The sequence below is a fragment of the Cytobacillus massiliigabonensis genome (assembly GCF_900199725.1).
Lineage (GTDB): Bacteria > Bacillota > Bacilli > Bacillales > Cytobacillaceae > Cytobacillus > Cytobacillus massiliigabonensis.
Genome location: NZ_LT904902.1, coordinates 581,846 through 639,516, shown reverse-complemented (window position 1 = coordinate 639,516; position 57,671 = coordinate 581,846). Strand labels below are relative to the sequence as shown.

Here is a 57,671-nt window from a genome sequence, read left to right as displayed (position 1 = left end):
TGTTCGCCAGTGTTTGTAATGACATTCATGCCAACAGGATTAAACTGTTCCTTGATTGCATTTGCTATTTGCGGGACAACCTCAAAAATATTCCGTGCCGCTTCTGGACTTAAATCATAAATATTTTCATTATGTATTTTTGGAATAATTAATGTATGACCTTTTGTTATTTGGCTAATATCGAGAAAAGCCATAACATGTTCGTTTTCAAAAACCTTGTATGAAGGAATGTCTCCATTAACTATTTTACAAAAAATACAATCGCTCATTCGAAACAACTCCTATTTGTTCTATTTTCCATTATCTTATCATATCTAAAAAAAGGATAAAAGGCAGGATCCGCATGGAATCCTGCCTTCGTGAAGGGGAATGCTTCTTAAATGACGTTTCTACTTCAGGTTATTCCCTTTGATAAACACCTCATTTATGAATGATTGTGTTTACTTCTAGAGACTTTCGATCTTTGTTCAAGCTGACCATCCCCTAATCTTTATAAGTTTTACAACGTATAAAGCAGGTCATTGTCTTTTACAAACACCTCATTTCAAAGTGTATGCTAGACCACCAACGGGTTAGGCGATCAGAATGGTAGATCTCTTGGTTCATTCAGCAATATTGCCCAATGCAACCATCCCCTTAGATTTTAAACGTATGGAAGCGATTCATGAAAGTGAATTTAGCTGTCTGCGACAGACACCTCATTTCAAGTTTTGATAATTCTTTAGGTTATCAAATGACTTGTTCCCCTTCATAGATTAGAATACCCGGTATCAGATTTCATATACATTTATTTTAAAAAAGATCTAAAAAAATTTGATCCACCTATAATTTCCTCCTAAAGATTGGACAAGGAGATGCACCGTTTCTTACAATAGAAATAGAAAATTAGGGAAGGACGTTGGTTATGGCTCTTTTGCAAATTGAAAATGTAACGGGTGGCTATACAAGAAATCCTGTGTTGAAGGATGTTTCTTTTGAAGTAAAGGAAAAAGAAATCGTCGGTTTAATCGGCTTAAATGGAGCTGGGAAGAGTACGACTATAAAGCATGTCATTGGACTGATGGAGCCGCATAGCGGGGAAATTACCATTAATGGGAATGCGTTTCATAAAGATAAGGAGGCGTATCGAAGACAATTCACCTTTGTGCCAGAAACACCGATTCTTTATGATGAACTAACGCTTAAAGAACATTTAGAATTAACAGCAATGGCATATGGGCTAAAGCCTTCTGAATATAAGGAACGGATGGAACTGCTTTTAAAGGAATTTCGTATGGAAAAAAGACTGAAATGGTTTCCTGCCCATTTTTCTAAAGGAATGAAACAGAAAGTAATGATTATGTGTGCTTTTTTAGTACAGCCATCATTATATATTGTTGATGAACCTTTTGTCGGACTTGATCCGCTTGGGATACAATCCTTACTTGATCTAATGAAAAAAATGAAAGAAAATGGGGCAGGTATCTTAATGTCAACCCATATACTGGCAACCGCTGAAAGATATTGTGACAGATTTGTTATTTTACATGAAGGCAAGGTGCGGGCTAAGGGAACATTGGCACAATTAAGAGAGCAATTTTCGATGCCGGAAGCGACTTTAGATGATATTTACATTCAACTGACAAAGGAAGAAGATTATGTTTGATGAAAGAAAACTATGGAAAGGTCGGTTTAATCAGAGAATTAAAGAGCTAAGCCGTTATTTGCGGTATATTTTTAACGGTCACATTATGATTGTGATGGTTTTCTTGCTTGGAACTGCCGTCTTTTATTATCAGCAATGGCTAACAACTGTTCCTGAGCAATTTCCAGCAGCTATTATCATGGCGATCGCACTTGCTTTCATACTTACCTATACCCCTATCTATACGTTTCTTACGGAAGCTGACCGTATTTTTCTTCTTCCGCTTGAAATCAAACTTCAATGGTTTTTTAAACGTTCAATAGCGGTCAGTTTCCTCCTGCATGCATATTTGCTCATCATGGGCTTGGCTGTATTTATGCCGATGTATGCACGTGTAAATGATGGGAATTTTCAAGCGTTTTTGCCGTTTTTATTTGCGGTACTGGTGATGAAGGGGATTAACCTGCTTATTCGCTGGAAAGTGCAATACTATGTAGAGAAATCTGTTCATATTATTGATTCTTTTATCCGCTATGCAGTAAATGCCGTCTTTTTATTTTTCCTTTTTTCAAATGAAGGTTTGCTGTTCCTGTTACCTGAGATGTTGCTTCTTTTCCTCTTGTATTTTTACTATAGTAAAAACACAAAAGAAAAGGGGTTGAAATGGGAGTTTTTAATTGAAATGGAAGAACGGAGGATGACTTCCTTTTACCGATTAGCCAATCTGTTTACAGACGTACCGCATTTACGCGATCGTGTGAAAAGACGGTCATGGCTTGATTGGCTGTTTAGAAGGCTAGCTTTTGCACAGAAAAATACGTTTAGCCATCTTCTCGTAAGAACTTTTTTACGTGCAGGCGATTATTTTGGACTCTTCGTCCGTTTGACCATTATTGGGGCTGCAGGAATTTATTTCATTTCATTTGGATACGGTCAAATTTTGCTTGTTTTACTTTTCATGTATTTAACAGGCTTTCAATTGCTGCCGCTTTGGAATCATCATCAAAATAAACTATGGGTGAAGCTGTATCCGCTTGATGAAAGACTAAAGGAACAATCGTTTAAAAAGCTTTTATCGAAAATATTATATTTACAAGCCTTGATATTATCGCTGGCTGTTTTAGCAAAAGGCGAGTGGATCATCGCAATCATTTCACTTATTGCTGGAATAGGACTTGCTTACCTTTTTACTCGTATCTATATTAAGAAAAAGCTTTATTTCGAATGATTCACGTTGGATAAGTGAAACCTTTCCTTCTGTCTAACGTATTAAACAATACAGAATGTAAAAGGAAGGGAAGCTTATGAATGAGTATGAATTACTTGTCATTCGAGAGATAGAGGATTGGAAGCGCCAAATGGTGAAGCGCTCTAGTATTCTTAATAGACTTTCGAAAAAAGCACAAACAAAGGTAAATAATTGGATTCCAGACAAAGTCCATCAAATGCTGACAGAGAGTATAAAAAATATGGTAAAGGCTACACTTGTCGGCTCTAATTTAACAACCAAAAAGAACCAATACACATTAAGAACGCTGGCTGAGATGGATGAGCTATTAATGAAAAAACTGTCCATTTATCGAAGAACAGCAGTGGTTGAAGGAGCAGGAACAGGGGCAGGAGGCATTCTTCTCGGTTTAGCCGATTTCCCGCTTCTCCTTTCGATAAAAATGAAGTTTCTTTTTGAAGCCGCTTCTATTTATGGTTATGATACAAATGAATACGAGGAAAGGCTTTTTATTCTCCATGTGTTCAAGCTTGCCTTTTCAAGCGATGAAAAGAGAAGGGAAACGATGGAGATCGTTGAGAATTGGGATCAAAGAAAAGCGGGATTCATTGACATGGATTGGCAGGAATTTCAGCAAGAATACCGCGATTATATCGATTTTGTAAAGATGCTTCAGCTTGTGCCAGGCATTGGTGCAGCTGTAGGTGCCTTCGCCAATAACAATTTATTGGAGCATCTAGGAGAAGTAGCGAAAAATGCCTACCGGATACGGACATTAAAAACAGCCCCAAAATCTGAATAAGATTTAGGGCTGTTTCTGTGTGAAAAAATTGTCGGTCTGGTTAATTGAATAAGCCTTTATGTACGAAGTAATAACCAGCGCAGTGAAATGAGGCAGACCGACATTTACATACTTGGTTATGAGTAGATGTTCAAGATTGATTGTATGGTTAATAATCAATTATCCTTTGAATGATATTTAAGTGCAGCTGTTCCGAGTGTTTTAGCTGCGATTAGCATCGCTTTTTCATCAATATCAAATTTAGGGTGATGATGTGGGTAATTTTCATCTGTATAAACTGGCTTTGCACCCGTAAAGAAAAAGGTTCCTTTCACATGTTGAAGATAATAAGCAAAATCCTCTCCGCCCATATGAGGCTCGGTCTCCTCGATATTTGTTACACTATCTATTTGCCGTGCACATGATACTAAGTAGTCCGTTTCTTCCTTATGGTTAACGACCGCTGGATAGCCTTTTGCATACAAATAATCATATGTACTGTCTGCTGTATAGCAAGTTCCTTTTACGATCCTCTCCATTTCTTCTTCAATAAATGCACGAACCTCTTCGTTAAATGTGCGAACCGTGCCGATCAGTTTAGCCCTGTCAGCAATTACATTAAAAGCATTGTCCGCCATAAAGGAACCGACAGTGACAACAGCTGAATCGATTGGATTTACCTTTCGGCTGACAATTTGCTGAAGATTGATGACCAATTGTGAGGCAGTTACAATGGCATCCTTTGTCCGATGCGGCTGTGCTCCATGGCCGCCTTTTCCTTGAATCGTAATTTCAAAGCGATCCGCAGCTGCCATTACCGGTCCAACACGGTATTGAATCATACCAGTCGGTTCTGATGCCCACAAGTGGGTGCCGAAAATCACATCGACCCCATCTAAGCACCCATCTTCAATCATTGAAATGGCTCCTCCTGGTGCATATTCTTCTGCATGCTGATGGATAAGCACATAATTACCTTCTAGCTCCTCACGCATTTCATGGAGCACTTTTCCCAGTACAAGTAAGGTCGCAGTATGTCCATCATGTCCGCATGCATGCATGACACCGGGTACGAGAGACTTATATGGTACATCTTTTTCATCTTGAATCGGCAGTGCATCAAAATCTGCCCGTAAAGCAATTGTTTTTCCTGGCTTGCTTCCATAGACTTTTGCAACTACGCCATTTCCTCCTACTTGACCTCTTACTTCAATCCCTAAGTTTTCATAGAATGTTTGAATATACTTAGCTGTTTTTTCTTCTTTGAAGGATAGCTCTGGATGCTGATGCAAATGTCTTCTAATCGAAACCATTTCTTCATAATACCCGTCTAGCTTATCAAATAATGTGTTCATCCATCTTCTCTCCCTCAAATGCAATTTTTTGATTATTATAACATTTTTAACTTGCTGCATGTGGGGTATATTGGTAAATGTTTATTAATATGAGAAGAAGGAGTTAGCAAAATGGAATTTAGAAAATCCAAAATTACTTTTCTATTCATAATTTTAGCGGCATCCTTATCTATTTACTTTTGGGCAGCTGTAAAAAGTGGCGAACCATTAAGATTTGATCAATTTATTTCATTTTTTGTTACAGGAATATTAAAGGAATTTTCTTATCCTTTTTTTACATTAATGGATCGAATAGGTTCTAAATTGGGTATTGGAATGGTTAGTTTACTCTTTATTTTATGGCTATGGATTAAAAAAAGGGATTACTTGGCAATGGCTATCTTTGTTTTTGCTGTTGCTTTTGGCAATGAATTAAATAAATGGCTGAAGAATGCAGCTGGAAGACCCCGTCCTGATTTGGAGCATTTGGTAGCAGTAAAAAGCCTTAGCTTCCCAAGCGGGCATGCAATGATGGGAATGATTCTATATATGATGATTGCTTATATTATCATGAGCGGATTAGAATCAAGAACTTTGAGGTGGCTAATAGGAGTACTTGCAGGAATATGGATTCTTTTTATGGGGATTAGCAGAGTAGTGATGCAAGTCCATTATCCATCAGACGTTGCGGCTGGTTTTGCGATGGGCTTTATTTGGGTAACCATTTGGATTTCTCTATATGAACTATATAAAACAAACTTATAAGAATAGAAAATAAATCATTGCTTACTACGCTTTAGAGCATTAATTTCAAGTTCGGCATCAGCAATTTTTCGATTAATAAAGGTGACATTTGTTTTAAGTGATATGATTTCATTTAATAAGTGTTCATCAGCATGAATGTTTTCAATATGATGTGATCTAATTTGTTCGGAGAGTTTATCAATTTTGTTGTTTAAAATATTGAAGTTTTTATCAAATTTCTGATCTAAATTAGAATATTTACCATTCAGATCATCAAATTTCCGATCTAAATTAGAATATTTACCATTCAGATCATCAAATTTCTGATCTAAATTAGAATATTTACCAATCAGATCATCAGATTTCTGATCTAAATTAGAATATTTACCATTCAAATCATCAGATTTCTGATCTAAATTAGAATACTTTCCATTTAACTCATTGAAGTTTTTATCTACCTTTTGATTAAGAGAAGCTTGTCCTTTCCTTAGCTCTTGTATTTCCCCTAAAATTTGCAATAACACGTGCTCCATTAATAGAACTCCTTTCTTTTTAATAAATCTAAAAAAGACTACAATAATAGTATACCATGTCTCAAAAATTTATTTTATGAAAATGAATATTACTCGTAAAGGAAGTTAGTAATGACTACAACATTGACTTACATAAAGGCTTGGCAAAAGGCGTTAAAGGCTGAGATTCAGCATTTAAAAAAAGAAGGCAGTACAAGATACCTAATGTTAAATGGGCGTTTACTTTCGAAAAAAAATTCCTATATTTATTTTTTTGATTCTCCTTCTTCCATAAAAGTGCCTGTCGGTTCAATGGTTAGAATTGAATGGGGTAAAAAGCTCGCGGATGGTCGGATCCTTTCATCCGAAGGAAAAAGCATCATCATTGAAGTAAATGAAAACTTAGGCACTGTTTTATCTGAAAGTTATCTGCTGTATGATCCATGGGAACTGCTAGATCAGCTTTTTCAACGTTTGGAGGATATGAAGGAAAGCAAGCAGAAAAGAGGAAGAGTCAAAAAGCTGATGGACCCCTCAATGCCTGCAATACACCCGGCTGATAAAATTAAATCCAACGTCCATGAACTCATTCTTCGCTCGAAGTACAATCCCGTCACTTTTGTCTGGGGACCTCCAGGAACAGGAAAGACTTACACACTTGCGAGAGTGATCGCCAATAAATATGTAAAGGAGCAGCGGGTGCTAGTTCTCTCACACAGTAATCAGGCTGTTGATGTACTTATGGCGGAAGTTTCTCTTTTTGTTGAAAAGAAAGGGCATTTACGTGAAGGAGATCTCCTTAGATATGGATCACAAGCAGGGGAAGCGATTCAAAATCGCCCATTTTTAACAGCAAGTCATCTGATAGAAAAACACCATACAAACCTGGCTGAAAACAAAGAAACATTATTAGAAGAACGCCGGTTCATTAAACTGGACTTAGCTAAGTCCTATAGTAAAAGAGATTCAAATCGTCTTCTTGAAATAGAAAAAAAGTTAACAGCCGTGCTTGAGAAAGTTCGCCAAAAAGAACTGGAGTTTTTAAAAGAGGCAAAGATTGTTGGCACAACTTTAGCCAAGGCAGCTAGTGATCCAGCTATTTACGAAAAGGACTTTGATCTCGTGGTCTTGGATGAGGCAAGTATGGCCTATATTCCACAGGCTGCATTTGCAGTAGCACTTGCTAAGCGTGCGATTATTTGCGGGGATTTTAAACAGCTTCCCCCCATTGCGGCAGCACGCCATCCGCTAGTAAGTGAATGGCTGAGAGAAGATATCTTTCATCAATCTGGTGTGTCTGACTGGGTGACAGAGGGGAAACTGCACCCCCATTTATTTCTGCTAAAGGAGCAGAGGAGAATGCACCCAGATATTTCTTCTTTTACCAATCGATTTATATACCATGCGCTTGTCGGAAATCATCGAAGTGTTCTAAAGTCTAGATTGGAAATTTCTAAGAGAATGCCATTTAAAGAAAGTGCTTCCATCCTATTAGATACATCAGGTGCTGGGAGCTTTTGTATGAAAGATCGAGTTTCAAATTCACGAATGAATGTGTGGCATTTGCTCTTATCTGTTCAGTTGATTCATGAGGCTTATTTAGGGGGGATGAAGTCAATTGGTTATGTCACGCCCTACCGCGCCCAAGCCATGCTGCTCGAACAGCTGCTTGATGAATTATTAGGAGATCAGATACATGATGCTGATATCATTGCTGCAACTGTCCATCGCTTTCAAGGCAGTGAACGCGACATGATGATTTTTGATACAGTAGATAGTTATCCACAGGATCGGGCAGGAATGCTTTTAATAGGCAAAGAAAGTGAAAGGCTGCTGAATGTAGCAATCACAAGGACAAAAGGGAAGTTCATACACCTATGTGACTTCGGGTTTGTACGAAATCATGTATATCAAAATAAAATCTGGCGAAAGCTTGCTGAACATCAACGGACAGAAGGAAAAGCCTTCGGTCCAAGTAAAGTTGGCGCTTGGATAAAAAATCAGCATCAAGGATTGCAGTGGATGCATGCGAGAAAGCTTGAGCGAGTGAGGGAAGATATTGCTGGAGCTACTAAAGCCATCACTGTCTCAATACCTACGGGTGGCAGTTTATCGGATGAATGGATAGACATATTAAATAGAAGGGGGAAAAGGGTGGTGCTGACCTTGCTTGCTAGTGAGCAAGTAGGTGATTTGAGTGAAGCGATTCAAATCTCAGATCCGCTTCCTTTCCCATTTATTATTATTGATAATCAATTAATTTGGCTCGGTCTTCCGGTTGAAGCAAATATAAGAGCTTTTCCTCCATTTATTGCTGCTAGAGCTGAGTCCAATCAGCTTATAAATCTTCTTTCTTCATATATTAATGGATAAAAGGAATGACTAAATTTAGTCATCCTTCTACTCGTTTTCTGGAATGAAATATTTTGTAACATAAGCAGAGCCTATTAATAGGTTGGCAGGATTATTGAAAGTTTCAAGTTCTTTTTTGAATGCTGCAAAGGATGTGGAATTCTCCCAATCCGCATATGATTTTTCATTTTGCCATAGTGAAAGGATGACGTAATCACTTCCTTTAAGCGGACGAAGAAATCGAATCGCTGACAATCCACGTTGATTTTTTAAAAGAGTTTTTAACTGATGAAAACGGTGTTCCAATAGAGGTCTTTCTTCTTCAGTTATGGGAATAGTATTCATAACGACAATGCCCTTATTTTCAAATATTCCATTTGAGTCGATCACTTGAAAGGAACGGGGCGTCTTAAAAATGGATGATTGATTTGATTCATGCAATAATAGCGCATTTTCGATATTTTGCATGAGAAACATAGATTCTCCATGATGTTTGTCTTTTATTTTATATAAAAAATTGTAAGTGCCGGTCGTCATGTAAACATACATACGATTCATCCCCTTATTATTTTTTTAAAACTATACGTTAAATATCTTAAGAACATTCATTACCAAAAGGTTAACACCTTATGACAAAATTTCGACATTTTTCATCGTTGTCTATACAAGTATAGCTGAAAACGATACAGTTAGTATGGATGATTAGGTGTCAAAATTTCAAATATCCTTACTTATATATTAAAATGTTAAACAGACAGTTTTGAAAGGTGGATAATTTAAATGGTAAAAATGATAAATGATACTTTTTTACGTGCAGCTAGAGGGGAAAAGACCGAACATGTGCCTGTATGGTATATGCGTCAAGCAGGACGGTCACAGCCGGAATACAGAGCAATTAAAGAGAAATATTCTTTATTTGAAATTACACATCAGCCTGAGCTTTGTGCATATGTGACAAAATTACCTGTTGATCAATATAATAATGATGCTGCCATTCTATATAAAGACATCATGTCACCGCTTCCTGCACTAGGGGTTGAGGTTGAAATAAAGTCAGGTATCGGTCCAGTTATTTCAAATCCTATCCGTTCGGTTGCCGATGTTGAAAAGCTTGGTGAAATTAACCCGGAAGAAGATGTGCCATATGTATTGGATACGATTAAGCTTCTTACACAAGAACAGCTGGAAGTCCCGTTAATCGGTTTTGCAGGTGCACCATTTACGCTTGTGAGCTATATGATCGAGGGCGGTCCGTCAAAGAACTACAATAAAACAAAAGCATTTATGCATGCAGAACCGAAAGCATGGTTTGCTTTAATGGATAAGCTAAGTGAAATGACCATTACATATGTAAAAGCCCAAATTAAAGCAGGTGCAAAAGCAATCCAGATTTTCGATTCTTGGGTTGGTGCGTTGAATGTAGAAGATTATCGCCTATTTATTAAACCAACGATGAACAGAATTTTCTCTTCATTAAGAGAAGAAAATGTGCCTCTAATTATGTTTGGAGTAGGAGCGAGCCATCTTGCAATGGAATGGCATGACCTGCCGCTTGATGTTGTTGGTCTAGATTGGAGATTGCCAATCAAAGAAGCAAGGGAAAGAGGAATTACAAAGGCTGTTCAAGGAAATCTTGATCCAGCACTTCTTCTTGCGCCATGGGAAGTGATCGAAGCGAAGGCAAAAGAAATATTAGATCAAGGAATGGAGCGTCCTGGATATATCTTTAATCTTGGACATGGCGTATTCCCAGATGTAAATCCTGAAACTTTGAAACGTTTAACTGCATTTGTGCATGAGTATTCAGCTTCAAAATTAAGCTAATAGGACTTATCGATCATATTAGTTGGAAATCTTGCGTTTTTTTGACACAATAAAAGACTAGAACTGAAGATTTACAAGAGGTGAATAAGTATGACAAGGAAGAAGATGGGTTTACTTGTAATGGCGTATGGAACGCCTTATAAAGAAGAGGATATTGAGCGTTATTATACTCATATTAGACATGGCAGAAAGCCTACCCCGGAAATGCTTGAGGACTTACGCGGAAGATATGAAGCAATCGGCGGTATTTCTCCGCTTGCAAAAATAACAATGGACCAAGCAAAAGGTCTTGAATCTTACCTAAATGAAATACAAGATGAATATGAATTTGTTATGTATCTTGGGTTAAAGCATATTGAGCCATTTATTGAGGATGCTGTTAAACAAATGAATGAAGATGGAATTGAAGAGGCAGTCAGTCTTGTTCTTGCACCTCATTTTTCCACGTTCAGTGTGAAATCGTATAATGGCCGGGCGAAGGAAGAAGCAGAAAAGCTTGGTGGACCAGTCATTCATTCAGTGGAAAGCTGGTATAATGAGCCGAAATTCATCAAATATTGGGCAGACCGTGTGAAATCAACATTTGAAAGTATGACTGCTGAAGAAAGAGAAAAAGCTGTTCTCATTGTTTCGGCACATAGCTTGCCAGAAAAGATTTTACAATTAGGGGATCCTTATCCGCATCAGCTTAAGGAAACTGCAGATATGATTGCAAGCCAGGCTGGAGTTAAAAACTACGCTGTAGGCTGGCAAAGTGCTGGGAATACACCAGAACCATGGCTTGGGCCTGATGTACAGGATTTAACAAGAGAGCTTTTTGAAAAAGAAGGCTATAAAGCTTTTGTTTATACACCAGTTGGTTTTATCTCAGATCATTTAGAAGTGCTATATGATAATGATTATGAATGTAAAGTCGTTACAGAGGAAATTGGAGCTGCTTATTATCGTCCAGAGATGCCAAATGATCAACCGGAATTTATTGATGCCCTTGCAACGATCATTCAAAACAAATTAGCAGATAAGTGAAACTAATGTAAAGAAGGCGAAGAACTGTGTCGGAAGAACAGAAGAAGGTTATCATTATCGGTGGTGGAATTACAGGTTTAACAACAGCTTACTATTTACAAAAAGAAGCGCGTGAAAAGGGACTGTCACTTGATGTGAAACTTGTTGAAGCCTCACACCGTCTAGGTGGAAAAATGCAGACCGTTGTTAAGGATGGCTTTGTTATTGAAAGAGGTCCCGATTCATTTCTTGCCAGAAAGCAAAGTGCATCTCGCTTAGCTAAAGAGGTTGGCATGGAAAACGAGCTAATCAGAAATACAGCAGGCAAATCATTTGTATTAGCGAGAGAGCGTCTCCATCCGATGCCTGGCGGGTCCATAATGGGGATTCCGACACAGATTGCCCCTTTTATTACAACAGGATTGTTTTCGTTTCCTGGTAAATTGCGTGCTGCAGCAGATTTTGTCCTGCCACGGTCAAACCCTAAGAAAGACCAAGCGCTTGGAGGGTTTTTCCGGAGAAGATTAGGTGATGAGGTTGTTGAAAACTTAATCGAGCCGCTGCTATCGGGAATTTATGCTGGTGATATTGACCATTTAAGCTTAATGTCAACCTTCCCGCAGTTTTATCAAGTGGAACAAAAATATCGGAGCTTGATTTTGGGTATGAAACGATCAACACCATCACAGCCGAAAATGACAGGTGAAAAGAAGGATAAAGGGATGTTCTTAACGTTTAAAATGGGACTGCAGTCATTTGTTGATGCGATTGAAAAGAAATTAGAGCCGCATTCTATCTTAAAGGGAGTCCGGGTTGAAGGGATTGCCAAAAAAGAGGACGGATATGCGCTTGAGTTAGCTGATGGAGAGATGTTAAAGGCAGATAGTGTAGTTTTATCAGTCCCACATCATGTCACGCAGTCAATGTTTAAACAATATCCCCTTTTCAATGTTTTTAAGGAAATGCCTTCTACATCTGTTGCTACAGTTGCTCTTGCCTTTCCTAAAGAGGCGATTGAAAATGATATTGAAGGAACAGGATTTGTTGTATCACGCAATAGTGATTATACGATTACGGCATGTACATGGACACATAAGAAGTGGCCGCATTCTGCTCCAGCTGGAAAGGTTTTGCTGCGATGCTATGTTGGCAGACCTGGAGATGAGGCAGTAGTCGATGTTTCGGATAATGAAATGGTGAAAATCGTCTTAAACGATTTAAACAAAACGATGAATATTACGATGGCTCCCGACTTTGCGGTAGTATCTAGATGGAAGGATTCAATGCCGCAATATACAGTCGGACATAAGGAGCGCATTGACAAGGTAATCAATGAGCTTACAGCAGAACTCCCAGGTGTCTATATTGCAGGGAGCTCCTATGATGGTCTAGGAATGCCTGACTGTATTGATCAAGGTGAAAAGGCTGTTCAGCAAGTATTATCCTTTCTATATAGCAAAAAACAAAAGGCTATCCATTCATGTAAGTAGTTCGCTTCAGAGGTAGAAAAAGAACAAGTGTTTCAGCAAGCGTTAACTTTCCGCTTGCTTTTTTTTATTGTTATATAAGGATTACTAAGCTTTATTATCGAATATAGTTTTGTAGGTAGCACATGTTTCAACTAGCAGGCAATAGTTATTGGTCACATTATAAAATATAAGCATTGTCAATAAACGGAGCGAATTGATTAATCAATGAAATTAATTATCTAGGATCAAGAAGGTTCGTACTGATCAGTTGGAGATCAGGTTGAACAGCACCCGAGCGGATAAGCTTAAAACTCACTTTCAAATAAATAAGATGTCTCGTTCTTAATTGAGTATAGAGCAAAGGTAAAATAAGCGGAGTTTTTCCGCTTAAATGCAAAATGAAGCTCGTTTTAGATGAAATAAGCGGAATTTTTCCGATTATTCATTGCAAAATTCTCCATTTTTTAGTTTTTCGAGCCAATAGGCGGAAATTCTCCGCTTATTTAGGCTTTTTTTATTAATAATTACGAAATAGGCGGAATTTCTCCGTCTATTATGCAAAATTCACTGCGTTTTTTAGTTTAAAAGTATGCCATTTAGCCTGATATCGACCTTGTGTATTCAATTTTTCTACTTTGCAACCGGACTACTAAGTATTCGTAATAGCTTTTTTTTATATTTCTTGTTGCATTTATTAAATACATATGTTAAATTACATATTGTACAAAATGACCGAATTACTCATTTAGTCAATTATTCTTATTTTCAAGCTTCAGCGTGCAGACGCTAATGCATTTCTTAAAGAGGTGAGGGAATGGCAATCGATCGAAAGCAGCTGATTATTGAGGCGGCTACTAAATCCTTTTCATTATTTGGCTTTAAGGCCACAACAATGGATCAGGTTGCAAAGATTGCAAACGTAGGGAAAGGAACGATTTATACCTTTTTTAAAAATAAAGAAGAACTGTTCGATGAAATCATTAGCTCGCTCATTAGTGAAATGAAGAAGGCGGCTGATGAAGCAATGGATTCCAGCCTTTCTTTTCATGAAAAAGTTCATCGTGGTCTTTATCAGATCTTGGAATTCCGCTTAAAGCATCAGCTGACAATAAAGCTCTTCCAAGAGGAGAAGGAAATGGGAACTCCTGCTGTTATGGAGGTTATGATTAAACTAGAGGATGCCATTCTTGGCTATTTGAAGGAGAAAATCGTTGCTGCAATTGAAAAGGGAGAAATCCAAGAATGCAACCCTGAAGTAACAGCATTTATTATGTTAAAGCTTTATGTTGCTCTCATTTTCGATTGGGAAAAGCGCAATGAACCATTAGAAAAGGAAGAAATTGCGAAGTTATTTGAACAGTATATCTTTAAGGGATTATCAAACAGATAGTCCTCGTTTTTTGGAATATATTGACTAAATGAACAAAACAGTCAGTTTAACAAGGAGGCAACAACATTGAGAGAAAGTCTTTTCAAAAAGGAATTGCTGTCTGTTTTGCGGAATAAAAAGCTTCTTATTCCAATAATTGCAGTTCTATTTATTCCGGTATTATACAGCGGTATGTTCCTATGGGCGTTTTGGGATCCTTATGATCATTTGGCAGATTTACCTGTTGCAATTGTAAATGAGGATAAAGGTGCTGATTTTGAAGGGAAAGAGCTGCAGCTTGGAGACGAACTTGTTGATAAATTAAAGGAAAGCGGAGATTTTAATTTTAAGTTTGTTAATAAAGAGCAAGGCTACAAGGATCTTAAAAATCAAAAATATTATATGCTGATTGAAATTCCATCAGAATTTTCATCTAATGCAACCACTTTGCTTGATGATCATCCGGAAAAGTTAAAGCTTGTCTATGTTCCGAATGAAAGCTATAACTTTCTATCTTCGCAAATAGGTGAAACAGCTATTGAAAAAATTAAATCATCTATTTCTGAGAAAATAACCGAAACATATGCAGAAACCATGTTTGATAAGGTGACGGAACTTGCCGATGGAATGGGGCAAGCAAGTGATGGGGCTTCTAAAATAAATGATGGTGCAGCCGAACTGAAGGATGGCTCATCTCTAATTTATGATAAGCTTTCTTTATTAGCTGATAAATCAATTGAATTTAATGATGGAGTAGGAAAAATTAATGACGGCTCTAAGGAGTTAGTTGCTGGTTCAAAAACTTTGGCAGATGGACTTGGTCAACTGCAAGAAGGACAGAATACATTAAAGTCAGCGTCTGATCAATTAAAAGCAGGTCATGAGCAGTTGGCTGCAGGCATTCATCAGACAAAAGAAGGCTTGGGGGCAGTTAAAGAGAAGCTGCCAGCTGTTGTCACTGGTACAGAGCAGATTGGTGCTGGTGCAAAAACACTATCTTCCTCTTTACAACAATGGCAATCTGAAGCGCAAAAAGTAAATGGCGGAATGGCTGTGCTACAAGAAAAACTCCAAGCATTGATTGGCCAGCTTCCTGAAAATTCACCAGAGCGTTTAGAGTTAGAGGGTGCTTTGAATCAGCTTAAAACAGGAACTGCTGAACTTGCCGGAGCTGCTGGCCAGCTTGCTAATGGCGGAAATGAAATAGCTGTTAAAATTGGTGAACTAAACGCAGGCCAGAAACAGCTTCAGCAAGGTGTAAACGAGCTTGCAAAAGGAAGCGAAAAGCTTGAGAGCGGTGCACAAGCAGTTTCGAAGGGACAAAATGAATTCCAAGCAGGAATGAATACATTTAGTGAGAAATTCGCAGATGCGAAGGCAGGCGCAGATCAATTAGCTTCTGGTTCAACTGTATTAGCTGGGGGGCTTGGTCAATTACAAGATGGTTCTTCAGCCATTAAAGATGGAACAGCCCAGCTTAAAGACGGTGCCGGAAAGATAGCTGATGGAAATGCAACATTACATGAAGGTTCAGAGGAATTAGCTAACAAATTAGCTGATGGGGCTGACAAGGCATCATCTGTTCATGCAAATGATGATACTTTCAGTATGATGGCTGGCCCAGTTAAAGTGGATAACGAGAAGATTAATAAGGTACCAAACTATGGAACTGGATTTGCTCCATATTTCTTATCACTTGGTCTATTTGTTGGTGCACTCTTGCTTTCCATTGTCTTTCCATTACGTGAACCAGCAGGCGTGCCTAAGAACGGAATGAGCTGGTTTACAAGTAAATTCCTTATTCTCATGGGAATTGGAATTATTCAAGCGCTAATCTCTGTGTTAATAATGTTTGTCGGATTAAAAATTGAAGTGCAAAGTGTACCTTTATTTATTCTCTTTGCCATCATTACAAGCCTGACATTCATTACATTAATTCAGTTCTTTGTTACAACATTTGGTGATCCTGGACGTTTCATCGCGATCATCATCTTAATTTTGCAATTAACTACTAGTGCGGGTACATTCCCACTTGAGTTAATCCCTAATTTCTTACAGCCAATTAGCTCATTCTTGCCAATGACTTATACTGTTTCAGGCTTCAAGGCAGTTATATCAAGCGGTGACTTTAGCTTTATGTGGCATAATGTAGGAATACTAGCGATATTCATTGTTTTATTTATTGCAGGAACAATTACATTCTTCACAGGCATGCATAAGAAACGTTTTGCTGCTGCAGCTGTTACAGAATAAACGAACAAAACCAGCCGTTTTAAATGAAGCGGCTGGTTTTGTTGTGTTAGTTTATATGTCTAGCTCTAGGCGCCATCGGCTCGAGGCCACAAGCCAAGCCGCCAAGGAGGTTAAAGAACAACCTCCCTGCCGGCTCGTCCTGTGCTTGTCGCCGATAAGCAGGCGTCTTCCGCTTTTCTATGTCTAGCTGCGGTGGCTAGGGGCTCGAGGTCATAAGTCAAGCTGGCTAAAAGGTTAAAGAACAACCTTCCATCCAGCTTGCCTTATGCTTGTCGCCCTTAGGCAAGCCCCCTCCGCTTTTCTATATATCCGATACTCCCATACAATGATCACATTTGTTTCCATAGCATTCATGCTGTTCTTCGATAGGATTCCCACAGTCAACACATTGCTTTGCTGGTAAATTTCTAAAGAAATCTAAAATGTTTTGGATCATTTTAAAAGCCTCCCGGTGGTTTGTGTTTGTTTAGAATAGTAAGATTTCTTTTATTGTATTATAACAGTTGACGCGCGTCAATGGCTGTTTTGATACAAAAATATGGAATATGAAAAAAATGGCTAATTCAGGTATATTAGTAATGATTAAATGTTTTCCATTTCAATTATTAGGTGAAAATAACGAAGAAATAGGTTGAAGGAGGAGAAATAATGAAGTTTACAGTGATCGGCTGCTGGGGCGGGTATCCAAAAGCAGATGAAGCGAGCTCAGGGTATTTACTAGAACACGATGGTTTTCAATTAATGCTTGATTTCGGGAGCGGTGTCCTTGCAAAAATGCAAAAGATCATCCAGCCGGAGGATATTGATGGGGTCATTCTTTCTCATTATCATCCGGATCATATTGCAGATATTGGTGTACTGCAGCATGCCCGTCTTATTCAAGGTTTTTTAGGCAAGAAGACGGAATGTCTTCCTATTTATGGTCATGGGATGGATGAACATGAATTTTCCAAATTAACGTATAAAGAGATTACTAAGGGGATTGCCTATCAAACAGATCAAACTTTAAAAATTGGTCCATTTGCGATACAATTTTTACAGACGGATCATCCTGTTCCATGCTTTGCGATGAGAATTGAGGCGGATGGAAAATCCCTTGTGTATACTGCGGATACATCATACAAAGAAGAATTCGTTCCTTTTTGCAATGGAGCGGATTTATTAGTGTGTGAATGTAATTTTTATAAGCATCAGAATGGCAAGAATGCTGGACATATGACAAGCTATGATGCAGGAACTTTAGCACAAAAAGCAAATGTCAAAAAACTTTTGCTTACTCATCTGCCGCATTACGGGAATATTGAGCAATTAAAGGAAGAAGCTGCGGATATGTACAGCGGGTCAATTGCGCTTGCTGCCTATCAATGGTCTGTTAAATTATAAGGAGTGAATCAATATGCTATTTATCGATAACAAAGGGATTAATGATCCAAGAATTAATTTAGCGATTGAAGAATACGCATTAAAAAATTTAGATATTAACGAGACGTATTTGCTTTTTTACATAAATGAGCCATCCATCATTATTGGGAAAAACCAGAATACAATTGAAGAAATTAATACGGAGTATGTGGAAAGCAACGGCATCCACGTCGTTCGCCGATTATCTGGCGGTGGCGCAGTGTACCACGATTTAGGCAATTTGAACTTCAGCTTCATTACAAAAGACGATGGGGAGAGCTTCCATAATTTCCGAAAGTTTACTGAGCCTGTGGTTGACGCATTAAGAAAGTTAGGGGTAGATGCAGAACTTAGCGGCAGGAATGACCTTACTGTTGAAGGCAGAAAAATTTCAGGGAATGCTCAATTCTCCACTAAGGGCAGAATGTTTAGCCACGGTACACTTATGCTTGATTCCGAAATTGACAGTGTTGTTTCAGCATTAAAGGTCAAAAAGGATAAAATTGAATCGAAGGGAATCAAATCGATTCGCAGCCGTGTTGCAAATATTTCTGAGTTTTTAAAAGAGAAAATTACGATGGAAGAATTCCGTGCCTTATTGCTTGAAAATATTTTTGGCGGCAAGGATCAAATTGAAGAGTATGTTCTTACAGACGAAGACTGGGAAAATATTCATCAGTTATCGAAGGAAAGATATCAGAATTGGGACTGGAATTACGGGAAATCTCCAAAATTCAATTTGCAGCATTCTCATCGTTTCCCAGTTGGCGGCATAGATATTCGACTGGACGTGGATAAAGGCAAAGTTGAAAATTGCAAAATATATGGTGACTTTTTCGGTGTAGGCGATGTTAGTGATATTGAAAATCAATTAATTGGCACTCGCTACGAAAAGGCAGAGTTAGAAAAAGCACTTGAAGATATTGATATTAAACATTATTTCGGAAATATTACGAAAGAAGATTTCCTACAATTAATATACTAAAATTCATGAGAGTGTTCCTTACGGGGAACGCTTTTTTTAATGAGCAAAAGTCAATAATAAGGCTCTCTTTTAAAAGATAGTTGTTTTTGAAAAGGAGGTATGAAGAACTATTTACAAAAAAAGTTGGTTGATTGGAGCAGAAGGTGCGAGACTCCTGCGGGAAGTGTGGGACAGCTGAGATCCCACAGGCGCTAGCGCCGAGGAGGCTCAGCGCCCACCCCGCGGAAAGCGAGTGCCTGGAGCGGAAATCAACCACTACCCCACTACGTATTTAAATAGCAATAATAAAAAGCTAAAACTTTTTACCACTGATGATGCGTCTTTAAAGTGTATACAAATTAATAGCAATAAAGGAGCCTTTTTGCGACATGGGAAAGAAAAGTAGAATAAACCAGGATGAATTATTTACAACATTTATTAGGGAGAACAAGGAGAATTTTTATCGGCTAGCCTTCAGCTATGTGAAAAATTCTGAGGATGCTTTAGATATCGTACAAGATTCGATCCATAAAGCAATTGTCTCCATTGATTCTCTTCAGGATTTAAAAACGCTTAAAAGCTGGTTTTATAGAATAGTGGTCAATACTTCCTTAGATTTTCTCAGAAAACATAAACGAGTCAGTATCGTGGATGCAGAGACAATGGAATTTATTAGCTCAGGCAGTGAGGATCATTATGAAAATATTGATTTAGAAAGGGCTATGGATCAATTAGCGCCTGAATACAAAAGCATTATTGTTTTACGTTTTTTTGAGGATCTGAAAATTGAAGAAGTAGCTGATGTTCTCAATGAAAATGTGAATACGATAAAAACAAGATTGTATAAAGCATTGAAGCTATTACGCATCGAATTGAACGATGAAGTCATTAAGGGGGCAAACTAGAATGGACAAAAAATTAGAGCAGCTAAAAACAGAGTATAAAAATATACAAATACCAGATGAATTGGAATTCATTGTCGAGAGGGCACTATTGAAAGGAAAGAAGAAGAAAAAGAAAAATGGGTATAAGTGGGTGGCTGGGACGGCTGCAGCTGCTGTTCTTTTTATCGGAGGTTTGAATATTAGCCCAGCAATGGCCAGCACTTTAGCAGAAATGCCTGTCGTTGGGAGTATAGTAAAAGTATTAACCTTTACAGAATATAAAGTGGATAAGGATAAATACCAAGCAGACATAAAAGTGCCGGCCGTTTCAGATTTAGAGAATGGAGAGTTATCTCAAAGTCTGAATGAAAAATATTTAAAAGAGGGAAAAGAACTGTATGATGAATTCATGGTTGATATGAAGGATCTAGAGAAGAATGGCGGCGGGCATTTAGGTGTTGATAGCGGCTATGAGGTGAAAACAGATAACGATCAGATCTTATCAATTGGCAGATATGTTGTAAATACAGTTGGTTCGTCTTCAACAACCATGTCATACGATACTATCGATAAGAAAAATCAAATCTTATTAAGCTTACCCATGTTATTTAAAAATGATAGCTATGTGAATACAATTAGTGAGAGTATTAAAGAACAAATGCGTGAACAAATGAAGGCTGATGAGAATAAAATCTATTGGGTATCTAATGCTGGTTTAGAAGACGAAGAACTTACTGAGCTTTTCGAAACCATTAACAAAGAGCAAAACTTCTATATTAATAATGAAGGGAAACTAGTCATATCCTTTGATGAGTACGAAGTAGCTCCTGGATATATGGGAGTTGTTGAGTTTATCATTCCGACAGAAATAATTTCGGACATTTTAGTTAGCGATGAATATATTCATTAATATAAAAACCGAACGGTCACACCCGTTCGGTTTTTTATAACTTTATATTAATATAAAAATTCGGATTTGTAGAAGTAAGAATAACTTGAATATTTCCATTAAAAACTTTTTTGCTTGAATACATAACTTTCTTTCAATATAATATATTTAGAAAATTATTTAAATAAAATGAATGACTATTCATTCATCAGAAGGGGGAAAGAGTAATGAATTTAACAAAACAGCTTCATGAAACCGCACGAACTAAGGGGGACAAACCAGCATATTATTTTATGGACCAATCAAGTACATATGCAGAACTAGACGGAGCCGTTACGAAATTTGCTTCTGGTCTAGAACAATTAGGAGTCAAAAAAGGGGATCATATTGCTTTATTGTTAGGAAATTCTCCACACTTTGTGATTGCTCTGCATGGAGCACTTCGTTTAGGAGCAACAGTTATACCAATCAACCCGATTTATACTCCTGATGAAATTGGCTATATCGTTAATAATGGTGATGTAAAGGCAGTTGTAGCCCTTGATTTGCTGCTTCCTTTAGTTGAAAAAATGCATCCTGCTTTGCCGAAAGTAGAGAACTATATTATTTGTGAAACACCTCAGGGGAAGGAAACTGGCGTTGATCTAACTAGCCTTTCAGTGTTCTTTAAATTGAAATCGTTTTCACAAGTGCTGGCATCGGGTGATTTAAGCTTTAAAGGACCAGATTTAGAAGATGATGAAGTTGCAATCATCCTTTATACTTCAGGCACCACAGGCAAGCCAAAGGGCGCGATGCTGACTCATAAAAATCTTTATAGTAATGCAAAGGATGTTAGTGACTATTTGCATATGAATGAAGATGATCGAGTGGTTACGACGCTGCCAATGTTTCATGTCTTTTGTTTAACCGTTGCCCTAAATGCCCCGCTGATGAATGGAGCAACAATCATTATCGATCCGAAATTCAGTCCTAAGGAAATGTTCAGGCTTGTTGAGGCATATAAGCCAACTGTATTTGCTGGTGTTCCAACAATGTATAATTTCCTTCTACAATATGCGCAAAGCTATGGTGGGGACTTAAGCTCGCTAAGGCTTTGTATTTCTGGCGGATCGGCGATGCCAGTTGCGCTATTAAAGAACTTTGAACAGACATTTAATGTGCTGATTTCTGAAGGATACGGTCTTTCAGAAGCATCCCCTGTCACATGCTTCAACCCGCTGGATAGACCAAGAAAAGCAGGCTCAATTGGGCAATCGATTGTGAATGTCGAGAATAAAGTTGTCAATGAGCTCGGTGATGAAGTCCCTGTCGGTGAGGTAGGGGAATTGATTGTCCGCGGTCCGAATGTGATGAAGGGCTACTACAAAATGCCTGAAGAATCCGCAGCAACGATTAAAGATGGCTGGCTTTATACAGGCGATTTAGCGCGAATGGATGAGGAAGGCTATTTTTATATCGTTGATAGGAAAAAGGAGCTAATCATTGTTGGCGGCTATAATGTGTATCCAAGGGAAGTAGAAGAGGTGCTATATGACCATCCGGATGTTGTTGAGGCAGCTGTAATCGGTGTCCCTGATCCAAATCTCGGTGAAGCTGTTCGGTGCTATGTAGTTAAGAAGAATTCAAGCTTAACTGAAAGTGAGCTGATGGACTATTGTACACAGCATTTGGCGAAATATAAACTCCCTTCTTCTATTGAATTTTTAGAGGAGCTTCCGAAAAACACAACTGGAAAAATTTTGAGAAGAGCGTTGAAAACTCAAGTTTTACAATAGGTTTTAACAGGTACAGGCATGGATCAAATGATTCCTGCCTGTTTTTTCTGAATTTTGAAGGAAATCACATCTATTTTCACGAATTGGAAGAGGAAGCTAATAATAGGGAGTGGATTATTTTTGAGTTCAATCATTGTTGAATTGAAAAAGCATATTGCAGTGGTTACGATTAATCGCCCAGATGCATTGAATGCTTTTAACTATGAGACTTTATCAGAGCTTCAGGATTCTATCGAAAAATTACGTACGAATCCCGAGGTTCGCATTGTTATTTTTACTGGATCAGGTGAAAAAGCATTCAGTGTAGGTGCTGATTTGAAGGAACGTAAAACGTTATCAGATGTGGAGGTACGCAGAAATATCTATAAGATAGGAGAAGTGTTTTCACTTATTGATCAGCTCCCTCAGCCAACGATTGCTGCGATAAATGGATTCGCATTCGGTGGAGGGATGGAACTTGCATTATCCTGTGATTTCCGAATTGCTGTTTCAAGTGCCAAGATGGGATTAACAGAAACGAGCCTAGCAATCATTCCTGGGGCTGGCGGAACACAAAGACTGCCGCGATTAATTGGTCAAGCAAAGGCGCTAGAATTAATTTTAACAGCTAAACGTTTAAGTGCAGAAGAAGCATTTACTTATGGATTAGTAACTAAGATAACAGATCCGGAAAATCTAATCGAAACATGCTTTGAGCTTGCCGAACAAATGCTGGCGAACGGTCCACTAGCCCTTCAGCAAGCAAAATTTGCGGTCAAACAAGGGATGAATGTAGACTTGCAGACAGGCTTACAAATCGAAAGAAAGGCATACGAAGTTATTATTCCGACAGAAGATCGGATCGAGGCACTTCAAGCCTTTTCAGAAAAAAGAAAGCCAGAATTTAAAGGAAAATAAGAACACGGCCATTGCTGCCGTGTTTTTTTTATTGGTAGCTATGAAGCGCCCATGACGCCCGAAATTAGGAGAATCGGAAAAATAGGTAGTTATGAAGCGCTCATAGCGCCCGAAATTAGGAGAATCGGAAAAATAGGTAGCTATGAAGCGCTCATAGCGCCCGAAATTAGGAGCTACAGAAAAAATGGCAGCCATGAAGCGCTCATGACGCCCGAAATTAGGAGAAGCGGAAAAATAGGTAGCTATGAAGCGCTCATAGCGCCCGAAATTAGGAGCAGTGAAAAAATAGGTAGCTATGAAGCGCCCATGACGCCCGAAATTAGGAGCAGCAGAAAAAATGGTAGCCATGAAGCGCCCATGACGCCCGAAATTAGGAGAATCGGAAAAATAGGAAGCTATGAAGCGCTCATAGCGCCCGAAATTAGGAGCAGTGAAAAAAATGGTAGCTATGAAGTGCCTATAGCGCCCGTAAACAGGAGAATCGGAAAAATAGGTAGCCATGAAGCGCTCATGACGCCCGAAATTAGGTGAATCGGAAAAATAGGTAGCTATGAAGCGCTCATAGCGCCCGAAAACAGGAGAATCGGAAAAATAGGTAGCCATGAAGCGCTCATGACGCCCGAAATTAGGTGAATCGGAAAAATAGGTAGCTATGAAGCGCTCATAGCGCCCGAAATTAGGAGCTACAGAAAAAATGGTAGCCATGAAGCGCCCATGACGCCCGAAATTAGGAGAAGCGGAAAAATAGGAAGCTATGAAGCGCTCATAGCGCCCGAAATTAGGAGCAGTGAAAAAATAGGTATCTATGAAGCGCCCATGACGCCCGAAATTAGGAGAAGCGGAAAAATAGGTATCTATGAAGCGCTCATAGCGCCCGAAATTAGGAGCAGTGAAAAAAATGGTAGCCATGAAACGCCCATGACGCCCGAAATTAGGAGCAGTGAAAAAAATGGTAGCCATGAAGCGCTCATGACGCCCGAAATCAAGAGAAGCGGAAAAATAGGTAGCTATGAAACGCTCATAGCGCCCGAAATTAGGAGCTACAGAAAAAATGGTAGCCATGAAACATTTGATAGTTTGATTGTTTTGAATAGGCATGTGCTCTCTTAGCTGCAATTTTTAATAATTTTTTGAAAATAGTAAAAAGTACTTGTGTTTCTGTCATTAATAGACTTATAATTTAGTGAATAAAAGCATAAAAGCGTTTAAGTATAAAAGGGGTGCTATAAATGATGCTAAAGAAAATAAAATTGGTGGCAGCAGCTGGTTTAGTAGGTGTCACGCTATTGAGTGGATGTGGCAGTGAAAGTACGGAAGGAAATGCTCCAGATGGTGAAAAGGGGAAAACATACAAAATTGGCTTAACCCAATTTGCTGAACACCCATCACTTGATGCAGCAACAGAAGGATTTAAAAAAGCATTGGAGGATGAAGGGTTTAAAGAGGGTGAAAATGTTGAATATGATTTCCAAAATGCGCAAGGAGATATGAATAATACACAGACGATTGCGAATAACTTCGTTGGTGATAAGGTTGATTTAATCTTTGCTAATGCAACGCCAAGTGCTGTGAGTGCTTTAAATGCAACGAAGGATATTCCAATTCTTTTCACTTCTGTAACTGATCCGATTGGTGCCGGGTTAGTGGAAGCATTAGATAAACCAGGAAACAATATTACAGGAACAACAGATAACCATCCAGATGGAACAGCGAAAACGATTCAGTTTATTGTTGAAGAGACAGGAGCAAAAAATATTGGAGTTATCTTTAATGCAGGGGAACAAAATTCTGAGGTGCAGGTGGAACAGGTAAGGTCGCTAGCTGAGGAAAAGGGCGCTACTGTAGTTGAAGCGTCAGTGTCCACTTCAGCAGAGGTGAAACAAGCTGCTGAGTCCTTAGTCGGACGGGTCGATGCCATCTATGTACCGACAGATAATACAGTTGTATCAGCGCTAGAATCCGTTATTTCAGTTGCGAATAGTGAGAAGATCCCATTATTTGTTGGTGAATTGGATTCAATGGAACGGGGTGCGATTGCTGCGAGCGGATTTAGCTATCATGATCTTGGCTATCAAACAGGAAAAATGGCAGCGGAAATTTTAAAAGGAAATAAAAAGGTATCTGATATTCCGGTCGAGCTGCCTGGAAGTTTAAAGCTAGTTATTAATAAAAAAGCTGCTGAGGCACAAGGACTTGAAGTGAAAGAAGAATGGGCAGAAATCGCAGAATTTTTCGAAGGTAAATAGTAAAAATTCTTACACTTCAGTCAGAAAGGATGAGAACAATGCCAACAGCGATTTTTGGTTCGATAGAAGCAGGCGCCATCTATGCATTAATGGCATTAGGTGTTTATCTATCATTCAGAATACTTGATTTCCCTGATCTAACTGTAGATGGAAGCTTTGTAACAGGCGCAGCTGTGGCAGCTGTCCTAATTGTTGGTGGGACAGACCCATTTGTTGCGACGCTTGCAGCCATACTTTCCGGATTTGCAGCAGGCTGCATTACAGGGCTTCTTCATACGAAGGGAAAGATAAATCCGCTTTTATCAGGAATTCTTATGATGATTGCCTTGTATTCTATTAATTTACGAATAATGGGGAAATCAAATGTTCCCCTACTTGCCGAAGAGACGGTAATGACAAAATTAACAGCCTTTTGGAAGAGTCTCGGATTGGATGACACGCTGCAAGCATTATTTTCAGCTGCAGGCTTTGTACCGAATACATGGGGCATTCTTATCTTCATGCTAATTCTAGTTTTTATAGTTAAAGTAATCATCGATCTATTTTTAAAAACAGATATCGGTCTTGCGATTCGCGCAACTGGAAATAATGAGACGATGATTCGCAGCTTTTCTGCGGATACCGATTTACTGAAGATCATGGGTCTTGGCCTTTCCAATGCACTTGTTGCATTTTCAGGTGCTTTAGTTGCGCAGTATAACGGGTTTAGTGATGTTGGGATGGGAATCGGTATGATAGTTATCGGTCTTGCCTCAGTCATTATTGGTGAAGCAATTTTCGGAGCCAAAACGATTGTTAGGGCAACATTGGCTGTCATTGGCGGTGCTATTTTGTATCGGATCATTGTTACAGCAGCACTTCGGGTTGAATTTCTTGAAGCTGGAGATATGAAGCTTATAACTGCAATAATTGTTGTATGTGCGCTAATCATCCCTAAAATTCTTGAAAAGCAAAGGGAAAGACAGCGGAAAAAGCGCCGGGCAGTTCAAAAAGCTTATGAGGGTGGTGAACAGCTTGCTGCAATTAAAACAGATTCATAAAGTCTTTAATGAAGGAACACCTGATGAAAAAATGGCTTTAAAAAATATGGAACTGCACTTAAAACCTGGCGACTTCATGACCGTAATCGGCAGTAATGGTGCAGGTAAGTCAACACTTATGAATCTAATTTCGGGAAAGATGACGCCAGATTTAGGAGAAGTAATCATTGATGGGAAAGATGTCACGGCGGTAAAAGAGCATAAACGGTCTAGATTAATTGGGCGCGTCTTTCAGGATCCGATGGCGGGTACTGCACCGGCTATGACAATCGAAGAAAATCTCGCCATTGCCTTTTCAAGAACAGCCTCCCGGGGATTTAAAAAAGGTGTGACGAAAGCGAGGAGAAGCTTTTTTCAGGAAAAGCTTGAATCGCTTCATCTCGGATTGGAAAATCGCCTGCAGGCAAAGGTTGGTTTATTATCAGGCGGAGAAAGACAGGCGCTGTCTTTATTAATGGCGACATTTACTGAGCCGAAAATCCTTCTTCTTGATGAACATACTGCAGCCCTTGATCCCGCTCGTGCAGAACTGATTACTGCGCTAACGAAAGAAATTGTGAAGACCTATCAGCTTACCACTCTGATGGTGACTCATAATATGCAGCAGGCATTGGATCTAGGGAACCGTTTGATCATGATGGATAAAGGGCAGTTAATTTTTCATGCAAATGAAGTACAAAAACAAAATTTAACAATTGAAAAGCTTTTAGAGGAATTCCAACAGATTCGCGGAGAAAAGTTGAGCAGTGATAAAGCAGTACTTATTTGAAAAAGTGCTAGACAAACCGCAAACATTTGTTTTTTCATAATATAAAGGCATATCACACGACCCGTGATATGCCTTTATATTATGGATAATACATGACCACCTGAAGTCTTATACCCTCTGTTCCACTATTTTTATATGTATGTGCTTTGTTTGCTAAGAAACGGAGTGAGTTCCCTTGCTCGATTCGGATTTTCTGCTCACCGATATGCATTTCGAGTTTGCCGCTCATGACGGTAACGTATTCCTCTACCCCCTCATTATGTTTATCCGCTGTATGCTGACAGCCTGGTTCGATTTCTACGATAAATATTTCGAACTTCTTTCGCGGGTCAAATGGAAAAGTTGGATATACCCGATAATTTCCATTACATTCGATAATTGGTGAAATAGACTGTAAATCAACATGAAGAACTTCTGAAGGCTTTTCACTAATTAAAGAAGAAAAAGAGACTTGAAGTCCTGTCGCAATTTTCCATAATGTTGTGACGGTTGGATTGGATTCCCCGCGCTCTATTTGACCTAGCATGGCCTTGCTGACTCCTGTAACATCAGCAGCAGTATCCAAACTATATCCTCTTGTTTTACGAATATTCCTTAGGTTGACTCCAATATTTTTTTGAATATTCTCCATTATTTCCTCCGGAATGGTTGTTTATTATAACGCACATATGTATAATATAACTAATTAATCGTGTATTATACTATCTATTATAACTATTATAGTAGACTTTTAAAACTAATTATTTGAAATTTCAGATGGAAGAGGCGGTGGCTTCATTGACGGAACTCGCAGTAAATAAGGCTCCATCAGAATTTAGGAAAGGGTTTCAAGCAGGGATTAGCATTGCAATAGGCTATGCTCCAATTGCATTGACGTTCGGACTGTTAGCTAAAACGACAGGTCTTTCAATCGGAGAAACAGTGCTTATGAGCTTAGTAGTTTTTGCTGGAGCCTCCCAATATATCTCGTTAAGCTTACTAACCCTTGGGACGGGGATATTTGAAATCATTTTAACTACATTTATTGTAAATATTCGGCATTTCCTTATGTCAACTGCATTGAATGAAAAAAGTGAAGACGACCATCTTGTTAATAAAGCTATTTATTCTTTTGGGATAACAGATGAAACTTTTTCTGTTGCTGCGATGAAGGAAGGAACAGTTACAACCGGATATATGTTTGGATTAAATTTTATTTCATATGTGAGCTGGGTCGTTTGTTCAGGAGTTGGCTTCTTAATTGGAGCTAGCTTGCCGCAAACATTACAGGAAAGCATGTCAGTTGCCCTCTATGCAATGTTTATCGGTTTACTCGTTCCATCCATGAAAAAAAGCTTCAAGGTCGTTTGCCTTGCTGCTCTTGCCGCTTGCTTTAACACGATTTTTACGTTATCCAATGCTTTATCATCTGGATGGGCCATTGTTGCTGCTACTCTTCTATCTGCCGTTATGGTTGAGTTTATTGAAGGATTAAAGAAGAAGCAAAGGAGGGAGGGACATGAGTAGCCAAATCGTCTGGATGATTCTTGGAATGGGCGCGGTCACCTATATTCCGAGAATGCTGCCGTTTGTTCTTTTTAAAGGAAAGGAGCTGCCTCCGTTTCTTCAGGGCGTATTAAAGAATGTTCCATCTGCTACTTTAGGTGCCCTTATTTTTCCTGGTGTATTGTTTATTCAAGAGGATATATGGTTTGGAATACTTGGCGCTGCTGCCGCTTTTCTTGTTGCTTATCTAGGAGCAAATGTTATTGTTGTCGTATTAGGTGCAATAGCTGTATTATCAGTCTACTCATTTATTATGTAATGCAAAACCGGTTTTCCGTGAAAACCGGTTTTTTATATGAAAGATAAATTGTCGGTCTGATTAATTGAACAAGCCTTTATGTACGAAGTAATAACAAGCGTAGTGAAATTAAGCAGACCGACATTTACATGCGTTTAAAGTAGATTCTCTTTAATGTTTGCTATGTAAAAAATCGTACAAACTATAAAGTGAGCAACTGATTTCAGTAGACAAGTAGTTCTAAATATGTTTTTTTATACTAAACTAAATATTGAAAGGCTGTACAAATTGGGGGGAGTGGAATGGCGAGAAAAATTGGCTTTTACGGAATTCTAGCTTATGTCATATATGGGCTATTTTTTTATTGGTATTTATTTCATTTTGCCGATACAAGTCTGCAGTTTGAGTATGAAGGCACAAGGGCCGATCCTGCTACCTTTTTAAACGGAAGAGAGCTTATGCTAAGTGAGGAATATTCAAAAATAAGAAATTTGTTGTTTTTCCTTTCGACGCCTTTTGAATGGTTATTTTATTTATTTGTCCTGCTGCTTGGACTGGGAAATGCCTTTAATAAGTGGGCAGGGCAGTCTACTAAATGGAAGTTTGTCCAGTCTGCTATTTATCTTTTCTGGCTTTCGCTCTTTGCGTTTGCTGCGACAGCTCCGCTTAGTTATATTAGTTATTCTCTTTCGAAAAGTTATAATATTTCAACGCAAAGCTTCAGCAGCTGGATGAAGGATGAGCTTATTGATTTCTGGATTAACTTTGGGATGATGATCATTATTGTCGGCGTTCTTTACTGGCTCATTAATAAAAGCCAGAAAAGATGGTGGCTCTATGCATGGCTGCTTTCCGTCCCTTTTACTTTGTTCATGATGTTTCTTCAGCCAGTTGTTATCGACCCGCTTTACAATGATTTTTATCCATTGAAAAATAAGGAGCTTGAAGCAAAAATTTTAGAATTAGCTTCTAAAGCAAACATTCCTGCCGAACATGTATTTGAAGTGAATATGGCGGAAAAAACGAACTCCCTCAATGCATATGTAAATGGAATTGGCTCTAATTCGAGAATTGTTCTTTGGGATACAACATTAAATCGGTTGAATGACGATCAAATTTTATTTATTATGGCGCATGAAATGGCTCATTATGTTGAAAAGCATATTTACTTTGGAATTGCCGGTTACTTGCTTCTATCACTAGTTGGGCTTTATTTAACAGCGAGGATTATGGAATATGTAATTGGCAAATGGGGGAAAGCCCTTAAGATCCCAGCGGTAAATGACATTCGTTCTCTTCCGTTGTTCTTAATGATTCTTTCCATGCTGTTATTTATCTCAAGCCCCTTGTCCAATTTCGTTTCACGCTATCAGGAATCGCGTGCAGATAAATATGCGATCGAAATGACGAAAGATACTGAGGCTGCAATCGGCACATTTCAAGAATTGACCCGCGCAGGTTTAAGTCAAGTGAACCCGCCGCTGCTCGTGAAAATTTTTCGCTACGGACACCCAACGATGCTCGAACGGATCTCGATGCTTGAGGAATATGAAGTAAAACAGAAAGCGAAAGGAAGCGAGTAAGCACTTAGTTGCTGCTCGCTTTTTTGCTTGCAAAATTACTCGAAAAAACAAATCCCCCGCGTGAATCGCGAGGGATGAATTGATAGGAGCTAAGTGCCGAATCGTTTAGAAAGTTCCTTATATTGTTTAGATAAATGAATAAATGCTGGTTTATTTTCTGTATCAATCGCTTCATCGATTTCTTTCATCAGCTTTGATCTTTCTTTTTTGAGTAAAATTTCCGAAAGCAGCATGTCAATGTAAAGATCTAAAACAAAAGATTCCTTCAGTTTCTTCTTTTTCATGGCGCTTTTTTTCATCAGCTCTGTGTATGATTTTTCATTCATGAAAATCACCTCAATGCTTTTTACTAGTATATGGAGTTACCATGATTTATTCAACTTAATTTTGAATTTTTTGAAAATATTTTTTGTGGAGTTTTTGAACAAATTAGTAACATTTAGAAGAAAAAGAATATTTTTACTACAAACCTGTTATGATGAGGTGGACTATTATATAGGGGAGTTGAAGAAATGAATGGCCGCGAAATATCCTCTCTAATTGATGAATATGAAATTAACCCGAATACGATGGCTGTTATGCCACTGGCATACGGTTCTAAGATTTATTCGCAAATTTGGGAGCTGGAGGATGAGTTTGTATCACCATTTAAACCGATTGATATTATTAAAAAGAGCTGTACTTTTTTTGGTTCTAGCTACGAGGGCCGCAAAGAAGGGACCCGTCAATTAACTGGAATTACCCACAAAGCACCAATTACTATTGACCCCACAAACTTCATTTATTTTTTTCCAACTACTTCAGCGAGCAACTCACAATGCATATGGATTTCATCTGAGCATATTCTTTCATACCACCGTGTCGATAGGGGCAATACCGAGGTGATATTCAAAAATAAACAATCTAAAATTTTACCGGTATCTTTCAATTCCTTTAACAATCAGGTTTTAAGAACGGCACTTTTAAGAACAACGCTAATCAGCAGAATTGAAGAATCAGAAAGGAAAGCATTGTACTTTTTAAATGGGACAAGAAGTATAGGTGCATCAGAAAGGGCAAGCAAATATCGAATTAGAGGTTTTAAAGGCTAAGGAGATATGTCTTACACTCGTCCTTCACTTCTTTTGTCTTTCTGGCTCTTTAAGTAGCTGCTCATATGCCGCTTATATAAATAATAATCCATCAGCTCTTGTACTTTATTGCGAATACGTGGGTTGAAGTAATTGTGCTGTTCTTCATAACCTTTATAAAGAAATAGGAACATCGTAAAAGCTTCATCCCGCTTCAGCTGCTGTACCTTAAGCTTATTTTTGCTCATATAGAGTTTGACTGCTGCCAATTCTTTTTGAATAACCTTCATTGTTTCCTCAACTAAATTTAAATAAGGCTGCGGGAGTTTGAACGAGCTATTATTTATGACAGTCAGATCACGATTCAAAATAGTCAGCACCATTGGTAAATAAATAGCTTGCTCCAGTATGTTGCGATCTTCCTCAGGTATTCTTGTCATATTCCCTTCCTCCTTTATAAATTCAAAAACAAAAAAGAGAACGTTTGTTCTAATTTTACAGATAAACGATTTCGATTGCAAGAGGCATTCTTTGTCGGAATTGCCGATATTTTTCCCTTTGCTCAAAAAATATTCGATATTTTTTAAATGAAGGTAAAGAGGAGCAGGGAAATTAATTCTATTGTCGAAATAAAAAAGATCATACATAAGGAAGGATGACGAATAATGACAGAAAAACGGGCCATACAAGCGGAAGATCTTTACCAATTAAAATCAGTAGCAGATCCACAACTGGCGAGCAATGGAAGGGATTGTGTTTTTGTTGAAACAATGATGCTGGAAGAGGAGAATAAATATTCCTCACATTTATACTACATAAATGTAAATGAAAAAAATAAGCCTGTTCAATGGACGTTTGGTGAAACTCGAAACCATTCACCTAGATGGTCTCCAGATGGGCAGAAGATAGCGTTTATATCAGACCGAAGCGGCAAGGGCCAAATCTATGTATTAGATGTAAAAGGCGGGGAGGCCAGACAATTAACCAAATGCCCAAATGGTGCAGCGAACCCTGTCTGGTCGCCTGATGGGACAAGAATTGCCTTTAATGCAGCATTAAAAAATGGCGAATCTTTATCATCGTCCAATAAAAGCGAAGAAAAAAAGGATAAAAAGCCTGTTCCGCTTGAAGTGGATAAAATGAAATATAAATCAGATGCCTATGGATTTTGGGAAGGGAACTACACACAGGTAGCGATTGTTGATATTCGTACAGAGGAAAAAGGTCTGCTTACATCAGGTGAGCATGACTATCAGCTGCAATCATGGTCGCCTGACGGGAAATATGTGACGGTTACTGCTGATTTAAGTGTTGAAAAGGATCAGTCCTTCTTGAGTGATGTATACCTCATTCACGCAGAAACAAAAGAAGCAAGAAAGCTGACAGAAAGTACAGGATACTTCGGCAGTGCGACATGGTCTCCTAATGGCAAATACATTGGGATGCTAGGACATGAGAGAGAATATAAAAATGCAACACTCTCGAAAATTTGGATTTATGACATGGAAGCTGAAAAGCTTGATTGTTTAACAAAGGATTCTGATTTGCTAATTGGTGATTATGCAATTGGGGATTTCCAGCAGGGGGCAGTTACGCCAGGCATTCTGTGGGGAGAGGATAATCATAGCTTCTATTTCTTAGCTACAGATCATGGCAATACGGTTGTTTATTACGGAACACTGGAAGGAGAGCTATACCCGGCTTTGCTTGATGCTCAGCATGTATATGGACTTTCCACTGGCGGAAAAGTTGACCGTGCAGTTGTAGCTATAAGCAAGCCATCGCATCCGGGAGATTTATACTTGCTGCATGTAACATCAGGTGAAAGGGAGCAGCTGACAAACGTCAATGAAGCATTTTTGCAAGAAATCATCCTTGCGGAGGCAGAGCCAATTGAATTTGTATCTTCAGACCAATGGGATTTACACGGGTGGATCATGAAACCAGTTCCTTTCAAAGAAGGGGACAAGGTTCCTTTAATTCTTGAAATTCACGGTGGTCCGCATGCGATGTATGCGAATACGTATTTTCATGAGTTTCAATGTTTGGCAGCGCAAGGTTATGCAGTATTGTATATAAACCCAAGAGGGAGCCATGGGTATGGCCAGCGGTTTGTTGATGCAGTACGAGGTGATTATGGCGGGAAAGATTACGAGGATATTATGGATGCGGTTGACTATGCGATCGCAAACTTTAATTTTATTGATGAGAATCGCCTAGGCGTAACAGGCGGCAGCTATGGCGGCTTTATGACGAACTGGATTATCGGGCATACGAACCGCTTTAAGGCTGCTGTGACACAGCGTTCCATTTCAAACTGGATTAGTTTTTATGGTGTAAGTGATATTGGCTATTATTTCACGGATTGGCAAATTAAAAGCAGTTTGAATGATATTCAAACTTTATGGAAGCATTCTCCGCTTGCCTATGTGGATAAGATGGAAACACCGCTCCTTATCCTTCATAGCGAAAAGGATTACCGCTGTCCGATCGAACAGGCGGAGCAATTATTTATTGCCTTAAAGGACAGGAAAAAAACAGCTAAATTCATTCGCTTTCCTGAAGCCAATCATGAGCTTTCAAGAAGTGGAAAACCTAATTTGCGAATTAGCCGCTTAAACTACATTGCAGGCTGGTTTAATGAATATTTGAAATAGGAGCGATACCGCAAGCCTTATAGGTTTGCGGTATTATTCTTGTCTAGCTCCACAAGGAACTCTTCGGCAGCATAGGCATCGCACGAGTATAAGCGGTAGCTTATAGGAGGAGCGCTACCCCCGACGTACAGGACGTACTAGTGTCGACAATGCGACAGGACGTCGCGCTTTTGTCGACCTCGAGGTCACAAGCCAAGCCCCCCAGAAAGGTAAAGAACAACCTTTCCGTGAGTCTTGTCTTGTGCTTGTCGGGGGTGAGCACAAAGGAAAGCACCTTAGCATAATCTTCGCAGGAACAATTGGCTCTTTGATTGTTCCGAAGGCGCTTCCGTATTTCTTTTTCATTCTTCAATTGCAATTATTGGATATTTATGGAGATAATGAGGTATACAAGAAATACCAGTAATCAAAAAGAAACTTTTTTACTAAATAAGTAGTCATATATTGTTGAAGGTTATTATCCTAAAAAAAGCAGGAAGGAATTTTAAATATGAGAGCTGAAAGATATCAACATAAAAAACCAAAAAGAAAGAAATGGAAGACATTCGTCCTTATTCTTTTCCTATTATTTGCTGGAACCATGGCATATTCCTATTATCAATTTAAACAAGGGGTTTCACAATCAAAAGGCAAAGTAACTAGCAAAGCAATAGAGTATGAATTTAACGGTGATAAAGATCCGTATGGCGGGACAAGCATTCTTCTTTTAGGGAGTGACGCTCGAGGAAAAGAAAATTCAAGAGCAGATACAATAATGGTTGCCCAATATCATCCGGAGAGAGGGACATATAAATTACTATCTATTATGAGGGATACGTATGTGGATATTCCGGGTCATGGCAAACATAGGATTAATGCTGCCTTTGCTTTAGGCGGTCCAGAACTATTAAGGCAAACGATCAAAGAGAATTTTGATATTGACCTTCAATATTATTCGATTGTTGACTTTCAGGGATTCGTACATCTAATAGATGAAGCATTTCCAAAAGGGGTAGAAATTGAAGTTGAAAAGGCCATGTCTACTAATATTGGCGTACAGCTTGAGCCTGGTTTACAAAGGCTTGATGGGGAACATCTTCTTGGCTATGTCCGTTTTCGTCATGATGCCATTGGTGATTTCGGCAGGGTTGAACGCCAGCAAAAGACTATGAAAGCTTTGGCTGATCAATTGATGAGTTTTCAAACAGTAGCGAAGCTCCCAAAATTAGTCGGAGTGATGACACCTTTTGTCAATACGAATATGGCTACAACGGATATTCTGTATATTGGTAAAGAATTCATTTCTTCGAAGAATCGTGATATTGAAACATTAAGGATTCCGGTTGATGGATCTTATCAAGATGAGAGAATAAGTGGGGTTGGTTTAGTTTTAGCGGTAGACTTTGAAAAAAATAAACAAGCAATACGTGAATTTTTTACTAAATAAAATTCTTTTTCAGAAAATAGGTGTACAATAATAGGATAAGAGGTAAGCCTAGAAATTAGAAAGATAACTTTAAATATTGTCTAGCTCTAATCAAGGAGATTCTACATGGATTACGAATTATTTAAAGATTTATTTACGCTTGAGAAAATTATGGAATTGATAGAAAAATATCGTTCCTTTGGTCCGCTGCCAGGGATCTTGCTTCCAATGCTTGAAGCATTTTTGCCTTTTCTGCCACTCTTTATCTTTGTCATGGCAAATGCAAATGCGTTTGGATTATGGTTCGGATTTTTATTATCGTGGATAGGTTCAACGGTCGGTGCCCTTCTAGTCTTTTTGCTTGTCCGAAAATATGGGCAGAAAAGGATGCTGCGGTTTTTAAAAAAGAGTCCAAAGGTGCAAAAGCTCATGGCATGGGTAGAGAGACATGGATTCGGTCCATTATTTATCCTCTTATGCTTTCCTTTCACCCCTTCTGCCGTAGTTAATATTGTGGCTGGCTTATCAAAAATAAGTATTGCGCAGTATATGCTAGCTGTATTAACTGGAAAAATAGTGATGATTTTTACGATGAGTTTTGTGGGTTATGATATTAAATCATTGATTACACAGCCAGTTCGGACGGCTATCGTAGGAGTGATCATATTCATTCTTTGGTATGTTGGAAAAAGGATTGAAATAAAAATGAATATAAGTACAAAACAACGAAGGAATTATGAGAAATAAAAAGGCTGGTGAATGCAAAATTGAGAGAGACAGTAAAAAAAGAAGGCATTGAATGGATCAAAGCTTTTGGGATAGGATTAATTATATTTGTTTTTATTCGTACATTTTTTATTTCCAACTATGTTGTGGAAGGGAAATCGATGGAGCCCACACTTGAAAACGGAAATAAACTTATTGTTAATAAAATCAGCTATCAAATTGGAGAATTGAATCGCTTTGATGTGATCGTTTTTCATCACAATAAGGAAGAGGACTTTGTGAAAAGAATTATTGGGCTTCCTGGTGATAAGATCGAGTACCAAAATGATGAACTTTACATCAATGGGGAAAAGATAGCTGAACCTTACCTTGAAAAGCAGCGGGATGAAGCGTTTGGAAGCAGGCTAACGGGTGATTTTACATTGCTCGAGCTGAGAGGTGTGGAGACAGTGCCTGAAGGAGAACTTTTTGTTCTCGGTGATAACCGGCTTGAAAGCTGGGATAGCCGCCATTTTGGCTTTATCTCAATGGATCAAGTAGTTGGGAAGGTTAATTTAAGATACTGGCCAATTGATGAAATGGATATTTCTTTCTAAAAAAAACTAAGGGCTCAATCGAGTCCTTTTTCTATTAAAAAAATAAATAGTCGGTCTGATTGATTGAACAAGCCTTTATGTACGAAGTAATACCCGTGCAGTTGAAATTAAGCAGACCGACATTTACAAATTTAGCAGTGAGTAGATGCTCATGTTTGTTACAATTGCAGGATCTTTTACCATTCATTTAATAAGAGACCAAACAAAAAAAGACTTTCCTTCTATGATAAAATAGTAAATAAATGATAGTCCGTATTGTGGGAAAGGAAGAGAGGTAAAACTATGTCCGTTCGCATATTAATTGGACGCTCAGGCAGCGGAAAAACAGAATTCTGCTTGAATGAAATTCGTGAGGAATTGAGAACTGCACCTGAGGGCGATCCAATTATTTACTTAGTTCCGGAACAAATGACATTTCAATCAGAATATCAATTAATTACAACGAAAAATTTAGGCGGGATGATTAGGAGCCAAGTATACTCCTTTACCCGCTTGGCTTGGAGAATTCTGCAAGACACGGGCGGCATGAATCGATATCATTTAAATAGTGTCGGAATCAGTATGCTCATTCGAAAAATAATTGAAGAGAAAAAAGATGAGCTTAAGCTATACCAGCGAGCAGCTGATAAGAACGGATTTGTTCAGCAAATGGAACAAATGATGACTGAGTTTAAACGCTATTGTATTCAGCCTGATGAGCTTGCCCAGAGAAAGGAGCAATTATCCACTGGGGGGAAAACGAATAAGGCACTTCAAGATAAATTACACGATCTTGAATTAATCTATCAGTCATTCGAAGATTCTCTTTATGGCAAATACGTAGATTCAGAGGATTATTTCCGTCTATTCATAGAGAAAGCAGCTGACTCAGAGTATTTGAAAAAGGCAGTCGTGTATATAGATGGATTCCATAGCTTCACTCCGCAGGAATATATGATCATAGAGCAGTTAATGAAGCTTTGTAAAAAGGTAACGATATCCCTTACTCTTGATCAGCCATTTACACATACTCCACCAGATGAACTCCATTTATTTCGAATGTCAGGCGAAAACTGTCAGACAATATATGATATGGCGGTCCGAAATGGCCTGGAAATAAAAGAAGTTTTTCTGAAAGAACCGAAGAGATGGACCGGCTCCTCATTGGCACATCTTGAAGCGAATTTTGATATACGCCCAGCAGTTAGCTATAAGGGAGAAGCAGCCATTCATATTGGACAGGCAGTGAACAGAAGAGCAGAAATAGAAGGTGCAGCAAGGCATATTAATCAATTGGTTCGTACGAAAGGCTATCGATATAGGGACATAGCCATTCTTACAAGGAATGTCCAAGATTATAATGACATGATTGAAACGATTTTTACCGATTATGAGATTCCTTTTTTCATAGACCAAAAGAGGACGATGCTGAATCATCCGCTTGTAGAATTTATTCGATCTAGTATGGAGATTATTAATGGGAATTGGCGGTATGAACCGATTTTCAGAGCGGTAAAGACAGAGTTAATATTTCCAGTTAAATTAGAAGCAAGTGTATTAAGGGAACAAATGGATCGCCTTGAAAATTACGTCCTCGCTTATGGCATCCAAGGGGATCGATGGACAAAGAAAAATAGATGGATTTACCGCAGGATTAGAGGACTAGAATTTGATGGAATCGCGCAGACAGATAGCGAAAAGGAAACCGAGCAGGAGCTAAATGATTTTCGGGAAATGATTACTTCGCCCTTAATAAGACTCTCACGTCGCTTGAAGAAGGCAGAAACCGGCAGGCAATATTGTGAGGCGATCTACCTGCTTCTGGAGGAATTAGACGTTCCGGCCAAATTAGAAGCATGGCAAGTATATGAGGAAGAGCGCGGGAACCTCATTAAAGCTAGAGAACATGGACAGGCATGGAATGCGGTTATGGAGCTTCTTGACCAATACGTAGAAATGATAGGAGAGGAAACCGTTTCGACGAAGAGATTTGCCGAAATACTTGATGCTGGGATGGAATCCATGCGTTTCTCTTTAGTTCCTCCTGCACTAGACCAAGTGATGGTTGCTGATTTAGAAAGATCGCGTCTTTCAAATATAAAAACTGCATTTGTTATTGGTTTGAATGAGGGTGTTCTTCCTGCAAAGTTTTCGGAGGAAGGCGTATTTGCTGATGAGGATCGGGAACAGCTTCTGTCAATCGGTATGAAGATTGCTTACGGAAGCAGAACAAAGCTGCTGGATGAGGAATTTCTTGCCTATAAAGCATTTGTGACACCGTCAGAATCTCTTTATATTAGCTATCCGCTTGCTAATGAAGAAGGTAAAGCATTAATTCCGTCTTCTTATATTAAGCGAATGAACGATATTTTTCCAACTGCAATTCATCATTTTTATATGGCAGATCCAGCTGAACTTCCGGAATTAGAACAGCTGGAGTATGCTTCAAATAAAAATACGGCTCTATCTTATTTAACGTCTCAATTGCAGCTGAAAAAACGTAATTATCCAATCTTTGATTTTTGGTGGGATATTTATAATTATTATTTGAAAAATGAAAGCTTACGGAGCCCAGCTCTCAAAGTGCTTTCCAGCCTTAATTATGAGAATCGGACAAGCCATCTGGATGAAAAAACCAGCAAGGATTTATATGGTGATCATATACAGGCTAGCGTTTCAAGAATGGAGCTTTTTTCTAGCTGTCCATTCTCACATTATGCTCAGCATGGGCTTAAGTTAAGAGAGCGTCAAGTTTTCCGCCTAGAAGCGCCTGATATTGGTGATTTATTCCATGCAGCACTAAAATATATCGCTGAAACGGTAATAAATGATAATCAATCATGGACGGATATGACTAGGGAGCAATGTGAAATTCTAGCAAAAGAAGCAGTCGAAATGCTGGCGCCAAAATTGCAGAATGAAATTTTGCTAAGTTCAAACCGCCATTTTTATATTAAAAGAAAGCTTGAGCAAATTATTAGCAGAGCCTCATTTATTCTAAGCGAGCATGCCAGATCCAGCGGATTTTCTCCTATAGGGCTGGAGCTTGGATTTGGTCCAAAGGGAGACCTCCCATCGCTTGCCTTCCCGCTAAAAAATGGGACGAAGATGGAGCTTGTGGGAAGAATTGACCGTGTCGATAAGGCACAGGATGATCATGGTATATTCTTAAGAGTCATTGATTATAAATCCAGTTCAAAGGATTTAAATATAAATGAAGTTTACTACGGAATTGCTCTTCAAATGCTTACGTATTTGGATATTATTATTGCTCATTCTACAGAACTGGTCGGTGTAGAGGCGGACCCAGCTGGTGTCTTGTATTTTCATGTTCACAATCCGATGATCAGCACTTCAAAAATGCTAACACTTGAGGATATTGAACAGGAAATTTTTAAAAAGTTTAAAATGAATGGGCTGCTGCTTGGCGATGAGAAGGTAATCAAATTGATGGACCAGACACTTGAAAAAGGGGAATCACCGATTATCTCTGCTGGCTTTAACAAGGATGGATCGCTTTCTAAACGTTCAAAGATAGCAAGCAAACAAGAATTTGATTATTTGCGGAAGTTTGTCCGCAGTAAGTACATGGAAACAGGTAACCGTATTACAAGCGGACAAGTGGATATCTCGCCTTACAAAATGAAGGAGAAAACGCCTTGTACATTTTGTTCCTATAAATCGGTTTGCCAATTTGATGAATCGCTAGAATCAAATGAATATCGCCTTTTAGTTCCACATCAAAAGGATGAATTAATTGACATCATTAAAAAGGAGGTGGAGGAGCAATGACGAAAATGGTTATTCCGCCTAAACCGGCAGATGCCACATGGACAGATGATCAATGGAAGGCAATTTGGGCAAAAGGACAGGACACCTTAGTTGCTGCAGCAGCCGGATCGGGAAAAACGGCCGTATTGGTCGAAAGAATTATTCAAAAAATTCTTTCTGAAGAGGAGCCGATCAATGTGGATGAGCTCCTTGTTGTAACCTTTACAAATGCATCTGCAGCTGAAATGAGGCACAGAATTGGTGAAGCGCTAGAGAAAGCAATTGATCATAATCCAAAATCAGTACATTTGCGAAAACAATTAAGTCTATTAAACAAGGCTTCCATCTCCACTCTGCATTCCTTCTGCTTAGAAATGATTCGAAAATATTATTATTTAATCGACATGGATCCGGGATTTCGAATTGCAGATGAAACAGAGGCACAGCTTTTAAGGGATGAAGTACTTGAGGAGCTTTTTGAAGAAGAATATGGAAGAGAAGGCAATGATGATTTCTATGAACTTGTTGATACATTTACAAATGATAGAAGTGATTTGGCACTGCAAGACATTGTCCGCGAATTATACGATTTTTCCAGGGCAAATCCATCACCTGAGCAGTATTTGGATTCGATTGTTCAAATGTACGATGTGGATGAAACAACTGAAATAGAAGAACTGCCATTTGTGAAAGATTTATTGCATGATATTGAATTACAGCTGCATGGTGCAAAGCAGTTATTAGAACAAGGGCTAGCAATGACAAAGCTTCCAGGGGGTCCTGCTCCAAGAGCAGAGAATTTTATCGATGATCTTCATATTGTCCAAACGTTAATTGATGCGAAAAAAGACTCTTGGGCCACTCTTTATGCAGCCATTCAAGCGGCTTCATTTGGCCGCCTAAAAAATTGCAAGGGCGATGAATATGAGCAGGAACTGATCGATCAGGCGAAAAAGCTTAGGGATCAAGCGAAAAAAATCATCCAGGATATGAAGGATGAACTTTTCTTGCGGAAACCTGAAAGTTTTATTCGTGATATGGCGGAGATGGAGAAATATATTGGGGGACTTGTCCATTTAGTTAATGCTTTTTCTATCCGTTTCGCAAAAGTGAAAGCGGAAAAAGGGCTAGTTGACTTTGCAGACCTGGAGCATTACTGTTTAGAGATTCTTTCTATAAAAAATGAAGAAGGGAAAGTAGTACCTTCAGATGCTGCACTTGCTTGCAGAAAGCAATTTAAAGAAGTATTTGTTGATGAATATCAGGATACAAATATGGTTCAAGAGGCCATTCTTCAATTAGTCACAAAAGATTTAGAGCATGAAGGCAATCTTTTTATGGTCGGGGACGTTAAGCAGTCAATTTATCGTTTCCGCCTGGCAGAACCGAATTTATTTTTAGGAAAATATACTCGATTTACTTCAACTGGTGAAGAAACTGGTTTAAGAATAGATCTGGCAAAAAATTTTCGAAGCCGAAAAGAAGTGCTTTACGGAACAAATTATATTTTTAAGCAAATTATGGGTACAGCGGTTGGAGAAATTGACTATGATGAAGCTGCAGAACTAGTAAAAGGTGCGCCATATCCTGAAGCAGAATCCTATCCGATTGAACTGGCTATTATTGATTTAGAGGGGAGAGAGGAGGATGATAGGGAGGAAGCAGCTGACCAGGACGGTTTTGATGCAGCAGATCTTGCTCAGTCACAGCTGGAAGCAAGATTTATGGCTTCGAAAATAAAAGAAATCATTGCGGAGCGAAAGGAAGTCTACAATCCGAAAACAAAGTCAGGACGTCCCGCCATGTATAGGGATATCGTTATTTTGCTTCGTTCGATGACATGGGCCCCGCAAATTATGGAGGAATTCAAGCAGCAGGGGATACCGGTTTATGCCAATCTTTCAACAGGGTATTTTGAAGCAACAGAAGTGTCGATCATGATGTCACTGTTGAAGATTATTGATAATCCATATCAGGATATTCCGCTTGCCGCCGTTCTCCGGTCCCCAATTGTTGGGCTAACAGAGGCAGAATTAGCGCAAATAAGGATTCATAATAAGATGGGCTCATTTTATGAAGCATTGTCTTCCTTCTGCATGAACAAATCTTCACTTGAAATGGAAGGGATGGTTGAAAAGATTCGACCATTCTTTGATCAATTAAAGGATTGGCGTGTGATTGCAAGGCAAGGCTCCCTTTCCGAGCTCATTTGGCAGCTGTTCAGGGAAACACATTTTTATGACTTTGTCGGCGGAATGCCTGGCGGAAAGCAAAGACAAGCTAACTTGCGAGCTCTTTATGACAGGGCTAGGCAGTATGAGGCAACCTCATTTAGAGGATTGTTTCGTTTCTTAAGATTTATTGAACGGATGCGCGATCGAGGAGACGATCTCGGTGCTGCCCGTGCGCTTGGCGAACAAGAGGATGTTGTCCGTTTAATGACGATTCATAGCAGCAAAGGATTAGAGTTTCCATTCGTTTTCATTGCTGGACTCGCCCGCAATTTTAATACAATGGATCTGAAAAAAGCCTATATGCTTGATAAAGATTATGGATTGGCAGTAAAGTATGTAAACGCAAAAAAAAGAATTTCCTTTCCTTCACTTCCGCAGCTGGCCTTCAAGAGAAAAAAGAAAATGGAGATGCTGGCGGAAGAAATGCGTGTTTTATATGTTGCTTTAACAAGAGCAAAAGAAAAATTATATCTCATTTCATCCGTTAAGAGTGCCGCAAAAAAAATCAAACAATGGGCGAATATAGCTGAACATCAGACCTGGCTTTTAAACGAATATGAGCGGGCTGCGGCAAATAGCTATATGGATTGGATTGGTCCGTCCCTTGTTAGGCATAAAGATTGTCCGCAATTAAGGCTTAATCCTTTACCGGCAGGCTCACATGATGCAGCAGATATTACCCATCATCCATCAAGCTGGGCGATAACCATTTTGACTGGGGAAGAAGCGGCAATGATAAAAGAAGAGGATCTCAATGAAAAGGAAGACTTGCTTGAAAAGGTTTACGCAGGAGAATCTGTCCCTGTTCAATCGGAATGGAAAGATGCGGTGGAGGAACAGCTATCATGGAAATACCCAGAAATAACTGCATCCCACTACCGTTCCAAACAATCTGTATCTGAAGTTAAAAGGCAAAAGGAAATATTTTCCGCTGAAGAGAGCGGGACAGAAGTGGTCCGTAAACTTCAAAAGCCCCTTTTTAATCGGCCAAGGTTCATGCAGGAAAAATCTTTAACTCCTGCTGAACGTGGAACAGCTATGCATATGGTTATGCAGCATATCGATTTTCGTGAGTCGGTCACAGAAGAGTCTATCTGCCGAAAAATGGATGAGATGATCATAAAGGAGCTTCTTACAGAAGAACAGCGGGAAGGAATTGACGCTGAGCAAATTATGATGTTTTTTGAAACAGCTCTTGGGCGTCGGCTGACTCAGGCAAATATCATTAATCGTGAAATCCCTTTTAGCCTAGCTTTACCAGCAGGTGAAATTTATCCTGATTGGAAGGGACCAAATGAACCTGTACTAATCCAAGGAATTATTGACTGTGTTTTTCAGGATGAGCAAGGCATCGTAATGCTTGATTATAAAACAGATGGAATAACAGATCGTTTTAAAGGCGGTATTACTGAGGCAAGACCTGTTCTAGAGGAGCGATATCGGGTTCAGATCGATATGTATGGAAGAGCGCTAGAACAAATTTTAAAAAGAAAAGTGAATGAGAAGTATTTGTTTTTCTTTGATGGCGCGCATGTAATATCGATGTAATTGATAGAAAGACCGGCATGGAGCTTCTTCCAGCCGGTCTTTTATATACACTTAGTTATTTCCTACCATAGGCTGGTCAACTAGATTCGTATCAAGTACGTTGCTCGCACTGAGCCCGTTATTAGTAATGACAAAACCTCCAGTATTTCCAGCACCTGAGCCTGAAATAGATTTTGAACTGCTTTTCGGGGAAATAAAAACGGCATCTCCGAATTGGACAATGCCCCCATCGACATTAATAATTTGTACCGGTCCGGTAATGGCTGGCATGACATCCCATCCTTTTTTCCTTAGTTTTGCCATTCTATTTTTCTTCGGAGTGGTCGGATAGAAGATGACGAATATGATCAACTCTCGCTTCCATTGAAATATGCTTAGAGCTGCCGATTTGTAAAATAGAGGAAGAAGATACACCAATGACATCAATATTCTGTACTTTAATAATTGGTTTTAGCTGTTGTGAATGCATCGAGATATTTTCGGTAATCGGTGAGAATGGGATTGGGATCTGAAAGGCTGAATAAGATGTAAAATCAGCCTCATTTCCAAAAAAAGCTTCTGCCTCTCTCTGTACAGCAATGGCTCTGGAAAATCCCTGTGTAAAGGTTGAATCTCCAATTTCCAATATGGATGAGAAGGATACGGTATCTACCTTTAAATAATTTACGACTGAAGTTCGCTGCAGCATTAGAATCACTTCGGTGTCAAAGGAACAAAAGGTCCGATGATTAATGATTCTGGAGGCGTATCAAAAACAGAGGCAAGCTGAATGGTTTGCGTATCTCCGACCATTAACAGAGATGAACTAGCTACGCCAACTATTCGAATACTTCCTACACATAGGTCTCTATTATATACTTGAAAGTTCATTCCTTCTTCATTCCTTTCACATGATCAGGCAAATGGCTAATAAAGGCTTGAACACCGTTGCGAATTTCTACCTTAAGCTGATTGATTACTGTTTCATTCAAGTTTCGCTCCTTTCCGTGATTTTGTTTGGAGGAGTCATCATACTGTTTAAGATAGTAATCAATTCTCTTTGGCAGCTGTTTTTTAATATCTTCCTTTATAAATAAAAGATAGGATTCATCTTCTGGAACATTTAAGCTCCTTTGTACCTCACCAATAACATTTGGTAAATCGCTTTCTAAATAACGATACATTTCATCTTCAATTTCCATTGCTTTTTTCATGAAGTTTTTTGGGGAGTCTGGTGCATTCATTTTCTGATTATCAACAGCGAACTCATCGATATTATCCAGATCGCTTGGATTAAAACCGATATTTAGTGTTCCCTCTAATGTTTCAACCTTGAGCTGATCAAATTTGTAATCAATTCTTTCAATGTTTATAGGAGGTCTTTCTTTAAGGGATTTTATTTCTTTCTGCAGATCATGAATTATTTTTTCTAAATGTTGGATTCTTCTTTCCTGTGTCTCAACAAAAGAATGCAATCCTTGTAGATAAGAATAAAATTCCTGACTCAAATGCACCACCCCATTTTTTCATTTCTTAAATTTATTTAGATCAAATCAAGAAATTATGTCCTCCCCGTGTAGCAAAAAATTATGAACTATCCACAAGCATTGCCAGGCACATGGAATAGACAGTCAGGCATTGGATGGGGCTAGTAATGGTACAGCAGGTGTAGCAGCTAAATCTCCTGGAATTGGAGGCTCAGCTTCAGGCGCAGGTTCGGTAAAACCCCCTGTGTTATAGAGATAAGAGGAAGGTTTGATGATACCTGCACTGCCAATCTGCAATACGGAGGAGTTAGAAATTCCTTCGATTCTAATTAAGTTAATATGAATGGATTGCTGAATATAATAATTCATAAACATCACCTTTTACATTAAGCATTTAACCAAATTCCTTGATCAATATTATCTGAATCGTACGTGTTCGTTGAGCTTAAATGATTATATACATTCATCCCATCGCCTGTATTGAAAGAACCAGCACCTGAAAAAGTTTTTGCATTGGAAATTGGCATCATTTTGTAAACATCCCCGATGTTGAAAATTGAACTGCTCCCTACAGAGATAACCTGTGCGACCCCAACGATAGCTGGCATACATGACACCCTTCAAAATAAAATAATTACCTGTTCAAAAAAATATTCCTCTAAAAACTAGACATCGCTTTTCTTTATCCTATGTGCCTAATAAAAGAATGTGATAATATAGCCCAATAAAAGTTTAGTGATGTTTTGAAAAGCTAGACAAAATAAGGATCAATCACCTATGATGAATTAAATGGCAATATTTAGAAAAGGAGGATTCGATGAATCAACCATTACGTTCAATAACTGAACAAGAAAGAATTATTTCGCTAGATATTATGAGGGGTTTTGCAATTTTAGGGATTTTTCTTGTTAATATGCTAACATTTCACTCCCCGTTCCCTAATTTTGATCCATATGAATGGTGGAGTAATACTGCAGACAAGGCAATATATACGTTTATTGATATTTTTGTACAGGCAAGCTTTTATACGCTCTTTTCACTATTGTTCGGCTACGGATTAGTTATTATGTGGGAAAGGTCGAAGGTAAGGGGGCTTTCATTCAGTCTGATTGGGATAAGAAGACTATCGTTCTTGCTTATAATGGGATTTTTACATGCGTTTATTATTTGGCATGGAGATATTTTAATCACATATGCAATTATGGGGTTTCTATTTCTCCTATTTATACGCATGACAGGGCGTAATTTAATGATAACGGGGCTCTTGTTATATATAATCCCAAATTTGTTTGTCTCTCTTTTATTGCTTGTTAGCTCATTAGTTGTTCCTGCAGAGGACTTGACAATTTACGACTCAGAACAGGCAGAAACAGCCATGCAAGTTTATCAGAATGGCAGCTTTGCTGAAATTACGATCCAGAGAATCGGAGACTGGTATGAAACGAATAATCTTGCAAACGCACCTATTATGTTTATTTCTATTTTTCCATTATTTCTAATCGGCGGAGGTGCTGCCAAATTGAAGTGGCTGGAAAAGCCTAAAGTACATAAGAGATTTCTAACATGGCTTGCTAGTTTGTCATTGGTAATCGGGATCCTTTTCAAGCTCATCCCTTACATTTTAGGTAAGAATTTTGCAACGGAGTATATGCAGGATAGCTTCGGTGGACCGCTGCTTGCAATAGGCTATGGGTTGACAATTGCATTAGCGATTGAGAAAACAGTTGTCCTTAAGATACTTTCTCCTTTATCTTACGTAGGAAAACTATCAATTAGCAACTATCTGTTTCAGTCTATTGCATCAACCTTGATCTTCTATAATTACGGGCTTGGCTTGTATGGGAAAGTTTCTGTCGTGACTGGTACAGTAATGGTTGTGCTGATATATATCCTTCAAATCGCAGGAAGCCGCTTATGGATCAGCCGCTTTTATTATGGTCCGGTGGAATGGATATGGAGAAGTTTCACCTATTTCAATTGGCCGAAATGGAAGCGGGAAACTAAATGATTCATGATAAAATAAAATTGAATCAATTATCAGAAAAATGAGGTGTTCAAATGAAGTTTGTGACAGCAGAATTAAATGGAGAGGTATTTGTTGGGCTAGTTGATGGGGAAACAAGTAGAATTCTGCCACTAGGTAAAGCCTCGGAAAAGAAAGAAGGAAGAAATGACATTCCCTCTACATTGCAGGAATGCATTTCCCTAGGAGATTCGTTTATTCAACAGATTACTAGCTTACTGCTCTGGGCAGAGAATGGAGAAACAGATGAACTATTCATTCCGTTAGATTCTGTTAAACTATTGGCACCAATCCCTAAGCCATCTAAGAATATATTTTGTGTAGGCAAAAATTATGCCGAGCATGCGATTGAAATGGGCAGTAAGGATGATATCCCTGAGCATATTATGGTTTTTACAAAGGCACCTACAACAGTGATCGGGCATGATGAAACGGTTTTAAATCATCAGCGAATCACTGAACAGTTAGATTATGAGGGAGAACTGGCTATTATTATCGGCAAAAAGGGGCGGGGAATTAGTAAAGATGAAGCGCTTGAATATGTCTTTGGCTACACGATTATTAACGACATTACTGCTAGAGACTTACAATCCCGTCACAAGCAATTCTTTATAGGGAAAAGCTTGGATACTACCTGCCCGATGGGTCCATGGATTGTCCACTCTTCAAGTATAAATGATCCGAATAAGCTAGATATAGAAACAAAAGTAAACGGAGAAACAAGGCAAAAATCAAATACCGAAAACTTTATCTTTCCAATAGAAGAGATTATCTCCGTTCTTTCACAAGGCATGACGCTTGAGCCTGGAGATATCATTGCAACTGGAACCCCAGCAGGAGTAGGCAAGGGCTTCAAACCACCACGTTTCCTGCAGCCAGGAGATAGGATAGAAATAACAGTGGAGCAGATTGGAACTTTATTTAGTAAAATCGAAAATTAATAAGGCAACTTTAGAATCTTAATTTTATGCTTTTTACTTGCTAATATGGTATGATGTAAACGATTTTAGATAAGGAGGACTTTAAGATGATACATGCACACATAACGACCTGGGCTTTAACCCTCATATTATTCTTCGTTGCGCTTGGATTACATAAAAGCGGTAAGGAAAGAGGCTTGAAAGTCGTACAAATGATTCTGAGACTCTTCTATTTATTAACAATTGGTACAGGCATTTGGATATTAAGCAGCATTAATATTGATATGATGTACGTAATAAAATCTTTAGTAGGCATTATCGTTATTGCTACGATCGAGATGATTATTGTTGGGTTAGTAAAAGGTAAAAATACAGGAGTATATTGGCTATTATTTATTATTTCTCTCGTTCTTGTTTTATATTTAGGCTTCATTAAGCTTCCGTTAACTTTTTAAAAAGATTACGAACATGTTAAGGTTTTTTGAAAAAGCTGTCGAAAAGACAGCTTTTTTGTTTTTTTGCCATCCCAAAAACTCTATATTTATGTTATTTTTAACATAAGAGAATTGTGAAAAAATTAAATTTTAATTATGGTGGTTCTTCTAATGGCTAAAACAATAACTTGTTTATATGAAACTCATGATCAGTTAAATCATTTTATACAAAATCATGAGCTCTGTGAGTATCCAAATCTTCTTGTCCAGGTCTTTTCAAGTAAAATAGATCGGTCTATTCTTCTGCAGCTGCAAACAGAAATCAGAAGCATTCTTCCATTTGCAACAGTAATCGGCTGTACAGGTGCTGGAGAAATTATTGAGGGTAAAATGATTGAAAATAAAGCAGTTATTTCTTTTACCATATTTGAAAAAACGGAACTTAAATCCGTTTTGCTTCATCAAGATGATTATGAAAATAGTTATGAAATGGGAAAGGGGCTCGCCCAGCAATTATTGGATTTTGATACGAAAGTGATGCTTATTTTCCCAGCAGGAGCAAATATAGATGCTCAATCATTGTTGAATGGCCTTTATGAAGGAAACCCAGAATTAGTTGTAGCAGGCGGATTGGCTGGCAATATTGGAAGATCGCAGGAGTCCTATGCTTTTACAGGGGAAGAATTAACCGTTCAAGGTGTAGCAGCGGTTGCCCTTCAAAGTGATCAGCTTGTTGCCAAAGCCTACAGTAATTATAAATGGCAGGAGATAGGGAAGTCTTTTACTATTTCGAAGGCAAATGGAACAAATATTTACTCAATTGATCATAAAAAACCAATTCAAGTTTTAAAGCAATATTTAGGAAAAGGTTTCGTTAATGATCTTCCTGATTCAGGGAATGAATTTCCGTTTATTATGAAAGACAAAGGAGAAAAGGTTCCATTATTTATATTGGATATTTTAAAAAATGGAGCCATTCGAGTGAATCGGGAAATACCTGAAGGGGCAGAAATCACCTTTGCCTACCCTGATATAGAGGGAATTGTTGAAAGCTCGCTGCAAAATATGAAACAGCTTGCAAAGAAACAAGTGGAGACGATATTTGTATATGATTGCATGGCGAGAAAGCGATTTGCCCCTGACTTTACAGAAAAGGAATTAAGCATGCTTCAAAGCATTACATCGACCAATGGTTTTTTCGCGTATGGTGAATTAGCTGGAGGAAAATCAAAAGCTCCACAATTATTGGGGCATGCACTAACCTATTTAGCTTTATCGGAGAATAGTGAGCAAAAACAAGTAAATCGTAAACTTACATTTAAATACACGACCCCAGCATATTTGAAAAATGTTACGGCACTTACTCATTTAATGCAGGCATCACATAATGATTTCTATCTTCTAAATGAAAGTTTAAAGGTTTCCGAGCAGTACTATGAATCTCTTTTTAATACGAATACAGATCTGGTTTTTTCAACGGATTTAAATGGCCAAATTAAAAGTGTAAATCCTGCATTTGAGAAAACATTTGGATACAGTCGAGCTGATATTATCGGCAAATCTGCGATGAAACTTATTAAGAGTGAAGATTTGCCTAGAGTTAGGATGCATTTTTCTAAAGCATTGAAAGGAAAAGAACAGTATTACAATGTGTCAATTCAGTCTAAATCGGGAGAAACCAACTTATTTCAAATAAAAAATATTCCAATCATAGTGAATGATGAGTGTGTAGGAATATATGGGATTGGCAGAAATATAACGGAACAGAAAAAAATTGAAGATAAGATAACAGAACTAGCCTACTATGACCATGATACAGGACTCCCTAATCGAGTAAAATTTACAGAGCAGCTGGAGAATATGCTTTCTCGAGCAAAAAAGAAAAAGAGAATGCTTGCGGTGCTTTCCATTGATATTGACCGTTTTAAATTAATCAATGACAGCCTTGGTCATTTTGCTGGAGATATGGTTTTAAAGGAACTAGCTTATCGAATTGAAAAAGCACTTCCGGGCGGATCTTATATTGGCAGATTTGGCGGCGATAAATTTACGGTTGTTTTATCAAAGGATATCGATGTAGAGGAAGTAATGAAAAACTCTAAAATGATTCTTCAGGAAATTTCAAATCCTGTGGAACATAAAGGGCAAGATTTCTATGTTACTGCCAGTATTGGGGTAAGCCTATTTCCAGAGGATGGGCAGGATGAACATTCCCTATTAAAAAATGCGGATATCGCTACAAATCGGTCTAAAAATCAAGGCGGCAATCGGATTACATTTTTCTCAAATGAAATGAATGAACAGGCGATTACAAGGCTTGAATTAGAAAGTTATTTAAGAAGGGCTTTACAAAAAAAAGAATTCTATCTAATGTATCAGCCGTTAATTGATTTAAAGACAGGTGACATATTTGGGAGTGAAGCGTTGATTCGCTGGAACCATCCTAAATTAGGCCTAGTTTCTCCAGCGGATTTCATTCCATTGGCTGAAGAAACCGGTTTAATAGAAGAGATTGGCAGCTGGGTGCTAAGGACAGCCTGCAAGCAAAATAAAAAATGGCAGCTGCTTGGATATGACAGCATATCAGTATCTGTGAATGTTTCTGCTTTTCAATTTCAGCAGCCGGGCTTTTTAAAGGAAGTAAAAAGAGCACTAAATGAATCAAAATTAGAGCCGCATTATTTAACTTTAGAACTAACGGAAAGCACAATGCTGAAGAATGTCGATTACAGCATTGATACGATGAGATCCTTGCAAAAGCTTGGAGTAAAGGTATCTATTGATGATTTTGGAACGGGGTATTCTTCGTTAAGTTACTTGAAAAATTTACCGATTAATACATTGAAAATTGACCGATCGTTCATTAATAATCTCCGTGTCAATACGTCTGATATTGCGATTGTTAAAGCCATAATTACAATGGGACATGGACTGGCAGTGAAGGTTCTGGCAGAAGGAGTGGAAACAAAAGAACAAATCGATCTTCTGAAAGAATTAAAATGCCACTATGCACAAGGATTCTACATCCATAAACCATTGATGATATCAGATTTTGAAAAAGGCTTGCAAGATACAGAGATACTAAAAAAATAAATGAGCAAAAAGGGTTCAGCTAAGCTGAACCCTTTTTGCTGAAAAATTGTCTAGCTCCGGCGCCTACCCCCTCGAGGTCACAAGCCAATCCTCCCAGAAAGGTAAAGAGCACCTTTCCGTGAGGCTCGTCTTGTGCTTGTCGGGGGTGACCAAGGCGCCTGCGCTTTTCTAATTAAGAAGATATTTTTTCAATAACCATTCTTTTCCCGCTGTTTAAAGTAAATTCAAAACGATCGTTCGTTTTTTCGAAATAACTAAAATGATGCTGGATATTGCAGATCTGTTCTTGATTATCAAAAACAATAAAGTTTACACCGCTTTTTCTTTCTGAGGCGGAAAGAAAATTTAATTGATTGTAGCAATAGATACAATCGTAAATAGAAAATTTCATGGAATTTAAAGTTGTGATAAATTGAAAGAACGCATCATCGTTTATTTCCTCTAGTAATTTTTCTAAGGAGAAGACAAGCAGTTTACGAATACGAATTGTATCCGTATCTTTTAGAATCAATACCTCATCAGGTGAAGAAATCTTTCCTTCTTCAAACAGAACACCCTTTTTCCAGCGTTTCATCCGGTATACTTCAATTTCCTGGTGGAGGAATTCATCTAATAATGCTGCCTCTTCTGTTTCTTTATCAAAGAACACCCACTGATCATTAATGTATTCAATTGTCCCCACAGTAAATGCTCGAGTTTGATACTCTATCAGTTTTGTACGCTGCTGTCTATTCATAAAAGACCTCCATTTGTATCCTTCATCATTCTTTTTAGACAGTTTCCATTCTTTTTATAACATGTAGTCGAGATAAATACCTATAATTAATAGAGCTCCCTATAGCAGGATATTCTTTTCTTAGATTTTCTGATACAAAATGAGAGTAGGCATTTGATTCAACATTTGTGCAAATATGAGTCTTTGTTTGACGATATGGTGAGAAAAGGCTACTCTTAAATAGTTGTGATCATAGGTCTAAGCAAGTAGAGAAAGCTTTGATGTTGAAGGAGTTGAAGGAGCGAAAAATGAGAAAAAGAGTGTGGACTCTCATCTTCATTCCGTTCATTCTTTTTTACGCCATCCCTGCAGGAGCAGCTGAAAAAGAAGATCGTAAATGGCAAGATGAAGCAATCTATTATTTAATGGTTGATCGCTTTAATAATGGCGATAATAAAAATGATTATGAAGTGAATGTTCAAGACCCTAAAGCTTTTCATGGAGGAGACTTTATGGGGATAATCAACAAGCTGGATTATATTCAAGATATGGGTTTTACCTCTATTCGGATAAACTCCATTTTTGACAATGAAGAGAACGGCTATCATGGGAAATGGATACAAGACTTTTACAAGACCGAAGAACATTACGGTACAATGGATGAATTTAAGCAGCTAGTGAAAGAAGCACATAAAAGAGAAATGAAGGTTATCATCGATTTTGAATTGAATCAAGTCGGTCCAAACCACCCTTGGCTAACAAAAGCTGACAAGAAGGAGTGGTTCCGTGAGCAAAAAGAGGATGGACTTCTTTATTTGAATCAGGATAACCAGGAAGTAAAGAATTATTTAATAGATGCCGCAAAATGGTGGATAGAAGAATCAAAAGTTGATGGATATTATATAGAACGTGCAGATGTTGCATCAGAAAGCTTTATGAAAGAATTTGTTAAAGAAATAAAAGGGTTCAAGGATGATTTCTATCTGCTTGGAGAAGTTAAATCTGATGATCCTGCGACCATTGCTCAATTTCAGGAAATGGGCATTGATGGTCTAATTGATTACCCGCTGTCTGAAAATATAAGACCTATTTTTGATCAGGTTGACAATTCATTAAGTAAGCTTATTACAAATAAAGAAAAATTAATGTCTATTTACCCAGATCCCTACTTAATGGGAAGTGTAATGGATACGGATGGTATGATTCGCTTTACTCATCATGCAGTTACGAAAAACCAGCATCCAGGACCGCGATGGAAGCTTGCTCTCACTTATCTTTATACAACCCCAGGGATTCCTATTGTTTATTATGGCAGTGAAATTGCCTTAGAAGGCGGAGAAGGAGAAGCGAACCATAGGCAAATGGATTTTCGCACGGATAAAGAACTAATTGATTATATTACAAAGCTTGGGGAGCTGCGCAATAAATATCCTAGCCTGACCAGGGGCTCTTTGGAACTTTTAGCAGAGGAAAATGAACTGTCTGTATACAAACGGACCTATGAGGGTGAAACGGCAGTCGTTGCCATCAATAACTCATCTGCGTCGCAAGATATTACGATCCCAAGCAAGTTATTAGAGGATAATAAAGAGTTAAGGGGTCTCCTTTCTGATGATCAGGTTAAAAGCAGTGATAAAGGCTACACGATATTCTTGGATCGTGAAGAAGCAGAGGTGTATATATTAGCTGAAAAATCTGGGTTAAATATCCCGTATGTCATTGCAACGATTGTTGTGTATGGAGCGTTCTTAACATTTATTATATTGGCTTGGAGAAAATCAAAGAAAAAAAGAGCACAACAGGAATAATAAAGGAAGAAAAACACACTTGATTTCATAACTGAAAATTCAAGTGTGTTTTTTGTACGTTAAGAGATTGTTAGTACTTCATATTTAGAAGCAAGATCAAGGAAATAAGGCATCCCGCTAATTTTCCCTGCGATAAGTTTTTCCTCAACTTCGTAATAATCAACACACGTTTTGCATGCGAGCACTTCGACACCTTTTTCTTCTAGCTCTTTAAGGTGGACAGAAACAAATGAGGCTTCAGTTAATGTAAATACGCCGCGGTTCATGCAAAAAATGGCTGCAGGCAGTTCTTCTCTTTGTTTAAGCAAAGTGAAAAAGGTTTCAAGCACGCTTTCACCGAGTTCTTTATCCCCTCTGCCAAGCTGATCTGAGCTAACAAGAATTACTTTATTATTCATAGTGAGCTCCCTCTTACCTAATACCTAAGGCAATTTTTGCATATCTAGACATTTTATCTTTTGACCATGGGGGATTCCAAACAATGTTTACTTCTGTTTCCTTTACTTCTGGAATATCAGCTAATGCACTTTTCACATTGTCTACAATTGTACCTGCAAGAGGGCAGCCCATTGAGGTTAATGTCATATCAATGGTTGTTTTCCCTTCTTCATCCATTTTAACATCATAAACTAAACCGAGATTGACAATATCAATGCCAATTTCAGGATCGACAACAAGTTCTAGCGCACTCATAATGCTATCCTTTAATTCCTGATCCATTCTTAACATCTCCTTCTTTTCTCTATTTACTGTTATCATAACAAAAAAATTAGCGATAATGAATAAAAGTTGCTTTTATACAAATTGCTCAAACCATTTTACTGTTTGAGCCACCCCTTCATTGCTGACATTATGTCCAGCCTTTTCATCAATGATAAACTTTAGTTTTTCTGATTCTTGATGATAAAGGGGCTGAATAGTCTCATAAAAATGATAAGTATAATGAAAAGGGACAACCGTATCTTTTTTTCCATGCCAAAACAGCAAAGGGCGATTTTGTAATTTTTTTGTTTGCATGCTTAAATCAAGTTCTCTTAGCTTCCCCATTAAATGATTTATTTCATCCTCTTCAATCGGGATATGAAGACCGTATTTTTGCATTTCATCTAATTGCCAATGAGCAAATTTTTCATAATAGGGCATACCCATTAAGCTTACAGCTGCTTTTATCCATGGATATTTTGTGAGTGCCCCCAGCGTGACAATTCCACCCATTGAAGTACCTGCAAGCCCAATTCGTGAAGGGTCAATCAGCTTCTCCTTCTCAAACGATGTTTTGAGAATATCAAGTTCTTCAATCGTTTGCAGAACAATATCCCAAAAGCGAAAATTTAAATTGTGTCCAGACAAGCCTTCATTTCTTTCTCCATGATAAAGGGCTTCGGGGAGGATAACACGAAATCCCTTTTTTGCAAGCATGTAAGCATAATGGAGATTCTTTTCATATATACTTGTAAATCCATGTACAAATAGGATGAGTGGAAGCTCATGGTCCCATTTATCCTGATCTGCAACGTGTAATAGTGGGATGTCCTTTATTATTTTATTTTCAATATTAATCAAATTTAGGCCTCCTAATGTAAAGGGAATCTATATATTATGTAAAAATAAGTGGAAAAAGTATATTTAGTAACAAAATTTAAATATATTTGTTAACATAGTGTTTATAGAAAAAGTTATTTTTCCTATTAAAATTTCCATCATTCATAAGTGTACCATGTAGACTTTTCTTTTCCCAAACCTTTACACTTAGAATAGAAAAATTCGTACAAAGCAGGTGTTCATATTATGGCTGAAAAACATTTAATTGCATTAGATTTAGATGGAACCTTATTAAAAAATGATAAAACCATTTCATTAAAGACAAAAAAGGTTATTCAAAAAGCTCGTGAACAAGGACATATCGTTATGATTGCAACTGGCAGACCATTCAGATCCAGTGAAATGTACTATAGGGAAATGGATTTGGATACGCCAATTGTTAATTTCAATGGTGCATTTATACACCATCCAAAGGATCCTAACTGGGGCATCTACCATTCACCGCTTGAAGTGAATGTTGCGAAAGATATAGTAGAAGCATGCAGTTCATTCCAATTCCACAATATTATTGCAGAGGTCATTGATGATGTATACATTCATTATCATGATGAAAAGCTGCTTGATATTTTTAGCATGGGGAATCCAAACATTACAACCGGTGATATCCGCAATTTTTTAAAGGCATCACCAACAAGCATGCTCATTCACACGGATGAAGAGCATGTGAAAACAATCCGTGAGCATCTTTCTGCTGTCCATGCAGAGGTTATTGACCATCGCAGCTGGGCAGCCCCATTTCATGTAATTGAGATTGTAAAGACTGGCTTGAATAAAGCAGTAGGGCTTAAAAGAGCTGCAGATTATTTCCAAATTCCTTCTGAAAGAATCATTGCTTTTGGGGATGAAGACAATGATCTAGAAATGCTTGATTATGCAGGCTTCGGGGTAGCAATGG

At 38.3% G+C, this 57,671-nt stretch carries 54 protein-coding genes (2 of these 54 running past the window's edge); 35 read left to right on the top strand and 19 right to left on the bottom strand.

Going from position 1 to position 57,671, the window contains the following annotated elements; translation table 11 throughout:
* Positions 1–269, bottom strand: partial view of an HIT family protein gene (locus C1726_RS03565; RefSeq protein WP_102271910.1) — the 5' portion only. The gene continues 151 nt to the left of window position 1, outside the view; the window shows 269 of its 420 coding nt (coding positions 1–269); it begins with the start codon at positions 267–269; its stop codon lies off the left edge, out of view.
* A 635-nt stretch (positions 270–904) separates the two neighbouring features.
* On the opposite strand from C1726_RS03565, the gene C1726_RS03560 reads away from it, so the two are divergent.
* The 3 genes from C1726_RS03560 (at position 905) to C1726_RS03550 (ending at position 3,654) form a co-directional block, all read left to right on the top strand.
* The gene (locus C1726_RS03560) at positions 905–1,645 is read left to right on the top strand and encodes an ABC transporter ATP-binding protein (RefSeq protein WP_102271909.1); all 741 of its coding nucleotides are present in this window, start codon (positions 905–907) and stop codon (positions 1,643–1,645) included.
* Positions 1,638–2,852, top strand: a complete 1,215-nt coding sequence (locus C1726_RS03555) for an ABC transporter permease (protein ID WP_102271908.1) — start codon at positions 1,638–1,640, stop codon at positions 2,850–2,852. Before C1726_RS03560 ends, C1726_RS03555 begins: the two co-directional genes overlap by 8 nt.
* Before the next feature lie 76 nt (positions 2,853–2,928).
* Positions 2,929–3,654 carry an EcsC family protein gene (locus C1726_RS03550; RefSeq protein ID WP_102271907.1) on the top strand — a complete coding sequence of 242 codons (726 nt, stop codon included), beginning with the start codon at positions 2,929–2,931 and terminating at the stop codon, positions 3,652–3,654.
* A gap of 155 nt (positions 3,655–3,809) precedes the next feature.
* Here C1726_RS03550 and C1726_RS03545 read toward each other — a convergent pair whose 3' ends face one another.
* On the bottom strand, positions 3,810–4,988 hold the full coding sequence (locus C1726_RS03545) for a M20 family metallopeptidase (RefSeq protein WP_102271906.1): 1,179 nt from the start codon (positions 4,986–4,988) through the stop codon (positions 3,810–3,812).
* A gap of 111 nt (positions 4,989–5,099) precedes the next feature.
* Here C1726_RS03545 and C1726_RS03540 point away from each other — a divergent pair, with 111 nt between their 5' ends.
* The gene (locus tag C1726_RS03540) at positions 5,100–5,732 is read left to right on the top strand and encodes a phosphatase PAP2 family protein (RefSeq protein WP_102271905.1); all 633 of its coding nucleotides are present in this window, start codon (positions 5,100–5,102) and stop codon (positions 5,730–5,732) included.
* 14 nt (positions 5,733–5,746) lie between these two features.
* On the opposite strand, the gene C1726_RS03535 is transcribed toward C1726_RS03540, so the two are convergent.
* Positions 5,747–6,244, bottom strand: a complete 498-nt coding sequence (locus C1726_RS03535; protein WP_102271904.1) for a hypothetical protein — start codon at positions 6,242–6,244, stop codon at positions 5,747–5,749.
* Between the two features lie 111 nt (positions 6,245–6,355).
* On the opposite strand from C1726_RS03535, the gene C1726_RS03530 reads away from it, so the two are divergent.
* Entirely contained in the window at positions 6,356–8,596 is a 2,241-nt protein-coding gene (locus tag C1726_RS03530) for an AAA domain-containing protein (RefSeq protein WP_102271903.1), read from the top strand.
* A gap of 27 nt (positions 8,597–8,623) precedes the next feature.
* Here C1726_RS03530 and C1726_RS03525 read toward each other — a convergent pair whose 3' ends face one another.
* Positions 8,624–9,124: an antibiotic biosynthesis monooxygenase family protein gene (locus C1726_RS03525; protein WP_180968087.1), complete on the bottom strand. Its 501-nt coding sequence runs from the start codon at positions 9,122–9,124 to the stop codon at positions 8,624–8,626.
* A gap of 231 nt (positions 9,125–9,355) precedes the next feature.
* On the opposite strand from C1726_RS03525, the gene hemE reads away from it, so the two are divergent.
* The 5 genes from hemE to C1726_RS03500 all read left to right on the top strand — a co-directional run bounded on the left by hemE (position 9,356) and on the right by C1726_RS03500 (position 16,495).
* Positions 9,356–10,399 carry a uroporphyrinogen decarboxylase gene (hemE, locus tag C1726_RS03520; protein WP_102271901.1) on the top strand — a complete coding sequence of 348 codons (1,044 nt, stop codon included), beginning with the start codon at positions 9,356–9,358 and terminating at the stop codon, positions 10,397–10,399.
* A 90-nt stretch (positions 10,400–10,489) separates the two neighbouring features.
* Positions 10,490–11,425 carry a ferrochelatase gene (gene hemH / locus C1726_RS03515; protein WP_102271900.1) on the top strand — a complete coding sequence of 312 codons (936 nt, stop codon included), beginning with the start codon at positions 10,490–10,492 and terminating at the stop codon, positions 11,423–11,425.
* Between the two features lie 26 nt (positions 11,426–11,451).
* A complete protein-coding gene (hemY, locus tag C1726_RS03510) occupies positions 11,452–12,894 on the top strand; it encodes a protoporphyrinogen oxidase (RefSeq protein WP_102271899.1) in 1,443 nt (480 codons plus the stop codon).
* Positions 12,895–13,687: 793 nt separating this feature from the next.
* Complete coding sequence (locus C1726_RS03505) at positions 13,688–14,263, top strand: TetR/AcrR family transcriptional regulator (RefSeq protein ID WP_102271898.1); 576 nt, start codon at positions 13,688–13,690, stop codon at positions 14,261–14,263.
* Between the two features lie 66 nt (positions 14,264–14,329).
* The gene (locus C1726_RS03500) at positions 14,330–16,495 is read left to right on the top strand and encodes a YhgE/Pip domain-containing protein (RefSeq protein WP_102271897.1); all 2,166 of its coding nucleotides are present in this window, start codon (positions 14,330–14,332) and stop codon (positions 16,493–16,495) included.
* Between the two features lie 301 nt (positions 16,496–16,796).
* On the opposite strand, the gene yhfH is transcribed toward C1726_RS03500, so the two are convergent.
* Entirely contained in the window at positions 16,797–16,931 is a 135-nt protein-coding gene (yhfH, locus tag C1726_RS03495) for a protein YhfH (RefSeq protein WP_102271896.1), read from the bottom strand.
* Positions 16,932–17,143: 212 nt separating this feature from the next.
* On the opposite strand from yhfH, the gene C1726_RS03490 reads away from it, so the two are divergent.
* The 6 genes from C1726_RS03490 to C1726_RS03465 all read left to right on the top strand — a co-directional run bounded on the left by C1726_RS03490 (position 17,144) and on the right by C1726_RS03465 (position 23,308).
* Positions 17,144–17,878, top strand: coding sequence for an MBL fold metallo-hydrolase (locus C1726_RS03490; RefSeq protein WP_102271895.1), 735 nt, complete (start codon positions 17,144–17,146; stop codon positions 17,876–17,878).
* A 13-nt stretch (positions 17,879–17,891) separates the two neighbouring features.
* Entirely contained in the window at positions 17,892–18,881 is a 990-nt protein-coding gene (locus C1726_RS03485; RefSeq protein ID WP_102271894.1) for a lipoate--protein ligase, read from the top strand.
* Between the two features lie 368 nt (positions 18,882–19,249).
* A complete protein-coding gene (locus tag C1726_RS03480; RefSeq protein ID WP_102271893.1) occupies positions 19,250–19,765 on the top strand; it encodes an RNA polymerase sigma factor in 516 nt (171 codons plus the stop codon).
* A 1-nt stretch (position 19,766) separates the two neighbouring features.
* On the top strand, positions 19,767–20,654 hold the full coding sequence (locus C1726_RS03475) for a DUF3298 and DUF4163 domain-containing protein (RefSeq protein ID WP_102271892.1): 888 nt from the start codon (positions 19,767–19,769) through the stop codon (positions 20,652–20,654).
* Positions 20,655–20,860: 206 nt separating this feature from the next.
* Positions 20,861–22,411, top strand: a complete 1,551-nt coding sequence (locus C1726_RS03470) for a fatty acid--CoA ligase family protein (RefSeq protein WP_102271891.1) — start codon at positions 20,861–20,863, stop codon at positions 22,409–22,411.
* 120 nt (positions 22,412–22,531) lie between these two features.
* Positions 22,532–23,308, top strand: coding sequence for an enoyl-CoA hydratase-related protein (locus tag C1726_RS03465; RefSeq protein ID WP_102271890.1), 777 nt, complete (start codon positions 22,532–22,534; stop codon positions 23,306–23,308).
* Here C1726_RS03465 and C1726_RS25860 read toward each other — a convergent pair.
* Positions 23,273–24,406 (bottom strand): hypothetical protein, encoded by a 1,134-nt coding sequence (locus C1726_RS25860; RefSeq protein WP_142385052.1) that lies wholly within the window; start codon positions 24,404–24,406, stop codon positions 23,273–23,275. The two genes, C1726_RS03465 and C1726_RS25860, sit on opposite strands and share 36 nt — an antisense overlap.
* Before the next feature lie 134 nt (positions 24,407–24,540).
* Here C1726_RS25860 and C1726_RS03450 point away from each other — a divergent pair, with 134 nt between their 5' ends.
* Genes C1726_RS03450 through C1726_RS03440 form a run of 3 tightly spaced genes read left to right on the top strand, consistent with a single transcriptional unit; the run spans position 24,541 to position 27,363 of the window.
* Positions 24,541–25,554, top strand: a complete 1,014-nt coding sequence (locus tag C1726_RS03450) for an ABC transporter substrate-binding protein (RefSeq protein WP_102272347.1) — start codon at positions 24,541–24,543, stop codon at positions 25,552–25,554.
* 38 nt (positions 25,555–25,592) lie between these two features.
* Entirely contained in the window at positions 25,593–26,594 is a 1,002-nt protein-coding gene (locus C1726_RS03445; RefSeq protein WP_102271887.1) for an ABC transporter permease, read from the top strand.
* Positions 26,569–27,363, top strand: a complete 795-nt coding sequence (locus C1726_RS03440; protein ID WP_102271886.1) for an ABC transporter ATP-binding protein — start codon at positions 26,569–26,571, stop codon at positions 27,361–27,363. Before C1726_RS03445 ends, C1726_RS03440 begins: the two co-directional genes overlap by 26 nt.
* Before the next feature lie 79 nt (positions 27,364–27,442).
* Here C1726_RS03440 and C1726_RS03435 read toward each other — a convergent pair whose 3' ends face one another.
* Entirely contained in the window at positions 27,443–27,994 is a 552-nt protein-coding gene (locus C1726_RS03435) for a helix-turn-helix domain-containing protein (protein ID WP_102271885.1), read from the bottom strand.
* A gap of 146 nt (positions 27,995–28,140) precedes the next feature.
* Between C1726_RS03435 and C1726_RS03430 the strand changes: the two genes are divergently transcribed.
* From C1726_RS03430 to C1726_RS03420, 3 genes are all read left to right on the top strand, one after another.
* On the top strand, positions 28,141–28,869 hold the full coding sequence (locus C1726_RS03430; protein WP_102271884.1) for an AzlC family ABC transporter permease: 729 nt from the start codon (positions 28,141–28,143) through the stop codon (positions 28,867–28,869).
* Positions 28,862–29,167, top strand: coding sequence for an AzlD domain-containing protein (locus C1726_RS03425; RefSeq protein WP_102271883.1), 306 nt, complete (start codon positions 28,862–28,864; stop codon positions 29,165–29,167). The genes C1726_RS03430 and C1726_RS03425 overlap by 8 nt, the downstream gene beginning before the upstream one ends.
* A 281-nt stretch (positions 29,168–29,448) precedes the next feature.
* A complete protein-coding gene (locus C1726_RS03420) occupies positions 29,449–30,729 on the top strand; it encodes a M48 family metallopeptidase (protein ID WP_102271882.1) in 1,281 nt (426 codons plus the stop codon).
* A gap of 89 nt (positions 30,730–30,818) precedes the next feature.
* Here the strand turns inward: C1726_RS03420 and C1726_RS03415 are convergent, their stop codons facing one another.
* Positions 30,819–31,055: an IDEAL domain-containing protein gene (locus C1726_RS03415; protein ID WP_102271881.1), complete on the bottom strand. Its 237-nt coding sequence runs from the start codon at positions 31,053–31,055 to the stop codon at positions 30,819–30,821.
* Between the two features lie 186 nt (positions 31,056–31,241).
* Between C1726_RS03415 and C1726_RS03410 the strand changes: the two genes are divergently transcribed.
* Positions 31,242–31,820: a competence protein ComK gene (locus C1726_RS03410; RefSeq protein ID WP_102271880.1), complete on the top strand. Its 579-nt coding sequence runs from the start codon at positions 31,242–31,244 to the stop codon at positions 31,818–31,820.
* 11 nt (positions 31,821–31,831) lie between these two features.
* On the opposite strand, the gene C1726_RS03405 is transcribed toward C1726_RS03410, so the two are convergent.
* Positions 31,832–32,239, bottom strand: coding sequence for a hypothetical protein (locus tag C1726_RS03405; protein WP_102271879.1), 408 nt, complete (start codon positions 32,237–32,239; stop codon positions 31,832–31,834).
* A gap of 225 nt (positions 32,240–32,464) precedes the next feature.
* Here C1726_RS03405 and C1726_RS03400 point away from each other — a divergent pair, with 225 nt between their 5' ends.
* From C1726_RS03400 to addA, 6 genes are all read left to right on the top strand, one after another.
* The gene (locus C1726_RS03400) at positions 32,465–34,456 is read left to right on the top strand and encodes a S9 family peptidase (protein ID WP_102271878.1); all 1,992 of its coding nucleotides are present in this window, start codon (positions 32,465–32,467) and stop codon (positions 34,454–34,456) included.
* 490 nt (positions 34,457–34,946) lie between these two features.
* Positions 34,947–35,882, top strand: coding sequence for an LCP family protein (locus C1726_RS03395; RefSeq protein WP_102271877.1), 936 nt, complete (start codon positions 34,947–34,949; stop codon positions 35,880–35,882).
* Positions 35,883–35,987: 105 nt separating this feature from the next.
* The gene (locus C1726_RS03390; protein WP_102271876.1) at positions 35,988–36,608 is read left to right on the top strand and encodes a TVP38/TMEM64 family protein; all 621 of its coding nucleotides are present in this window, start codon (positions 35,988–35,990) and stop codon (positions 36,606–36,608) included.
* A gap of 20 nt (positions 36,609–36,628) precedes the next feature.
* Entirely contained in the window at positions 36,629–37,183 is a 555-nt protein-coding gene (lepB, locus tag C1726_RS03385; RefSeq protein ID WP_102271875.1) for a signal peptidase I, read from the top strand.
* 282 nt (positions 37,184–37,465) lie between these two features.
* Positions 37,466–40,954: a helicase-exonuclease AddAB subunit AddB gene (addB, locus tag C1726_RS03380; protein ID WP_102271874.1), complete on the top strand. Its 3,489-nt coding sequence runs from the start codon at positions 37,466–37,468 to the stop codon at positions 40,952–40,954.
* Positions 40,951–44,715, top strand: coding sequence for a helicase-exonuclease AddAB subunit AddA (gene addA / locus C1726_RS03375; RefSeq protein ID WP_102271873.1), 3,765 nt, complete (start codon positions 40,951–40,953; stop codon positions 44,713–44,715). Before addB ends, addA begins: the two co-directional genes overlap by 4 nt.
* Before the next feature lie 51 nt (positions 44,716–44,766).
* Here the strand turns inward: addA and C1726_RS03370 are convergent, their stop codons facing one another.
* The 6 genes from C1726_RS03370 to C1726_RS03345 form a co-directional block, all read right to left on the bottom strand.
* Positions 44,767–44,985: a spore germination protein gene (locus tag C1726_RS03370; protein ID WP_102272346.1), complete on the bottom strand. Its 219-nt coding sequence runs from the start codon at positions 44,983–44,985 to the stop codon at positions 44,767–44,769.
* Positions 44,986–45,019: 34 nt separating this feature from the next.
* On the bottom strand, positions 45,020–45,403 hold the full coding sequence (locus tag C1726_RS03365) for a spore germination protein GerPE (RefSeq protein WP_102271872.1): 384 nt from the start codon (positions 45,401–45,403) through the stop codon (positions 45,020–45,022).
* 5 nt (positions 45,404–45,408) lie between these two features.
* Entirely contained in the window at positions 45,409–45,585 is a 177-nt protein-coding gene (locus C1726_RS03360; protein WP_102271871.1) for a spore gernimation protein GerPD, read from the bottom strand.
* Positions 45,582–46,208, bottom strand: a complete 627-nt coding sequence (gene gerPC / locus C1726_RS03355) for a spore germination protein GerPC (protein WP_235822716.1) — start codon at positions 46,206–46,208, stop codon at positions 45,582–45,584. Before gerPC ends, C1726_RS03360 begins: the two co-directional genes overlap by 4 nt.
* Before the next feature lie 117 nt (positions 46,209–46,325).
* Positions 46,326–46,550: a spore germination protein GerPB gene (locus C1726_RS03350; RefSeq protein ID WP_102271869.1), complete on the bottom strand. Its 225-nt coding sequence runs from the start codon at positions 46,548–46,550 to the stop codon at positions 46,326–46,328.
* A gap of 17 nt (positions 46,551–46,567) precedes the next feature.
* Positions 46,568–46,789: a spore germination protein gene (locus C1726_RS03345; RefSeq protein ID WP_102271868.1), complete on the bottom strand. Its 222-nt coding sequence runs from the start codon at positions 46,787–46,789 to the stop codon at positions 46,568–46,570.
* A gap of 209 nt (positions 46,790–46,998) precedes the next feature.
* On the opposite strand from C1726_RS03345, the gene C1726_RS03340 reads away from it, so the two are divergent.
* From C1726_RS03340 to C1726_RS03325, 4 genes are all read left to right on the top strand, one after another.
* Positions 46,999–48,189, top strand: a complete 1,191-nt coding sequence (locus C1726_RS03340) for a DUF418 domain-containing protein (protein WP_102271867.1) — start codon at positions 46,999–47,001, stop codon at positions 48,187–48,189.
* A gap of 50 nt (positions 48,190–48,239) precedes the next feature.
* Positions 48,240–49,145, top strand: a complete 906-nt coding sequence (locus tag C1726_RS03335) for a fumarylacetoacetate hydrolase family protein (RefSeq protein WP_102271866.1) — start codon at positions 48,240–48,242, stop codon at positions 49,143–49,145.
* 86 nt (positions 49,146–49,231) lie between these two features.
* The gene (locus C1726_RS03330; RefSeq protein WP_102271865.1) at positions 49,232–49,579 is read left to right on the top strand and encodes a YisL family protein; all 348 of its coding nucleotides are present in this window, start codon (positions 49,232–49,234) and stop codon (positions 49,577–49,579) included.
* 150 nt (positions 49,580–49,729) lie between these two features.
* Positions 49,730–52,651: a bifunctional diguanylate cyclase/phosphodiesterase gene (locus C1726_RS03325; RefSeq protein WP_102271864.1), complete on the top strand. Its 2,922-nt coding sequence runs from the start codon at positions 49,730–49,732 to the stop codon at positions 52,649–52,651.
* A gap of 172 nt (positions 52,652–52,823) precedes the next feature.
* Here the strand turns inward: C1726_RS03325 and C1726_RS03320 are convergent, their stop codons facing one another.
* Positions 52,824–53,387, bottom strand: a complete 564-nt coding sequence (locus C1726_RS03320; protein WP_102271863.1) for a DUF2777 domain-containing protein — start codon at positions 53,385–53,387, stop codon at positions 52,824–52,826.
* Between the two features lie 287 nt (positions 53,388–53,674).
* Here C1726_RS03320 and C1726_RS03315 point away from each other — a divergent pair, with 287 nt between their 5' ends.
* Positions 53,675–55,174 carry an alpha-amylase family glycosyl hydrolase gene (locus tag C1726_RS03315; RefSeq protein WP_102272345.1) on the top strand — a complete coding sequence of 500 codons (1,500 nt, stop codon included), beginning with the start codon at positions 53,675–53,677 and terminating at the stop codon, positions 55,172–55,174.
* Between the two features lie 59 nt (positions 55,175–55,233).
* On the opposite strand, the gene C1726_RS03310 is transcribed toward C1726_RS03315, so the two are convergent.
* The 3 genes from C1726_RS03310 to C1726_RS03300 all read right to left on the bottom strand — a co-directional run bounded on the left by C1726_RS03310 (position 55,234) and on the right by C1726_RS03300 (position 56,737).
* Complete coding sequence (locus C1726_RS03310; RefSeq protein WP_102271862.1) at positions 55,234–55,572, bottom strand: DsrE family protein; 339 nt, start codon at positions 55,570–55,572, stop codon at positions 55,234–55,236.
* A 13-nt stretch (positions 55,573–55,585) separates the two neighbouring features.
* The gene (locus C1726_RS03305) at positions 55,586–55,894 is read right to left on the bottom strand and encodes a metal-sulfur cluster assembly factor (protein ID WP_102271861.1); all 309 of its coding nucleotides are present in this window, start codon (positions 55,892–55,894) and stop codon (positions 55,586–55,588) included.
* A gap of 75 nt (positions 55,895–55,969) precedes the next feature.
* The gene (locus C1726_RS03300; RefSeq protein ID WP_102271860.1) at positions 55,970–56,737 is read right to left on the bottom strand and encodes an alpha/beta fold hydrolase; all 768 of its coding nucleotides are present in this window, start codon (positions 56,735–56,737) and stop codon (positions 55,970–55,972) included.
* A 225-nt stretch (positions 56,738–56,962) separates the two neighbouring features.
* On the opposite strand from C1726_RS03300, the gene C1726_RS03295 reads away from it, so the two are divergent.
* Positions 56,963–57,671, top strand: partial view of a Cof-type HAD-IIB family hydrolase gene (locus C1726_RS03295; RefSeq protein WP_102271859.1) — the 5' portion only. 110 nt of this gene lie beyond the right edge of the window; the window shows 709 of its 819 coding nt (coding positions 1–709); its start codon is at positions 56,963–56,965; its stop codon lies off the right edge, out of view.

Excerpts from the sequence above, each read along its gene's own strand:
- C1726_RS03480 (WP_102271893.1), top strand. The coding sequence starts at position 19,250 with ATGGGAAAGAAAAGTAGAATAAACCAGGATGAATTATTTACAACATTT.
- C1726_RS03360 (WP_102271871.1), bottom strand. The coding sequence starts at position 45,585 with ATGAACTTTCAAGTATATAATAGAGACCTATGTGTAGGAAGTATTCGA.
- C1726_RS03470 (WP_102271891.1), top strand. The coding sequence starts at position 20,861 with ATGAATTTAACAAAACAGCTTCATGAAACCGCACGAACTAAGGGGGAC.
- C1726_RS03410 (WP_102271880.1), top strand. The coding sequence starts at position 31,242 with ATGAATGGCCGCGAAATATCCTCTCTAATTGATGAATATGAAATTAAC.
- C1726_RS03325 (WP_102271864.1), top strand. The coding sequence starts at position 49,730 with ATGGCTAAAACAATAACTTGTTTATATGAAACTCATGATCAGTTAAAT.
- addB (WP_102271874.1), top strand. The coding sequence starts at position 37,466 with ATGTCCGTTCGCATATTAATTGGACGCTCAGGCAGCGGAAAAACAGAA.
- C1726_RS03400 (WP_102271878.1), top strand. The coding sequence starts at position 32,465 with ATGACAGAAAAACGGGCCATACAAGCGGAAGATCTTTACCAATTAAAA.
- C1726_RS03305 (WP_102271861.1), bottom strand. The coding sequence starts at position 55,894 with ATGGATCAGGAATTAAAGGATAGCATTATGAGTGCGCTAGAACTTGTT.
- C1726_RS03310 (WP_102271862.1), bottom strand. The coding sequence starts at position 55,572 with ATGAATAATAAAGTAATTCTTGTTAGCTCAGATCAGCTTGGCAGAGGG.
- C1726_RS03540 (WP_102271905.1), top strand. The coding sequence starts at position 5,100 with ATGGAATTTAGAAAATCCAAAATTACTTTTCTATTCATAATTTTAGCG.
- C1726_RS03335 (WP_102271866.1), top strand. The coding sequence starts at position 48,240 with ATGAAGTTTGTGACAGCAGAATTAAATGGAGAGGTATTTGTTGGGCTA.
- C1726_RS03545 (WP_102271906.1), bottom strand. The coding sequence starts at position 4,988 with ATGAACACATTATTTGATAAGCTAGACGGGTATTATGAAGAAATGGTT.
- C1726_RS03345 (WP_102271868.1), bottom strand. The coding sequence starts at position 46,789 with ATGCCAGCTATCGTTGGGGTCGCACAGGTTATCTCTGTAGGGAGCAGT.
- hemH (WP_102271900.1), top strand. The coding sequence starts at position 10,490 with ATGACAAGGAAGAAGATGGGTTTACTTGTAATGGCGTATGGAACGCCT.
- C1726_RS03370 (WP_102272346.1), bottom strand. The coding sequence starts at position 44,985 with ATGCCAGCCATTACCGGACCGGTACAAATTATTAATGTCGATGGGGGC.
- C1726_RS03485 (WP_102271894.1), top strand. The coding sequence starts at position 17,892 with ATGCTATTTATCGATAACAAAGGGATTAATGATCCAAGAATTAATTTA.
- C1726_RS03365 (WP_102271872.1), bottom strand. The coding sequence starts at position 45,403 with ATGCTGCAGCGAACTTCAGTCGTAAATTATTTAAAGGTAGATACCGTA.
- C1726_RS03505 (WP_102271898.1), top strand. The coding sequence starts at position 13,688 with ATGGCAATCGATCGAAAGCAGCTGATTATTGAGGCGGCTACTAAATCC.
- C1726_RS03340 (WP_102271867.1), top strand. The coding sequence starts at position 46,999 with ATGAATCAACCATTACGTTCAATAACTGAACAAGAAAGAATTATTTCG.
- C1726_RS03530 (WP_102271903.1), top strand. The coding sequence starts at position 6,356 with ATGACTACAACATTGACTTACATAAAGGCTTGGCAAAAGGCGTTAAAG.
- C1726_RS03420 (WP_102271882.1), top strand. The coding sequence starts at position 29,449 with ATGGCGAGAAAAATTGGCTTTTACGGAATTCTAGCTTATGTCATATAT.
- hemE (WP_102271901.1), top strand. The coding sequence starts at position 9,356 with ATGGTAAAAATGATAAATGATACTTTTTTACGTGCAGCTAGAGGGGAA.
- C1726_RS03490 (WP_102271895.1), top strand. The coding sequence starts at position 17,144 with ATGAAGTTTACAGTGATCGGCTGCTGGGGCGGGTATCCAAAAGCAGAT.
- C1726_RS25860 (WP_142385052.1), bottom strand. The coding sequence starts at position 24,406 with ATGCCTATTCAAAACAATCAAACTATCAAATGTTTCATGGCTACCATT.
- addA (WP_102271873.1), top strand. The coding sequence starts at position 40,951 with ATGACGAAAATGGTTATTCCGCCTAAACCGGCAGATGCCACATGGACA.
- C1726_RS03475 (WP_102271892.1), top strand. The coding sequence starts at position 19,767 with ATGGACAAAAAATTAGAGCAGCTAAAAACAGAGTATAAAAATATACAA.
- C1726_RS03525 (WP_180968087.1), bottom strand. The coding sequence starts at position 9,124 with ATGTATGTTTACATGACGACCGGCACTTACAATTTTTTATATAAAATA.
- C1726_RS03415 (WP_102271881.1), bottom strand. The coding sequence starts at position 31,055 with ATGAATGAAAAATCATACACAGAGCTGATGAAAAAAAGCGCCATGAAA.
- C1726_RS03560 (WP_102271909.1), top strand. The coding sequence starts at position 905 with ATGGCTCTTTTGCAAATTGAAAATGTAACGGGTGGCTATACAAGAAAT.
- C1726_RS03350 (WP_102271869.1), bottom strand. The coding sequence starts at position 46,550 with ATGAATTATTATATTCAGCAATCCATTCATATTAACTTAATTAGAATC.
- C1726_RS03395 (WP_102271877.1), top strand. The coding sequence starts at position 34,947 with ATGAGAGCTGAAAGATATCAACATAAAAAACCAAAAAGAAAGAAATGG.
- yhfH (WP_102271896.1), bottom strand. The coding sequence starts at position 16,931 with ATGATCCAAAACATTTTAGATTTCTTTAGAAATTTACCAGCAAAGCAA.
- C1726_RS03425 (WP_102271883.1), top strand. The coding sequence starts at position 28,862 with ATGAGTAGCCAAATCGTCTGGATGATTCTTGGAATGGGCGCGGTCACC.
- C1726_RS03320 (WP_102271863.1), bottom strand. The coding sequence starts at position 53,387 with ATGAATAGACAGCAGCGTACAAAACTGATAGAGTATCAAACTCGAGCA.
- C1726_RS03390 (WP_102271876.1), top strand. The coding sequence starts at position 35,988 with ATGGATTACGAATTATTTAAAGATTTATTTACGCTTGAGAAAATTATG.
- C1726_RS03535 (WP_102271904.1), bottom strand. The coding sequence starts at position 6,244 with ATGGAGCACGTGTTATTGCAAATTTTAGGGGAAATACAAGAGCTAAGG.
- C1726_RS03435 (WP_102271885.1), bottom strand. The coding sequence starts at position 27,994 with ATGGAGAATATTCAAAAAAATATTGGAGTCAACCTAAGGAATATTCGT.
- C1726_RS03445 (WP_102271887.1), top strand. The coding sequence starts at position 25,593 with ATGCCAACAGCGATTTTTGGTTCGATAGAAGCAGGCGCCATCTATGCA.
- C1726_RS03405 (WP_102271879.1), bottom strand. The coding sequence starts at position 32,239 with ATGACAAGAATACCTGAGGAAGATCGCAACATACTGGAGCAAGCTATT.
- C1726_RS03555 (WP_102271908.1), top strand. The coding sequence starts at position 1,638 with ATGTTTGATGAAAGAAAACTATGGAAAGGTCGGTTTAATCAGAGAATT.
- C1726_RS03330 (WP_102271865.1), top strand. The coding sequence starts at position 49,232 with ATGATACATGCACACATAACGACCTGGGCTTTAACCCTCATATTATTC.
- C1726_RS03450 (WP_102272347.1), top strand. The coding sequence starts at position 24,541 with ATGCTAAAGAAAATAAAATTGGTGGCAGCAGCTGGTTTAGTAGGTGTC.
- C1726_RS03315 (WP_102272345.1), top strand. The coding sequence starts at position 53,675 with ATGAGAAAAAGAGTGTGGACTCTCATCTTCATTCCGTTCATTCTTTTT.
- C1726_RS03550 (WP_102271907.1), top strand. The coding sequence starts at position 2,929 with ATGAATGAGTATGAATTACTTGTCATTCGAGAGATAGAGGATTGGAAG.